Annotated in this window: 55 protein-coding genes and 2 pseudogenes (1 of these 57 cut by a window edge); 15 read left to right on the forward strand and 42 right to left on the reverse strand. The window is 66.4% G+C overall.

All coding sequences use genetic code 11. The annotated features are described in order from the left end of the window. Positions 1-245: 245 nt before the first annotated feature. Genes AU197_RS11130 through AU197_RS11145 form a run of 4 tightly spaced genes read left to right on the forward strand, consistent with a single transcriptional unit; the run spans position 246 to position 3569 of the window. The gene (locus AU197_RS11130; RefSeq protein ID WP_064402725.1) at positions 246-806 is read left to right on the forward strand and encodes a hypothetical protein; all 561 of its coding nucleotides are present in this window, start codon (positions 246-248) and stop codon (positions 804-806) included. A 5-nt stretch (positions 807-811) separates the two neighbouring features. Then, entirely contained in the window at positions 812-1219 is a 408-nt protein-coding gene (locus AU197_RS11135; protein WP_064402884.1) for a nuclear transport factor 2 family protein, read from the forward strand. Further along, positions 1216-2562: a Dyp-type peroxidase gene (locus AU197_RS11140; RefSeq protein WP_064402726.1), complete on the forward strand. Its 1347-nt coding sequence runs from the start codon at positions 1216-1218 to the stop codon at positions 2560-2562. Before AU197_RS11135 ends, AU197_RS11140 begins: the two co-directional genes overlap by 4 nt. Then, positions 2559-3569, forward strand: coding sequence for a hypothetical protein (locus AU197_RS11145; RefSeq protein WP_064402727.1), 1011 nt, complete (start codon positions 2559-2561; stop codon positions 3567-3569). Before AU197_RS11140 ends, AU197_RS11145 begins: the two co-directional genes overlap by 4 nt. 26 nt (positions 3570-3595) lie before the next feature. Here the strand turns inward: AU197_RS11145 and AU197_RS11150 are convergent, their stop codons facing one another. Further along, positions 3596-4384 (reverse strand): spirocyclase AveC family protein, encoded by a 789-nt coding sequence (locus AU197_RS11150; RefSeq protein ID WP_064402728.1) that lies wholly within the window; start codon positions 4382-4384, stop codon positions 3596-3598. Positions 4385-4587: 203 nt separating this feature from the next. Here AU197_RS11150 and AU197_RS11155 point away from each other — a divergent pair, with 203 nt between their 5' ends. Further along, positions 4588-5244, forward strand: coding sequence for a TetR/AcrR family transcriptional regulator (locus AU197_RS11155; RefSeq protein WP_064402729.1), 657 nt, complete (start codon positions 4588-4590; stop codon positions 5242-5244). Here the strand turns inward: AU197_RS11155 and AU197_RS11160 are convergent. The 10 genes from AU197_RS11160 to AU197_RS11205 are packed head-to-tail and all read right to left on the reverse strand — an operon-like array spanning position 5241 to position 16788. Then, a complete protein-coding gene (locus tag AU197_RS11160) occupies positions 5241-6119 on the reverse strand; it encodes a mycofactocin-coupled SDR family oxidoreductase (RefSeq protein WP_064402730.1) in 879 nt (292 codons plus the stop codon). The two genes, AU197_RS11155 and AU197_RS11160, sit on opposite strands and share 4 nt — an antisense overlap. A 25-nt stretch (positions 6120-6144) precedes the next feature. Continuing rightward, on the reverse strand, positions 6145-7413 hold the full coding sequence (locus AU197_RS11165; protein ID WP_064402731.1) for a cytochrome P450: 1269 nt from the start codon (positions 7411-7413) through the stop codon (positions 6145-6147). Further along, entirely contained in the window at positions 7410-8321 is a 912-nt protein-coding gene (locus AU197_RS11170; RefSeq protein ID WP_064402732.1) for an SDR family NAD(P)-dependent oxidoreductase, read from the reverse strand. Before AU197_RS11170 ends, AU197_RS11165 begins: the two co-directional genes overlap by 4 nt. Then, positions 8318-9541, reverse strand: a complete 1224-nt coding sequence (locus AU197_RS11175; protein ID WP_064402733.1) for a cytochrome P450 — start codon at positions 9539-9541, stop codon at positions 8318-8320. The genes AU197_RS11170 and AU197_RS11175 overlap by 4 nt, the downstream gene beginning before the upstream one ends. Positions 9542-9551: 10 nt before the next feature. Then, positions 9552-11003 carry an aldehyde dehydrogenase family protein gene (locus AU197_RS11180; RefSeq protein WP_064402885.1) on the reverse strand — a complete coding sequence of 484 codons (1452 nt, stop codon included), beginning with the start codon at positions 11001-11003 and terminating at the stop codon, positions 9552-9554. A 19-nt stretch (positions 11004-11022) separates the two neighbouring features. Beyond that, complete coding sequence (locus tag AU197_RS11185; protein ID WP_064402734.1) at positions 11023-11910, reverse strand: SDR family oxidoreductase; 888 nt, start codon at positions 11908-11910, stop codon at positions 11023-11025. Beyond that, on the reverse strand, positions 11903-13048 hold the full coding sequence (locus AU197_RS11190; protein ID WP_064402735.1) for a spirocyclase AveC family protein: 1146 nt from the start codon (positions 13046-13048) through the stop codon (positions 11903-11905). Before AU197_RS11190 ends, AU197_RS11185 begins: the two co-directional genes overlap by 8 nt. A 3-nt stretch (positions 13049-13051) precedes the next feature. Beyond that, positions 13052-14164 (reverse strand): ABC transporter substrate-binding protein, encoded by a 1113-nt coding sequence (locus AU197_RS11195; protein WP_064402736.1) that lies wholly within the window; start codon positions 14162-14164, stop codon positions 13052-13054. A gap of 60 nt (positions 14165-14224) precedes the next feature. After that, entirely contained in the window at positions 14225-15031 is an 807-nt protein-coding gene (locus AU197_RS11200; protein ID WP_064402737.1) for a CbbQ/NirQ/NorQ/GpvN family protein, read from the reverse strand. 32 nt (positions 15032-15063) lie between these two features. Then, on the reverse strand, positions 15064-16788 hold the full coding sequence (locus tag AU197_RS11205; RefSeq protein WP_064402738.1) for a nitric oxide reductase activation protein NorD: 1725 nt from the start codon (positions 16786-16788) through the stop codon (positions 15064-15066). 80 nt (positions 16789-16868) lie between these two features. Between AU197_RS11205 and AU197_RS11210 the strand changes: the two genes are divergently transcribed. The 4 genes from AU197_RS11210 to AU197_RS11225 all read left to right on the forward strand — a co-directional run bounded on the left by AU197_RS11210 (position 16869) and on the right by AU197_RS11225 (position 20490). After that, the gene (locus AU197_RS11210) at positions 16869-17798 is read left to right on the forward strand and encodes an SDR family NAD(P)-dependent oxidoreductase (RefSeq protein ID WP_064402739.1); all 930 of its coding nucleotides are present in this window, start codon (positions 16869-16871) and stop codon (positions 17796-17798) included. 87 nt (positions 17799-17885) lie between these two features. Beyond that, on the forward strand, positions 17886-18533 hold the full coding sequence (locus AU197_RS11215; protein ID WP_064402740.1) for a nitroreductase family protein: 648 nt from the start codon (positions 17886-17888) through the stop codon (positions 18531-18533). Further along, positions 18530-19060, forward strand: a complete 531-nt coding sequence (locus tag AU197_RS11220) for a nuclear transport factor 2 family protein (protein WP_064402741.1) — start codon at positions 18530-18532, stop codon at positions 19058-19060. Before AU197_RS11215 ends, AU197_RS11220 begins: the two co-directional genes overlap by 4 nt. A gap of 140 nt (positions 19061-19200) precedes the next feature. Beyond that, positions 19201-20490 (forward strand): TetR/AcrR family transcriptional regulator, encoded by a 1290-nt coding sequence (locus tag AU197_RS11225; RefSeq protein ID WP_231744892.1) that lies wholly within the window; start codon positions 19201-19203, stop codon positions 20488-20490. Between the two features lie 89 nt (positions 20491-20579). On the opposite strand, the gene AU197_RS11230 is transcribed toward AU197_RS11225, so the two are convergent. From AU197_RS11230 to AU197_RS25995, 4 genes and pseudogenes are all read right to left on the reverse strand, one after another. Further along, positions 20580-21776 (reverse strand): cytochrome P450, encoded by a 1197-nt coding sequence (locus AU197_RS11230; RefSeq protein ID WP_064402743.1) that lies wholly within the window; start codon positions 21774-21776, stop codon positions 20580-20582. Continuing rightward, a pseudogene (locus AU197_RS26260) lies at positions 21773-21886 on the reverse strand (LLM class flavin-dependent oxidoreductase); the annotation flags it as partial. The pseudogene AU197_RS26260 and the gene AU197_RS11230, both read right to left, overlap by 4 nt. Positions 21887-21913: 27 nt before the next feature. Next, positions 21914-22987 carry an NAD(P)H-dependent amine dehydrogenase family protein gene (locus AU197_RS11235; RefSeq protein WP_064402744.1) on the reverse strand — a complete coding sequence of 358 codons (1074 nt, stop codon included), beginning with the start codon at positions 22985-22987 and terminating at the stop codon, positions 21914-21916. Between the two features lie 71 nt (positions 22988-23058). Then, a pseudogene (locus tag AU197_RS25995) lies at positions 23059-23264 on the reverse strand (LLM class flavin-dependent oxidoreductase); the annotation flags it as partial. 131 nt (positions 23265-23395) lie between these two features. Here AU197_RS25995 and AU197_RS11245 point away from each other — a divergent pair. Next, entirely contained in the window at positions 23396-24508 is a 1113-nt protein-coding gene (locus AU197_RS11245) for an NAD(P)H-dependent amine dehydrogenase family protein (RefSeq protein ID WP_064402746.1), read from the forward strand. On the opposite strand, the gene AU197_RS11250 is transcribed toward AU197_RS11245, so the two are convergent. From AU197_RS11250 to rplS, 11 genes are all read right to left on the reverse strand, one after another. Beyond that, the gene (locus AU197_RS11250) at positions 24486-24965 is read right to left on the reverse strand and encodes an Rv2253/PknI dimerization domain-containing protein (protein WP_064402747.1); all 480 of its coding nucleotides are present in this window, start codon (positions 24963-24965) and stop codon (positions 24486-24488) included. The two genes, AU197_RS11245 and AU197_RS11250, sit on opposite strands and share 23 nt — an antisense overlap. Next, entirely contained in the window at positions 24962-26659 is a 1698-nt protein-coding gene (locus AU197_RS11255; RefSeq protein ID WP_064402886.1) for an MCE family protein, read from the reverse strand. Before AU197_RS11255 ends, AU197_RS11250 begins: the two co-directional genes overlap by 4 nt. After that, positions 26659-27819, reverse strand: a complete 1161-nt coding sequence (locus tag AU197_RS11260) for an MCE family protein (RefSeq protein WP_064402748.1) — start codon at positions 27817-27819, stop codon at positions 26659-26661. Before AU197_RS11260 ends, AU197_RS11255 begins: the two co-directional genes overlap by 1 nt. Next, positions 27816-29270, reverse strand: a complete 1455-nt coding sequence (locus tag AU197_RS11265; protein WP_064402887.1) for an MCE family protein — start codon at positions 29268-29270, stop codon at positions 27816-27818. Before AU197_RS11265 ends, AU197_RS11260 begins: the two co-directional genes overlap by 4 nt. Beyond that, positions 29267-30367, reverse strand: a complete 1101-nt coding sequence (locus AU197_RS11270) for an MCE family protein (protein WP_064402749.1) — start codon at positions 30365-30367, stop codon at positions 29267-29269. Before AU197_RS11270 ends, AU197_RS11265 begins: the two co-directional genes overlap by 4 nt. Then, positions 30367-31392: an MCE family protein gene (locus AU197_RS11275; RefSeq protein ID WP_064402750.1), complete on the reverse strand. Its 1026-nt coding sequence runs from the start codon at positions 31390-31392 to the stop codon at positions 30367-30369. Before AU197_RS11275 ends, AU197_RS11270 begins: the two co-directional genes overlap by 1 nt. Beyond that, positions 31389-32579: an MCE family protein gene (locus AU197_RS11280; RefSeq protein ID WP_082696611.1), complete on the reverse strand. Its 1191-nt coding sequence runs from the start codon at positions 32577-32579 to the stop codon at positions 31389-31391. Before AU197_RS11280 ends, AU197_RS11275 begins: the two co-directional genes overlap by 4 nt. Positions 32580-33178: 599 nt before the next feature. Next, positions 33179-33484, reverse strand: coding sequence for a DUF2469 domain-containing protein (locus AU197_RS11285; protein WP_064398671.1), 306 nt, complete (start codon positions 33482-33484; stop codon positions 33179-33181). Positions 33485-33539: 55 nt separating this feature from the next. Next, positions 33540-34271: a ribonuclease HII gene (locus AU197_RS11290; protein ID WP_064402751.1), complete on the reverse strand. Its 732-nt coding sequence runs from the start codon at positions 34269-34271 to the stop codon at positions 33540-33542. A gap of 27 nt (positions 34272-34298) precedes the next feature. Further along, complete coding sequence (gene lepB / locus AU197_RS11295; RefSeq protein ID WP_064402889.1) at positions 34299-35114, reverse strand: signal peptidase I; 816 nt, start codon at positions 35112-35114, stop codon at positions 34299-34301. Positions 35115-35200: 86 nt separating this feature from the next. After that, complete coding sequence (gene rplS, locus AU197_RS11300; protein WP_064351209.1) at positions 35201-35542, reverse strand: 50S ribosomal protein L19; 342 nt, start codon at positions 35540-35542, stop codon at positions 35201-35203. A 322-nt stretch (positions 35543-35864) separates the two neighbouring features. On the opposite strand from rplS, the gene AU197_RS11305 reads away from it, so the two are divergent. Continuing rightward, positions 35865-36809, forward strand: a complete 945-nt coding sequence (locus AU197_RS11305; RefSeq protein WP_064402752.1) for a serine hydrolase — start codon at positions 35865-35867, stop codon at positions 36807-36809. 77 nt (positions 36810-36886) lie between these two features. Further along, positions 36887-37411, forward strand: a complete 525-nt coding sequence (locus tag AU197_RS11310) for a hypothetical protein (protein ID WP_064402753.1) — start codon at positions 36887-36889, stop codon at positions 37409-37411. A 5-nt stretch (positions 37412-37416) separates the two neighbouring features. Here AU197_RS11310 and trmD read toward each other — a convergent pair whose 3' ends face one another. From trmD to rpsP, 4 genes are read right to left on the reverse strand one after another with little or no spacing between them, the layout of a single operon-like run. Continuing rightward, positions 37417-38094, reverse strand: a complete 678-nt coding sequence (gene trmD / locus AU197_RS11315) for a tRNA (guanosine(37)-N1)-methyltransferase TrmD (protein WP_064402754.1) — start codon at positions 38092-38094, stop codon at positions 37417-37419. A gap of 1 nt (position 38095) precedes the next feature. Continuing rightward, positions 38096-38611, reverse strand: a complete 516-nt coding sequence (gene rimM / locus AU197_RS11320) for a ribosome maturation factor RimM (RefSeq protein WP_064402755.1) — start codon at positions 38609-38611, stop codon at positions 38096-38098. 9 nt (positions 38612-38620) lie between these two features. Next, a complete protein-coding gene (locus AU197_RS11325) occupies positions 38621-38863 on the reverse strand; it encodes an RNA-binding protein (protein ID WP_003881089.1) in 243 nt (80 codons plus the stop codon). Between the two features lie 8 nt (positions 38864-38871). Beyond that, complete coding sequence (gene rpsP / locus AU197_RS11330; protein ID WP_064402756.1) at positions 38872-39414, reverse strand: 30S ribosomal protein S16; 543 nt, start codon at positions 39412-39414, stop codon at positions 38872-38874. A gap of 276 nt (positions 39415-39690) precedes the next feature. Between rpsP and AU197_RS11335 the strand changes: the two genes are divergently transcribed. Beyond that, positions 39691-40332, forward strand: a complete 642-nt coding sequence (locus AU197_RS11335; RefSeq protein WP_064402757.1) for a class I SAM-dependent methyltransferase — start codon at positions 39691-39693, stop codon at positions 40330-40332. Between the two features lie 5 nt (positions 40333-40337). On the opposite strand, the gene AU197_RS11340 is transcribed toward AU197_RS11335, so the two are convergent. Next, positions 40338-40754, reverse strand: a complete 417-nt coding sequence (locus AU197_RS11340; RefSeq protein ID WP_064402758.1) for a nuclear transport factor 2 family protein — start codon at positions 40752-40754, stop codon at positions 40338-40340. A gap of 32 nt (positions 40755-40786) precedes the next feature. Here AU197_RS11340 and AU197_RS11345 point away from each other — a divergent pair, with 32 nt between their 5' ends. Next, positions 40787-41665 (forward strand): D-alanyl-D-alanine carboxypeptidase family protein, encoded by an 879-nt coding sequence (locus tag AU197_RS11345; protein ID WP_064402759.1) that lies wholly within the window; start codon positions 40787-40789, stop codon positions 41663-41665. A 73-nt stretch (positions 41666-41738) separates the two neighbouring features. Beyond that, the gene (locus AU197_RS11350; RefSeq protein WP_064402760.1) at positions 41739-42584 is read left to right on the forward strand and encodes a D-alanyl-D-alanine carboxypeptidase family protein; all 846 of its coding nucleotides are present in this window, start codon (positions 41739-41741) and stop codon (positions 42582-42584) included. A gap of 170 nt (positions 42585-42754) precedes the next feature. Here the strand turns inward: AU197_RS11350 and AU197_RS11355 are convergent, their stop codons facing one another. The 11 genes from AU197_RS11355 to rnc all read right to left on the reverse strand — a co-directional run. After that, entirely contained in the window at positions 42755-43849 is a 1095-nt protein-coding gene (locus AU197_RS11355) for a metal-dependent hydrolase family protein (RefSeq protein WP_064402761.1), read from the reverse strand. Between the two features lies 1 nt (position 43850). Further along, the gene (gene ffh, locus AU197_RS11360; protein ID WP_064402762.1) at positions 43851-45419 is read right to left on the reverse strand and encodes a signal recognition particle protein; all 1569 of its coding nucleotides are present in this window, start codon (positions 45417-45419) and stop codon (positions 43851-43853) included. 69 nt (positions 45420-45488) lie between these two features. After that, complete coding sequence (locus AU197_RS11365; RefSeq protein WP_064402763.1) at positions 45489-47990, reverse strand: [protein-PII] uridylyltransferase; 2502 nt, start codon at positions 47988-47990, stop codon at positions 45489-45491. A 74-nt stretch (positions 47991-48064) separates the two neighbouring features. Beyond that, a complete protein-coding gene (locus tag AU197_RS11370) occupies positions 48065-48403 on the reverse strand; it encodes a P-II family nitrogen regulator (RefSeq protein ID WP_018600748.1) in 339 nt (112 codons plus the stop codon). A 33-nt stretch (positions 48404-48436) separates the two neighbouring features. Then, positions 48437-49801 (reverse strand): ammonium transporter, encoded by a 1365-nt coding sequence (locus tag AU197_RS11375; protein ID WP_064402764.1) that lies wholly within the window; start codon positions 49799-49801, stop codon positions 48437-48439. A gap of 173 nt (positions 49802-49974) precedes the next feature. Further along, complete coding sequence (ftsY, locus tag AU197_RS11380; RefSeq protein ID WP_197415518.1) at positions 49975-51339, reverse strand: signal recognition particle-docking protein FtsY; 1365 nt, start codon at positions 51337-51339, stop codon at positions 49975-49977. Positions 51340-51478: 139 nt separating this feature from the next. Continuing rightward, positions 51479-55066, reverse strand: coding sequence for a chromosome segregation protein SMC (smc, locus tag AU197_RS11385; RefSeq protein ID WP_197415513.1), 3588 nt, complete (start codon positions 55064-55066; stop codon positions 51479-51481). Between the two features lie 26 nt (positions 55067-55092). Beyond that, on the reverse strand, positions 55093-55377 hold the full coding sequence (locus AU197_RS11390) for an acylphosphatase (RefSeq protein WP_064402767.1): 285 nt from the start codon (positions 55375-55377) through the stop codon (positions 55093-55095). Beyond that, positions 55361-55777 (reverse strand): OsmC family protein, encoded by a 417-nt coding sequence (locus tag AU197_RS11395; protein ID WP_064402890.1) that lies wholly within the window; start codon positions 55775-55777, stop codon positions 55361-55363. Before AU197_RS11395 ends, AU197_RS11390 begins: the two co-directional genes overlap by 17 nt. A gap of 235 nt (positions 55778-56012) precedes the next feature. Continuing rightward, positions 56013-56870: a bifunctional DNA-formamidopyrimidine glycosylase/DNA-(apurinic or apyrimidinic site) lyase gene (mutM, locus tag AU197_RS11400; RefSeq protein WP_064402768.1), complete on the reverse strand. Its 858-nt coding sequence runs from the start codon at positions 56868-56870 to the stop codon at positions 56013-56015. Continuing rightward, positions 56863-56936 carry the 3' portion of a ribonuclease III gene (rnc, locus tag AU197_RS11405; RefSeq protein ID WP_064402769.1) on the reverse strand. 625 nt of this gene lie beyond the right edge of the window, so only the last 74 of its 699 coding nucleotides appear in the window; its start codon lies off the right edge, out of view; the stop codon is at positions 56863-56865. Before rnc ends, mutM begins: the two co-directional genes overlap by 8 nt.

Below are 56936 nucleotides of genomic sequence, written 5' to 3' on the forward strand. Positions count from 1 at the left end.
ACCGTTCGATGCGGCCGCTTCTGCAACACCATGCGCAGCCTAAATCGGTACGCGCCGCTCGTCCCTGAAATCTGCGATAACTTACCCGATCACTTTCGCTGTACGGATAGTTGATCTAGTTAGTCAGGCATCAAGTTCCTCAGGGAAAAACGACTATTACGGAGCGTTTCTGCGCTGCCGAAACATGGGTCGCGCCCGTTCAGCGGTGCTAGTGTCCGCTCACGTAGCAACGGTAGGGGGACGCCATGGCCGCCGATCACCACGACTGGACGACACCCGCGGCAATGGCGATTCCCGAGGCCGGATATTTCGAACTCGAACGCGGGCGGTACGGACCGGTGTTTCCCCGAACACCGGCCTGTTACGGCTTTTCCATAATCGCGAAGGTCAAAGAAGGCCGCGAGGCCGCCGTCCGCGCCTACGGCAAGCAGATCGAGGAAGCAATCGCGGCCAGTCCCGATGTCCTCGCCCCCTTGAGGTTGCACTATCTGCGATGGGTGCTGTTCGACGTCGGCTCGGGCCTGCACTTCCAATATCAAGGCATCTTCGACACCGACTTCGACAAGTACACCGAGGACGCGGTGCAACTGTTCAGTCAGACCGGCATCACGACGGTGTTCACCAACCTCGAAGGCTTCCCCGAGGACTGGCGCGAGAACCCTGAAGCATTCGTCAAATTCGTTCGCGACCACCATGTCCCGAGCTTTCTCGAATACGGCGAGTATCCGTACGTGACGGCCGATGAGATAAAGAAGGCACTGCGCCTGAAAGCCGCGTTCTCCACGATGCTCGACCAGATGCAGTGACGGTCATGAGCACGGCGGATCCACTGGCCGCGGTGCACCGGTACATCGCAGCCTTCAACAACGGCGACGTGGCGGAGATGGCGTCCGCGTTCGATTCCGCGGCAACGATCCTCGACGGATTGGCACCCCACGTCTGGCAGGGCGCATCCGCGGCGCAGGATTGGTACCGCGATGTGATTGCCGAGTCAGCTCACCTCGGCGCCTCAGACTATGTCGTCGGCGTCGGGGTGCCCTTGCACAACAGCGTCAGCGATGACCGCGCCTACCTCGTCCTGCCCGCGACGATGACGTTCAGCCTGCGGGGCGCGCAGGTGAGGCAGGACGGCGCATTCTTCACGGTGGCCCTTCGCCGAGCATCGCAGGACTGGCGAATCACTGCCTGGGCGTGGACGAGAGGGACTCAGCGGCAATGATGTCCACCACAGACGAACTCGAGCTCGACGACATACAACACATCCTGCTGACCCGCACGCCCGCCATCACGGGACGGTACGAGTTCCTGACCTTCGACTGCCCGGAAGGGGGCCGCGCGTGGCTCAGCGCACTGCTCGACAAGGTCCAGTCGGCGGCTGATGTCCGCGCCACGATGGACACTTCGGAGCGCTGGGTCACCCTGGCCTTCACGTGGTACGGCCTCCGCGCGCTCGGGGTCGGCGAGGAGTCGCTGGCGACCTTCCCCGACGCGTTTCGCGAGGGAATGGCCGCGCGCGCCAGCATCCTCGGCGACACCGGAGCGGCCGCACCCGAACACTGGCTCGGCGGACTCGCCGGTGACGATCTGCACGCGATCGCGATCTTGTTCTCCCGGACCGATGAACAATGCCGCAGATCCATCGACGAACACGACAAACTTCTGGCGCGCACGGAGGGGGTTCGTAGCCTCTCCCACCTCGACCTCAACGCGACCCCCCCGTTCAACTACGCCCACGACCATTTCGGCTTCCGCGATCGCCTGTCGCAGCCGGTGATGAAGGGCTCCGGCGAAGATCCGACACCGGGTTCAGGAGACCCCCTGGAGGCGGGCGAATTCATCCTCGGTTATCCCGACGAGAACGGGCCCGTGCTGGATCTACCCCAGCCAGAGGCCTTGTCGCGCAACGGTAGTTATATGGCCTATCGCCGGCTGCAGGAACACGTGGGGCTGTTCCGTGACTATCTGAAGACGAATTCCCAAACGACGGAGGACGAAGAACTGCTGGCCGCGAAGTTCATGGGCCGCTGGCGGAGCGGCGCCCCACTCGTACTCGCACCGGACAAGGACGACCCGGAGCTGGGCGCTGATCCCATGCGCAACAACGACTTCAATTACAAGGAAATGGACCCTTTCGGTTACGCGTGTCCACTCGGCTCGCACGCCAGGCGGCTCAACCCTCGTGACACCGCGCACTACATGAATCGACGACGAATGATTCGGCGCGGCGCAACCTACGGCCCCGCGCTGCCCGTCGACGCACCGGAGGACGGTGTTGATCGCGGCATCGCCGCCTTCATCATCTGTGCCGATCTCGTACGCCAATTCGAATTCGCGCAGAACGTCTGGATCAATGACAAGACGTTCCACGAGCTCGACAACGAGCACGACCCGATCTGCGGCACACAGGACGGCACCCTCGACTTCACCACACCGCGCCGGCCTATCCGTAAGGTATACAAGGGTATTCCGGCGTTCACCACGCTCACAGGCGGTGCTTACTTCTTTCTGCCCGGAATGGGCGGTCTGCGTTACCTCGCTCAATTGGGGGGACCGGCACGATGAACGGTACTTCGGCGCGCACCTACAACCAGGGCCACATCCCGCGTTCGCACGATGGGCGCAGACGCATCAGCATCTACTGGACGTGGAGCTACCCCTGGGAGGCACAGCGCAACACAGGAGAGATGTACAACCGGTTCTCGACGATGACAGAAGTGCGAAACGCACTGTGGCCCAGTTACGAGACGACCGAGTACGACGCCGCTCACTTCCTGCAGGGCATCGCGGGAACGCTGGAACTCTTCCATCGGTCGACGCTGGCCTTCCAAGCGCTGGCCGGGGAGGCGACCGGACATCCGGTGGCGGTCTTTCAGCGCATCGACCAGGCCGGGTATCAACTGCCGATCGACGAGCGGATCCTCGAAGACACCGACACCCTGATGGTCTTCGGGCTCGACCACATCCTGTCCGAACAGGAGGCCGCTCCCGAGGAGATTGCCGCTATCGAGCGGTGGCTGCAGCGAGAGGGCACATGCCTGCTGCTCGCCCCGCATCACGATGTCGGCTTCAGCGACGACTTCACGCAGCGGCAGATGGAATTCGAACACCACGGCGATCCGTTGGTCCCGCGCCAGCAGCGGTTCGGGCAGTACACCCGGTCGCTGATGGCGGCGCTCGATGTCCCCGTCCTCAACAAGTGGGGTCTGCGACCCGCGGTCGTGCCGGGCACACGCGAAATCGCGCCCCTGACCGGGAACCACGATCTCGATTCGGCCGACCTACTCGCCAACGTCACGACATTCAACTTCCACCCGCACCTGCCCCACTACGAGTTGACCGCACCCGAGAGCGACGGCGTTCGGGTACTCGGCCGTCAGCGTGTGGACCCCGACCGACCGCACCCGTTCACCGCCGACGGCACCCGCGAGTTCAACGCGCTCATCTGGATGCCCCCGGCGGGCCAGCGCGCCGGGGACATCGTGCTGATCGACTCGACCCATTTCACGACGCTGTTCGGGGGAACCGACAGCCTTCGCAACCTGTGGCACAACCTGGCCGCCATGCGGTGAACACCGCACTCCTGTCCCCGACAGCGTCAGCGGGGCTGGTTCGGCACGCCGGGGAACAGTTGCTCGGTCGGACCGGATGTCACGTAACCGCCGAGTTTCGTCACCAGGTGCGGTGCGAACACCGCGCCGTACATGAGATGCCCCACCACGACGACGGCGGCGATCGACAGCACTGACGATCCGACACGGCTCGTCGAGCGTTTGTCCGCCCACACCTCGATCACGTTGCGCCCCTGCGCGTCGACACGCCCGAGGAGATAGGTGAACACCATCATCTGCAGGCCCATCGCGAACGCGTCGTAGAGCGGATACTGAAACCTGCTGCCCTCGAAGATCGCCAGTCCCGGAATCACATATCCGTAGTAGAAGACCCCCAGACGCGGACCGAAGAACCCGTTGAACAGCAGCGCCCAGCAGAACCCGACGAGCAGACCCACGATCAGCAGTGTCTGTGGTCTGCGCCAACCGAATCGCCGGATCAGCCCCCGCCCGAGCGCTGCGCCGATCACCGCGGGCAACACGAAGTAGGGGATGTATCCAATCGGCACCGATGACGGAAGCCCGCCGCCCCACGTCATGTTCATCGGCCACCACGACGGCATGCGCGGCAGCGCGGGCGGGAACTGGGCGTACACCGCCCAGTCGTAAGGTGCCTCGATCCACGAGAACGAGATCGCCGAAATCGACAGCAACAACAGAGGATGGAGGCGGCCGCGCCGGATGCTCAGATACACGCCGTAGGCCAGGAACAACACTCCGCCGACGTAGGCGAAGGACAAGCCGACGATCAGCGCCGGCGTCAGCTCGGTGCTCATCGGTCGTCCTCGGTGATCGCCGTCTGGCCGCGCGCTTCGGGATCGAAGTACAGCACCAGACCGACGATCAACACGAGCAGCCCGAACAGCGTTCCGAGCATGATGAGTTGGCCCATGACCACGTCCCTTCCGCAACCTCGCCAGCTGTAATAGTGCACACTATTACCAGTACTGCGGTCAAGGGACGACTATCGTCAGGTGCCGTGCCTCAGCGACGTTCGTCGAAGAAGGGATCCGCCCTGCAGGCTCCTGCCGGGCGCAGGGCCCCCGGCGAGGCCAGGCGGCTCCTGCTCGACGCCGCCCGTGAACTGTTCGCGCGCCGGGACTATCGCAGCACCACCACCCGGGAGATCGCCGAGGCGGCCGGCGTCACCGAATATCTGCTGTTCCGCCATTTCGGCTCCAAGGCGGGTCTGTTTCGGGAAGCCCTGGTTCTCCCGTTCACCGACTTCGTCGAAGACTTCGGTAAGACCTGGCAGGCCGTCATCCCCGACAAGGTCACCGAGGAGGAACTGACCCGGCAGTTCGTCGGCCGCCTCTACGACGTTCTCATCGAGCATCGCGGTCTGCTGCTGACCCTCGTTTCCGCCGACGGCCTGACCGAGGAGGAGATCGACAGCGCCGGTATCGCCGACATCAGACGCGCGCTCACACTGCTCGGTCAGATCAGCGGCGAAGGTATCCGCCTGCGCGGCCTGCGATCGGATCAGCCCGATCTGCCCGCCCATTCGACGGTCGCGATGATCGTCGGCATGGTGGCCCTGCGTTCCACCTTCTTCGGCAACAGGCCGCCGTCGCGGCAGGCGATCGTCGACGAACTCGTGCAGGCGATCCTGCACGGCTTCCTACACCGGCCCTAACCGCCGGGCCCGTTGGGCCATTTGAGCAGCGAACCGGCGTCCACCCGGATGTGCTGGCCGGTGATGTAGCGGCTGTCGTCGCTGGCCAGAAACACCCCGAGGTTCGCCATGTCCTCGGGCTCGATGTACGGAATCGGCATGGCCTGAAAGAGGGAGAACAGCGGTTCGGCGTCCTCGCGGGTCGGTGTCTTGCCTTCGGCCTTCAGGTCGGGCCGGAACACGCCGTACATCCCCTCGTTCTGCAGCAGGTGGGTGTTGCAGTTCGTCGGGTGGATGGCGTTGATGCGAATCATCCGCGGCGCCAGGTGAAGACACATCTCGTCGACGTACTCGATCACGACGCGTTTGCTCCAGCCGTACCCGGCACCGCCGGGCCCCATGTCCGGGCTCGTCGTGGTGCCGCGGATCATGCCCGCCGTGGAACCGGTGACGATGACCGACGCACCGTCGGGCAGGTGCGGGAGCGCCACCGCGACGGTGTTCATCACGCCGAGCAGGTCCACGTCCGACGCGTCGACGAAGCCCATCGGGTCGGGGTTGCCCATGGCCATCGGCAGAATCCCGGCGTTGGCCACCACGATGTCGATCTTCCCGAGATCGGCCACCCCCGCCTCCGCCGCCTCCCGCAGCTCGTGTCGCTCACGGACGTCGGCCACCCGGGCGACGACGCGACGGCCGATCTCCTTGACCGCTCGCTCGGTTTCGGAGAGATCCTCGGGCGTGGCGAGCGGATACGGATTCGACGGAATGTCACGACAGATGTCGACCGCGATGATGTCGGCGCCTTCTTTTGCCATCGCGATCGCATGTGCGCGACCCTGACCACGGGCGGCCCCCGTGATGAAAGCGACCTTGCCCTCGAGCTTTCCGGTCATATTTTTCGCTCCTTCGATTTTTGGGTCAGCCGATCGGGGCGAACGTGATGTGCAGTTCGCTGAGCCCTCGCATGATGAACGTCGGTTCATAGGTGAAGCGCCGGTCCTCCGGCGGCCCGTGGTGCTCGATGGAGATCGCGATGTCGGTCATCCGGTCGAGAATCCGGTTCAACGAGATTCGCCCTTCCGCCCGGGCCAGCGGCGCGCCCGGGCAGGAATGGACGCCGCGGATGAACGCGATCTGCTCGCGCACGTTCGGCCGGTCCGCTCGGAAGGTGTTGGGATCGGAGAACTTCCGTTCATCGCGGTTACAGGCACCGGGAAGCAGCATCACCGTCGTACCCGCAGGCACCTCGACCTCACCGATCTTCGTCGTGGTGCGTGCCATCCGGAAGTGCGACTTGACCGGGCTTTCCATCCGCAACGTCTCTTCGAGGAAGGCGGGGATCTTGCTGCGGTCGTCGCGCAGTTCCTCCTCCGCGCCCGGGTTGTCGGCGATGAAACGCACCGCAGAACTGACCAGCTTCGTGGTGGTCTCGGTGCCCGCTGCGAACAGGAACGTCGACAGGTTCATGACGTCCTCGATGTCGGGCGTCGAACCGTCTTCGTGCTTGGCCTGCGCCAGCTCGGTCAGCACATCCGCGCGCGGCGAGCTCCTGCGGTCCTCGATGTAGGAGTAGAACTTCTCGTTGAGCCACTCCAGCGGATTGTGCGAGGTCGGCGCCTCCTTGCCGAGCTCGCCGACGGTTTCGAGCGCGAAGACCTCCTTGAACTCGTCGTGATCTTCCATCGGCACACCGAGGAGGTCGGCAATGACCAGCAGCGAGAACGGCTTGGCATAGGCGGACAGGAATTCACAGCTGCCCTTGTCGAGGAACGTGTCGAGCTGCTGGTCGGCCAAGCGCCACATGAAGTCTTCGTTCTCCTTCAGGCGTTTGGGGGTGATGAGCTTGTTCAGTAGGCCGCGGGTGCGGGTGTGCAGCGGCGGGTCCTGCGACGTGATGTGTTCGGCCATCGGCACAGCGGCGCGGTGTTCTTCGATCAGCTCGCTGACGTCATCGGACTCCCCGGGCCCGAAGGGCATGCCCGAGAATGGACCGGCGACCGATACGCAGGATGAGAACGCGGGGTCCTTGTAGACGGCGAGCGCCTCGTCGTAACCGGTCACGGCGAGCACATTGAACGGGGTCGCCGGCGCCACCGGGCATTTGGACCGCAGATGATCGAAATACGGATACGGGTCGGGGACGAGCGTCGCGTCGGTGAAGAAGTCGACGGTATCGAAATCGGTCACAACACACTCCTGGTTGCTTCTGTCACGTAGGCGTCGTCGATGCTCATGATCGTGTCGAGGTTCTCGGCGATGTCGTCGGCCGTGAGCGGCTGCTTCCACATGCCTTGGGTGCGCACGACCGCCAGGCGGGAGACACCGCCCATCCCGGTCATCAAGACCTCACCGTTGAGTGGGCACGACTCGTGCGCGAGGAAAGCCGCTGCGGGAGCGCACAGCTCGGGGGGCATGCTGGCGTTGATCTCGGCCATCATGTCTTCTGACATGCCGTACAGTTCGGCCAGTTGTCGGCCCTGCGAGGCGGACATGCGGGTGTATGCCCGTGGCGCGATCGCATTGACCGCGATTCCGTGGGCCGCGCCCTCGGTGGCGAGGTTGCGGGTCAGCCCCCACACCGCCCCCTTGGCGGCGCCGTAGCTCGTCAGTTCGGGAATGCCGCCGAGCATCGCCTCGGAGACGGTGTTGACGATTCGCCCCCGGCCGGCCTTGATGAGATGCGGCCATGCCGCCCGCGTGACGAAAAGCGTTCCGAAGTAATGCACGTCGAGCATTCTGCGGACCCTGCTCTCCGACAGCGTCTCGAACAGCCCCGGGTCATGGACGCCGGCGTTGTTGACCACCGCGTCGATGTGTCCGAACTCTTCGACTGCGGTGTCCACGACGGCCCACGCCCCCGACTCGTCGGCGACCGACGTGCTGCACGCCACCGCCCGGCCGCCGGCTTGCACGATTTCCTCGACCACTGAGTCGGCCGGTCGCGATGCGCATGCGCGGCCGTCGATCTCCGCCCCGTTGTCGGCGACGACGACGCAGGCCCCCTTGGCCGCGAGTAGCAGCGCGTGGCCGCGGCCGATCCCCCGGCCGCCACCGGTGACGACCACCACCCTGTCGTCGAAGCGAAGCTCGCTCACGGGCCGGCCGACGGGTCGAAGACGATGGGCAGCGCGGTCGGCGAACGGAATACCTGCCCGCGGATGTAGGCTTCGTCGGCCCCCGGGTCGAGCCGCAGGTTGGGCAGGCGGTCCAGCAGAAGGTTGAGCGCGACGCGCATCTCCAGGCGTGCCAGATGCATACCCAGGCAGACGTGTACCCCGTGGCCCCAACCGATGTTCGCCTTGGCTTCGCGGAAGATGTCGAACTGGTCCGGCTGTGGGAAGCGCTCATCCTGCCGGTTGGCCGCACCCAACACCGGCATCACCGACGAACCCTCGGGAATGTGGACTCCACCGAGTTCGGTGTCGCGGCTCGCGATCCGGGTGATCATGCTCAGCGGTGGCTCCCAACGCACCGCCTCCTCGATCGCCTGCGGTATCAAGGACCGGTCGGCCCGGATCGCGTCGAGCTGTTCGGGGTTTGACAACAAGCCGAACAACAGGTTCCCCAGCGACCGGTACGTCGTCTCCACGCCCGCGGGCAGCAGCAACCGCAGAAACGAGAAGATCTCTTCGTCGGAGAGTTTTTCCCCGTCGATCTCGGCCGCGCCCAGCCGGCTGATCAAGTCGTCGCGCGGTTCCTCGCGTCGCGCCGCCAGAATCGGCCGGAAGTAGTCGGCCAGCGCCGTCGACGCCTCCCGCCCGCGCTCCGGGTTGATGGTGAACGACAGCAACGAGATCGACCACTTCTGGAACTGCGCGTAGTCGTCCTGCGGCAGGCCCAGCAACCCGGCGATGATCAGCGTCGGGTACGGGAAGTTGAACTCCTTGACAAGGTCGACACGTCCCCGGCCGGCGAAGCGGTCGATCAGCGCATTGCCGATCTTGGTCACCAGCGTGTCTTCCCAACGGGCCAAGGCCTTTTGCGAGAACACCTTGGCCACCAACGCCCGGTGCCTGCCGTGTTCGGGTTCGTCCATACCGAGCATCACATGCTTGCCGAACACATCTCCGAACGCCTGGATGATGATCGCCGACGAGAACGTCTCGTTGTCCCGCAGCATCTGCTGGGCCTCTTCATAGCGATAAACCATGACGATCGGCTTACCCTCTTGCCCTGGGACGCCGGGGATCTCGATCTTCTGGATCGGTTCCTCGCGGCGCAACCTCGCCATCTCCGTGTAGGGGTCACGCACATCGCCGGACACGAAGTCGTCGAATTCTCCGAAGTCCTCGAGGTCGTCAAACAACAGTTGCATGGCTTTTCTCCTACGAGCCCGCCGGATAGGCGACGGACTTGATCTCGGTGTACTGGTCGAACCCGGCGACACCGTTCTGGCGTCCGATACCGCTGGCCTTGTAGCCGCCGAACGGCGTGTCGGCGCCGTACCCGGCGGTGCCGTTCAACCCGATGAACCCGGCACGAAGTCGCCTGGCCACCGACAGAGCCCTCTCCAGCGTTCCGGCCATCACGTTGCCCGCCAGGCCGTACGGGCTGTCATTGGCGATGCGCACCGCGTCGTCCTCGTCCTCGAACGGGATCACCGAGAGCACCGGGCCGAAGATCTCCTCCTGGGCGATCGTCATCGAGTTGTCGACATTGACGAAAAGCGTTGGCTTGACGAAGAACCCCTTCTCCATACCGTCGGGGGCCTCGGATCCGCCGACGAGCAGCGTCGCGCCCTCCTCCACGCCCTTGTCGATGTATCCGCGGATGCGCCCCCGTTGCTTGTCGGAGATGACCGGGCCGCACAACGTGCCGGGGTCCTGCGGATCCCCGGGCGCGACGCCTTCGTAGATGCCCTTGAGGATCTCGACGCCCTCCTCGTAGCGCGAGCGCGGCAGAAGCAGCCTGGTGGGATTCGCGCAGCCCTGGCCCGCGTGCATACACGGCGCGATGCCCATCATGCATCCCACCGCGAAGTCCGCGTCCTCCAGCACGATGGTGGCCGACTTGCCCCCCAGTTCGAGGAACAACCGCTTCATCGTCGCGGCGCCCTTCTCCATGATGCGCCTGCCGACGACGGTGGACCCGGTGAACGAGATCAGGTCCACCTTCGGAGACAAGGTGAGCTCTTCACCGACGAAGTGATCCGAGGCGGTGACGACGTTGACGACACCCGGTGGTATGTCGGTGTTCTCGGCGATGAGCCTGCCCAGCCGAGTCGCGTTGTAGGGGGTGTTGGGCGCCGGTTTGAGCACGACGGTGTTACCGGTGCCCAGGGCCTGGCCGAGCTTCTGGATGGTGACCTCGAATGGAAAGTTCCACGGCACGATCGCCCCGACCACGCCGACGGGTTCGCGCCAGACTTTGCGGGTGGTGTTGACCCCGGTGACCGACACGAGCGCGTCGCCCAGCGATGTCTCCCAGGGATATTCGTCGATCAGCCGCGCCGGAAATCTCAGGGCGTCGGACAGCGGCGCATCCAGCTGCGGGCCGTGCGTGATCGCGCGCGGACAGCCCACCTCGAGGATGAGTTCCTCACGCAGCTCTTCCTGCTCGGACTCGATCGCCTCCTGCAACTGCAGCAGACACTTCTGGCGGAACGCGTGATTCGTCGACCAGTCCGTCTCGTCGAAGGCCCGCCGTGCCGCGTCGATCGCGCGGTGCATATCGGCCTTCGAGGCATCGGCGACCTCGCCGAGCACCTCCTCGGTCGCGGGGTTGATGTTGGTGAAGGCGCCGGCCTCACCGTCGACGAGCTTGCCGTCGATCATCATCTTCGATTCGAAGCGAATGTCAGCCATGGTCTCTGCTTCCTCGTAGCGCGCCGAATCGCGGGATGCCCATCATCAGCCGGATCATCTGATGCAGTCCGGCAGAGGGGAACACCCGGTTGGCGATCAACAACATTCGAGCGTCGGGCCCTACCGACCGCTTGACGAACGGCTTGGAGCTGTCCAACGCCTTGGCCAGCCCGGCCGCGAACTTCTCGGGCGATCGCGCGGCCATCCGCATGGCGGCCCGGCCACGCTTGTCCATCGTGCTGTGATGCGGCGCGTAGGGACCGTCCAGATCGCGGCAGTCGGTGGTCCCCGCATCGGTGATGATCTCGGTGTCGTAAGTGCCGGTGACCAGGATCGTGACACCGATGCCGAACGGCGCGACCTCTGCGGCCATCGACTCGCCCCAGCGCTCCAACGCCCCCTTGACTGCCGAATACGGTGCAGTGGCGGGCATTCCGCGTACCCCGCCCTGACTCGACACCAGCACGATGCGGCCGCGCCCCGCCTCACGCATGGACGGCAGCAGCGCCTTGGTCAACGCGACGGGGCCGAAGATGTTGGTTGCGAACATCTGCTCCCACAGGCTCACCGGAGTCTCCTCGACCATGCCGGCCGCAGAGATCCCCGCGTTGTGCACCACGGCGTAAGGCGCACCGACGGCCTCCTCGATGGACTTCGCGGCCGCCTCGATCGAGGCGGTGTCGGTGAGGTCGAGGGTGACGCCGATCAGGTTCGGATCGTCCGGCGCCGCGCCGGTCGCCTCACGCAGCCGTTGCATTCCGGCATCGACGGACCGCATCGCCGCAATGACCCGCCAGCCCTGCCGGTACAAATGGGACGCCGATGCCAGCCCCAGCCCTCGGGAGGCGCCGGTGATGACAACGCTTCGTTCTTTATCCATTCGATGCTTCCGGCGCGCACCGGTCACTCTTCTCACCCAGTTCGACGTCCGGACGCCCGTCGGGCTGCCCGCTCATCCAGGTCGACATGATCCCGACGGAGTACGGACCCGGCTGGCCGTTCGCTTCGTAAAAGCCCTGCGGGTCATAGATCTTCACTTCCGGGTACGGCCACGGGCAGGCCACCGACGTGGATATCTTTGTTGCCTTCACGATCGCGAACAGCCCGCCGTAACAGAGATAGGCGATGTTGATGATCACGAACATCACGATGAAGGTGCCCAGCCGCGGCCTGGAGGCGAAGATCCGCGCCCGCTGAGCGAGCTTCTCCGCAACGGACTTACCGGTGTCGTCACGGTAGAGCAGCACACCTGCGGGGATCATTACGAACGTCACCGCCACCACTTCCCAGATCAACGGGAACTGATAGGTGTCTCCGGTGAACACCGACGCCCACGGCGGCACCTGCGAATAGATGTACATGCCGGTGCGCACCAGGGTGATCTCGAGCGCCGCGTCCACCACGACCCCGATCGGGAAGATGATGGCCGCCAGACTGATCAGCGGATGGCGCCACACGAACGACTCGACCGGCCTGCGCGCCTGCAGCTTCCGCAGGATCCAGATCGCCGGGAAATAGGGCCCGAGGTAGAACATCACGTAGCCGAGGACCACGAACGGTTCCACCGTCGGGGACAGCGACACCAACGGCCAGTCCTCGGGCAGATGGGCCAGCTCCGGGTTGTAGACCGCGAACGGTGACCAGTTCATGATCGGGTCTTGCCACACGATCAAGGACGTCACCAGCGCCATCAGCAAGGTCGGGTTGTGCGGATTGCGCCGCCAGTGCACCACCCACAGGGTGATGATGACGGCCATCGTGACGACGGTGAACGTCTCGAGGATCACCACCCAGGTCGACGTGCTCCACCCGAACAGCACCTCTACCGGCCGCGGTGTCCCCTCGACGTCGGGATTGGCGATTCGCGGGGACCCCGGCCCCTTGCGGGTGTTGACGGCGAAGAACACCGCGATGGCAAGGAGTGCCGCCACCGAGATCGTCGGCCCCAACCAGGACCGTTTCGTCGGCCCCGCAGCAGCCGGCGAGGCGGCTTCGGCCTTCGGCGTTTCAGTGGTCACGGTTCACTCCTCACCAAAGCGGTCCACGAGATGAGAGTTGACGCCGTCGGCGTCGAGTCTTCGGGCGACCAGGTACCCGGCGCCCATCCACGCCCGGCGGGTCCAGTTGCCGAACGAGACGCGGGTCCCCGGCGCCCCCGCGGCCGCAGGCATCATCTTGACGCGTTCCAAGGCCTCCTTGACACCACGCGGACTCAGCGGATGCGCATCGCTGCACGCACGCAGCAGGGCTGTGGCGACATCGCAGTTCACCACGGGCACACAGTATTCCGGCCTGCGACCGAACTTCTCCTGGTACTTGTCGAGGAACCGCTGGCCGACGGGGTTGCCCTCGTCGTACTGGTCGACGCCCGTCCACCCCATGAAGGCGTTCCACATGATCGGGTTGATCCACGCGTTCTGGAATGCCGTGCTGGTGAACCGCGGTGGATCCCAACCGAGTTCTTCCAGCGCCGGGTTGACGAACACGATGCCGAACCCGAAGCCGGCGTGCACGATCGCCTGCGCCTTGGCCTCATACAGGGTGCGCACGGCTTCCGAGACATCTTGGGCCGTCTGTGCGATCGCCGCCTCGGCGACGATCCGGATCCCCTTGCGCCGACAGGCGTTCCGGAAGTTCTTCACATATGTCTCGCCGACGAGCGACTGCTCCATGAGCACACCGACCTCCTGGTGGCCGCCCTTGGCAAGCAGGTCCGCCCAGAAGATCGGCTCGTCGGTCAGCGAGCCCTGCGGGAACGAGAACGTCCACTCTCCCAGCCACGCGTCGCTACCGGTGACGCTCAGCGCGGGCACCCGGAAACGCTCCTCGATGGCCTCGCGGGTCGGCACGCAGTTGTCGGTGATGTGCGGGCCGAACACCGCGAGACACCCCTCGTCGACGAGCTCGCCGTAGGCGTCGATCACCGCCTTGACCGAACCCTTCGGCAGCCCTTCCACCTCCTTGTAGATGATCTCGATGGGGCGATCGATCACGCCCTGCTCCACCGCGTCGGCGAAGATCAGCTCGAAGGGGTTGGACAGGTCCTCCTTCATCTCCTGCGGGTACAAATCGGGCAGCTTGAAGTCCATGAGGTACCCGAACTTGATTGGTTCCGCGGTGCTCTCGTAGGACATGCCACCTCCGTTGTTAAAACCTAATATTTGTTCAGACAGTAGCGAGGGTCATGACCCGGGTCAATCGTCCGGAGCCTGGTCGACCAGGTACACGTCGATCATCTCGATCAAACCGCGGGTCACGGTGGCGTCGTCGGTGAGCGGACCGGCGATCGCGGCGCGTGCCGCGTCCCGTGGGGTCAAGCCTTCGGCGATCAGCCGCCCCGCGGCGATCAGTACTCGCGTCGAAGCGACTTCGCGAAGCCCCCCTGTCTCCAACCTCCGGATCGCATGGCCCAGACGGACCAGCTCCGCGGCACGGTCGTGGCCGATACCCGCTTCGCTGGCGACGATCTTCTCCTCGACGTCGGCCGTCGGAAAACCGAATTCGATCGCCACCATCCGCTGTCTGGTCGAGTCCTTGAGGTCCTTCAGCACGCTCTGGTAGCCCGGGTTGTACGAGACGACCAGACAGAACTCCGGCGCCGCTTGCAGCGTGATCCCGAGCCGTTCGATCGGCAGTTGTCTGCGGTGGTCGGCCAGCGGATGCAGCACGACGGTGGTGTCCTGGCGGGCTTCCACGACTTCGTCGAGATAGCAGATCGCGCCGTCGCGGACCGCACGCGTCAGGGGTCCGTCGACCCACTCGGTCTCACCGCCGCGCAGGAGGAACCGGCCGACGAGATCGGCAGTGGTCAGGTCGTCGTGGCAGGCGACGGTGATCAGCGGACGGTCCAGGTCGTGCGCCATCGCCTCGACGAACCGTGTCTTGCCGCAGCCCGTGGGACCTTTGAGCGCGATCGAGAGCCCCTGCCTGTATGCGGCCTTGAAGAGCTGCTCCTCGTTCGCGACGGGCACGTAGTAGGGCCGCGGGGGCTTCACCTGCATGGCTTCCCTTCGATTCGAGCTCGCTTAGGACCCTAGCGCGGAACAGATGTTTGGTTCAAGGGCGCGGCCGCGGTTGATACGCGCCGGCGCAGGTCCGCGGTGCGCAGCGCCGAGCGGAACAACGGACCGATCACATCGGCCAACTGGGTGGGCTTGGGTATCGACGCGTGCGCGGCGCTGCCGAACACCATTGCCAACTCCCCGGAGTCGGTGGCGGCGCCGATGGTCAGGCACAAGCAACCGATACCCTCTCGCCGGGCCTCCCCCAACGCCCGGCGCACGTCGGCCGCACCGTACAGCCGTTCGTAGCCGTGGTCGTAGGCCAAGCCGTCGGACAGTACGACCAGCAGGCGACGTGACGTGCCCGCTTTCTCTGTCATCACCGCCGTACCGTGTCGAACGGCCGCCCCCAGTCGCGAGTAGGCGCCCGGCGTGAGGCCGCCCAGGCGTCGCATGACCATCGCGTCGAGGTGGTCGTCAAAACGTTTGACCGGCACGAGATGAACCGCCGAGCGACCCTGTGACTGAAACGCATACAACGCGACCCGGTCACCGAGTTCGTGCAGGGCAACGGTCAGCGCTGCCGCGGCCTTCCGCTGCTGCTCGTGCACGGTCTGGCCGAAAGTGCCAGATTCTGCTGCCGAACCGGAGACGTCGAGCAGGACGAGAACGGCCAAGTCGCGACGCCGTCGCAGGTTGTCGAGGTAGACGGCCTCGTCGGGCGTCGAACCCGCCAGCGTTTCCACGCGCGCCTCGACCGCGGCATCGACATCGATGTCGTCGCCCTGAGTCTGGCGGTGACACCGGTCCAGCCCGATACCCAGTCGGGTGAGCGGGCGACGCAGGGCGTGGACATCCGGGCGAGCCAACGCTTCCCCCTTGTCGAGCGGTGCGTCGATCTCGAGCACAGTGCACCAGTCCGGCCGGTAGCAGCGGCGCTGAAAATCCCACTCGTGGTAGGTGCGACCCCCGGGCGTGGCGTCCGCCCAGGCATCGGAGTCCACCGCACCGGCCGCACCCGAGGTGACTGCGCCGGCGCCACGAAATCCCCTGCGGGAGCGATGGGTTGGCGTGTCTGCACCCGGTGTGCCCGCACCGGAGAGTTTGCGCACGCTCTTGGTCATCCGTTTCAGCAGCTTGCCGAGCGCACCGCCCCCTCCAACAGGGCTCGAGAAGGGGTCGAATGCGTCTTCGCCGTCGAAGTCATCGCCGCTGTCGTCGAGGTCGGCGAGTTCCGCCTTCGACTCGCGCCGAGGGGCGTGTCCGCCAGCCGATTCCACCTGGGTGGCAGAGGCTCGCATGGCCAACAGTTTCTGCACCCTGATGACGCCGAAGCCCGCCGGCGGATCGGCGATGTCGCGACTTTCCCCCGCCACCTTCAACGAGCCCGCCGCCGAATCCGCACGAGCGGCTAGGTCACAGTCGAGAAGACGACGAACCCCCGCGGGCAACAAGTCGTCGTTCACCGACAACGCCCGCTGGCCCTCGACCGCGAGGTATCGGCGCGCCAACGCCGGACGCCTGACGAGTTTGCGCACGACACCGGCTTCCAGGCCCCCGCTGGCCAGCAGCGACGCCTGCACCGTGACAGCTTCGAGTTGCCGGTGCGCGCCCGCTGATGGGTCGACGAACACCGTGACGCCGTCGGTCCACGCAGGTTCGCCGGGCGCGGTCGGCGCGACCGCTATCGTGCGGCCGGCCAGGGCCGATGCCAGCAGCGCCAAGCGCTTGGGATCCTCGGCATCCTCGCTCGTCATCGAGCGCGCCCCTTCTGGTTGACCAAATATCTGTTCCAACGTAGAGTCCGGCCGGACCGCCGTCAATCGTGGGAGGGCCGATGATCGACTTCGCGGGCCAGGTCGCCGTGGTTACCGGGGCGGGTCGTGGGCTCGGCCGCGTCTATGCGATCGAGTTGGCAAGGCGCGGAGCATCGGTCGTCGTCAACGACCTCGGCGGAACCATGCACGGTGACGGCCGGGACACGGTGGTCGCCGACCAGGTGGTGGACGAGATCACCGCGTCGGGAGGCACAGCCGTCGCGTCCTATGACTCGGTGGACAGCCCGGCGGGCGGCGAGGCGATCGTACGGACCGCCGTCGACGCGTTCGGCCGGCTCGATGCGGTGATCAGCAACGCGGGCATCTTCAACTCCATTCCCTTCGACGAACTGACACCCGACGACTGGCGCCGCATGCTTTCGGTCCACCTCGACGGCGCGTTCTACCTGTCACAGCCCGCCTACCGAGTGATGAAGGGACAGGGCTACGGGCGGTTGGTGTTCATCGCGTCGTCGGCGGGCATGTTCGGCCAGCACCTGGAGGCGCACTACGCCGCGGCCAAAGCCGGCATCGTCGGCCTCACCAACGTCATCGCGCTCGAAGGCGAACCGCACGGAATCCGCGCCAACACCGTGCTGCCCTTCGGGATCTCCCGGATGGTCACCGAAACGCTGGGCGACCCGAAAGCCCTCGAGGACAACGGTTTCTTCGCCGCCATCCGTCCCGAGCTCGTCGCTCCGCTCGTGGTATACCTGGCCAGTCGGGCCTGCGATGTCAGCCATCAGAACTTCTCCGCCTGTGCGGGCCGGTTCGCCAGGGTTTTCATCGGGCTGAGCGAGGGCTGGCTGGCGCCACGCGACGGTGATCCGACGGCCGAGGACATCGCCGATCACCTCGAGGCAGTCAAAGCGATCGAGCCGTTCACCATTCCGGGTTCGATCTACGACGAGGTGTTCGCGGTGACCCATCGCCTCGGTGTCACCGGCTGACGTCACCTTCCAACAGCCCCGGACTTCATTGACCAAAAATCTGTTCCGGATTATCTTCGGACGAAACTCCAGCAGGAGGAGCGCGCCATCGATATCGACCAACTCCTCACGACCACCAGGTCGGCGCGAAAGTCGCTCGACCTCGACGCCCCCGTGGATCGCGACGTGGTCGAAGAGTGTCTTCGGATCGCCATGCACGCCCCCAACGGTTCGAATCAACAGAGTTGGCGATGGGTGGCCGTACTCGACGAGAGGCTCCGGGCGCGGCTGGCCGAACTCTATCGGGATGCCTATCTGCAGAAGGTCGGCGGCCACCTGGTCGCCGACCTGCTGCCTCCCGAGACGCCCGGCAAGAAGATCATGTCCTCGACCGAGTGGCTGGTCGAGAACATGGCGAAGGTGCCCCTCCTCGTAATACCGTGCTACGAACCGTATCTCCCCCGCACCGAGGGTGATGAATCCTTCTACCAGGCGACGCTGTACGGCTCGGTCTTCCCCGCCGTGTGGAACTTCGCGCTCGCCTTACACACGCGCGGCTACGGAACGTGCGTGACAACCTTGCACCTGACCCACGAGGCAGCGGTCCGTGAACTGCTCGGCATTCCGGAAACGTACGTACAAGGCTGCCTGTTGCCCGTCGGGCGGCTGCGGTCCGGCGTCACGTTCCGTCCGGCAGAACGCCGACCGGTTTCCGAAGTGGTCGCCGTGGACACCTGGGAGGGGCCGCCGTTGTGAATACCACGCTGCAAGAACTCTGCGATCGCGCCGACATCCTCGCGTGCATGCAGCGCTATGCGCGGGGCATGGACCGGCGCGACCGCGAATTGGTGCGCTCGGCCTACCATGACGACGCCATCGACGAGCACATCGGTTTCGTCGGACCCGTCGACGAATTCATCGACTGGGCATTCGCATACCACGAGACACAGGTCCGCTACCAGCACTACCTGTTGAACCACACCGCGGACATCGCGGGCGATCAGGCGCACGCGGAGACCTACTATCTGTTCGTCGGCACCGACCGCGCCCCGGCGAACCACTTGACCGTCAACGGGGGCCGCTACATCGACCGGCTCGAGCGCCGGGACGGCCGGTGGGCCATCGCCGCACGGGTGTGTGTCGTCGAATGGCATACGCAGGGCGAGACGCTGATCACCGACGAGACCATGGGCTTTCTCGCCGACATTCTCACCGTCGCGCACGACCACAGCGACATCTCCTACGAGCGCCCCCTGCAGATGGCTCGCTCATCGTCCCGCTGACCCAGCGAACCGCCGCGGGCGCTTTCACCTCGAGCGGCACTGTGCGGTGGCTCGGTTCTGGTAGCGTTAACCAAACTTTGGGTCGGTTCGACCAAACAGGTGGACGGGAGCCTGGCGTTGGAGGTGCTGTGGGGCGTCGTGTGACGCCGAAGGCCGACCTCGCGAAGCAAGCAGGCAATTCCTACGACGACGGCACCCGGCGGACCGAGATCTTGCAGACGGCGGCGTCGTTGATCGCCACGTCCGGGCTGCGAACGTCACTTCAGGAGATCGCCGACGCCGCAGGGATCCTGCCCGGCAGCCTGTATCACCATTTCGAGTCCAAGGAAGCGATCCTCGTCGAGTTGCTTCGGCGCTACCACGACGATCTCGATCGCATCGCCGATCAAGCCGTCGATCGGCTCGACGACCCCGCCCCGCTGTCGGCGTTCGATCGGATCGTGGAGTTGGGCGCCGCGATCGCCCAATGCGCGGTCACCCACAGCGCCGCACTACAGATGACGTTCTACGAAACACCGACCTCGAACCCCGACCTGGCCGCACTGGCCCAACAGCGCCCGGCGAAGATCCTCGAGGCGATGGTGCAGACGCTGCGTGCCGCGCGGTGGAGTGGTTATCTGCGACCGGACGTCGACCTGCCGGTCCTGGCCGACCGGATCGTCCAGGCGATGCGCCAAGTCGGCCTCGACGTCATACGGCACAGCGCCGGCGCCGACAAGGTCGCGGCCACGTTGTGCCGGATCCTGCTCGAAGGCCTGGCCACCGTCCCGCCGAGCGACGCCGAACTCGATCGATCCGCCGCGTTCATCGCCGCCGACGAAGCGGTGAAATCGTGGATCGAGGATGAGCAGAACACCCGCGACGACAAAGCCGCACACGTTCGTGCGGTGGCCCGCGCCGAATTCGGGCGAAAGGGCTACGAGGTCACCACGATCCGAGATATCGCCGCGGCCGCGGGCCTCGGCACCGGAACGGTGTACCGCTTGATCGGGTCGAAAGAGGAACTGCTGGCCTCGATCATGCAGTCGTTCGGCGAGAAGGTCGCCGAGGTGGGGTGGACCAGCGTGCTGCGGTCCGAGTCATCGGCCGTCGAGAAGCTCGATGCGCTGAGCTGGATCCACACCAACGCCCTCGCCCACTTCGGCGACGAGTTCCGGATCCAGCTGGCGTGGATGCGGCAGTCACCTCCGGACACTCCGAACATCGCATGGCTGTTCACCAAACGCGTTCGCCAGATGAAATCTCTGCTCACCGCGGGGATTCGGTCCGGTGAGATCGCGATCGACGCACCGTCGAACGAGACGCTGGCGCGTGTCGTCATCGGGGTGTCGTGGATCCCGGAGAACCTCCTGCACGATCTGGGCCCCCGCGCGTCGCAGATCCACGTGCGCGACACCCTGCTGCGCGGAGTCACGACGCGCTCGGCCTGAAGGCGCCACATTCTGCGCGAGCGCTCACCGGTACGCCTTGGGCGCTCCAAACCGTACAACGCTGCGCGCTCGCGATGCCTGGGACCGCGTCAGCCGACGGTGATCGGCAGCCTGCCCCACCCCCGGACGCTCGAGGTGTGTGCCATGGCGGCGTCGGCGTAGTCGACATCCCATTCGGGCCAGCGCCGCAACATCTCCTCCAGCGCGACCCGCGCCTGCATCCTGGCCAGCGAGGAGCCGAGGCAGAAGTGCAGCCCCTGCCCGAACGACAGGTGTGATCCGCCGCGATGGATGTCGAAACTCTCGCCATCGGGATAGCGCCGCTCGTCCCGGTTGGCCGAACCGTTGAGCAACAACATCACCGAGCCCTCGGCGATCGTCTGTCCGTGAGCCTCGGTGTCGCGGGCGACATATCGGGCCTGTACCGGTGACGGCGCCTGGTAGCGCAACACCTCCTCGATCGCGCGCGGAATCAGGGAGAAGTCGTCGAGAAGTTCGCGTCGCTGATCGGGGTGTTCGGCGAGCATCTGAGCGATGAATCCGATCAGCCTGGTGGTCGTCTCGTTGCCGGCACCGGCGATCATGCTCGTGTAGGTCAGCACCTCGATGCGCGACAGCGGGCGAAGCCGGCCCTCGTCCTCGACCTCGGCGTTGAGCAGCTGCGTCATCAGGTCGTCCGACGGATGCTCGGCCCGCCATTCGATGTAGTCGGCGAACAGCTGGTAGGCGTTCTCGAATGTAGCCGCCGAAACTGCTTGGAAACTACCCTCTTTCAGACCGATTGACGCGTCGGTGTTGTCGCGGATCTGCTGCTGACCCTGCTCCGGGATGCCCAGCAGATAACCGATGGTCCGCATCGGGATCAATGCCCCGAAGTCGCCGATGACGTCGAAACGGGAAGCACCCGTGAGCGAGTCGAGCGCGCGAACACAGAACTGGCGCACCAGGTCTTCGATGGCCTCCATCCGGCGCGGGGTGAAGACCTTCGACAGCACCCGTCGATGCACGTCGTGAAGGGGCGGATCCTCGAACAGGATCACCCCTGGCGGGACGTCGACACCGCTCATGATGACGTCCATCGTGGTGCCCTTGCCCGACCGGTATGTCTCCCAGTCGTGCAAGCCCTTGGCGACGTCGTCGTAGCGGCTCAAGGCGTAGAAGTTGTACTTCTCGTTGTAGTACAGCGGCGCCTCGTCGCGCATCCGCTTCCAGATCGGGTACGGCTCGTCGTCGATGTCGAAATCGAACGGATCGTAGTACAGGTCGACGGTGCCGATGTCGGTCATGCGTTGCTCCCTCTTGTCGTCGTCAGGGCCGTGACCACCTCACCGGCGTGCCTCAGGTACGGCCACGCGATCTCGGGTGGCATACCGCCGCACAGCGGTGACAGCTTGAGGTCGAAGCGTATGGAGAACACCGATGATCACCCGAAAGCGTGCCGGGGCAGCGTGTTCGGCAGATCCAGCGAGCTCAGCAGGCCGGCGGGGGCCTCCACGACATACGGGATCGCGTTGACCACGCGCATCGCGGTGGCCGCCATCGCGGCATGTCCTGCGCCGTGCCCTTCGGCGGCGCCGACGTTCATCGCGCAGTGGATGTCGGGATCACCGTCGATGTCGACGCGGTAGGTGGCGTCGAACTCCGAGGACGGCCAGTCCGGCGCCACATCGCGTGCCATCCGGATGATGTGCTGGACGACGATGGCTTCCCGGCCGTTGACCACGCCCGCGGCCCGGGTGCTCACAGCTCCACACGTCCCCGCCTCGATCGTGCCGAACGCCACCTCGATGTCGCGGTCCGTGACGCGCCGGTCGAGGGTGCCACGCACCTCGTCGACCTCCACGCCGAGTCCCGCTGCGATCAGGTGAATCGGTGCCCGCCAAGCCATTTCGATGAAGCCGGGGGTCTTGAGCAGCGGTTCGAAATCCAGGGGGCGACCGAAGCCCATGCCGTTCATCATCACGTCGGCCACCGGGTAGTGGTCGTTGAGCGCGACCTCGGTGACGGTCAGACACCGGATCCGCTTGGACTGCGTGGCGAGCACCAGCGCGAGCTGATCGGAGCCGAAACCGGGAAAGATCCCGGAGGCGTAAAAGGACGCGCCGCCTTTCTTCGCCGCCCGTTCCATCTGTTCGCGCCACTCGGGTGAGTAGTAGGCGGGCGGATAGATCAGCGTCGTCGACGACGTCGAGACGACGTTGATCCCGGCTTCGAGGAGTTTCAGGTAGTCGGGCACCGCTCCCGCGTCGCGTTCCGGTCCGCTCGCGGCGTACACGACGCAGTCGGGTTGCAGAGCGATCAACGCGTCGGCGTCATTGGTGGCCGTCACCCCGATCGGTTCACCACCGGCCAGCTCCCCCGCGTCCCTGCCGATCTTCTCTTCGGAGTGCACCCACACCCCGACGAGATCAAGATCGGGCCTGCTCTGGATCGCGTCGATGGCGATGGATCCGACGCCGCCCGTCGACCAGACAACGGTTCTCAACGGTGTTCTCACGATTCCTCCGTCGTTGCGGTTGATGCGCTCACCATTGCGCCGCGCTCGAGATAGGGCCAGGCCAGCTTCGGCAGCGGGCGGGTGGTCGCGCAGATCGCCGACGCCAGCAGGTGCGGCGACCGAAGATGGCCGTCTTCGGCGCCGTGATGCTCGACAGCACGGCAACGATCGCGCCACGCGTCTCCGCCCATTCACACACCTGCACAGCGCACGCGTACAGGTCGGCGGCCGGCGCTCCAGTAGTGGGCGCACGCATGTCGAAACGGAGCGTGAACATCAGCGCCGCAACAATGCCGATGGCTTCACGATGACCGACTCTAACCTAATTTTTGTTCTGGTCTCCAATAATAGTGGATGCTATTGTCAGCGCTGGCTCTGTCGCCATCTCGCGCTCTCCGAGGAGGATCGATGTCCGGAGACAAGCACCGCGTCGTGGTCTGGTCGACCGGCGGAATCGGGTCCATCGCGATCCGCGCGATTTCACAGCGGCCCGACCTGGATCTCGTCGGGGTGTGGGTGCACTCCCCCGACAAGGACGGCAAGGACGCCGGTGAACTCGCCAACGGACAACCGATCGGGTTGACCACCACCACCGATGCGGACGCGCTGATCGCGCTCAAACCCGACTGCGTCGTCTACGCGGCCAGCGGGCCCGAACGTGACGCGCTCGCCATCCCGGACTATGTGAAGCTGCTCGGCGCCGGCATCAACGTGGTGACCACCAGCACCACCCACCTGGTCAACCCGCACGCCTACCAACCGGCCGAGTGGCGCGACCAATTGGCCGCCGCGGCCAAGGTGGGCCAGGTCTCGCTGTACGCCTCGGGTATAGAACCAGGATTCGTCGCCGATTACCTACCGCTGGTGCTGAGCACGCAGTCCTCCCAGATCGAGAAGATCCACGCCTACGAGATCGGCCTCTACGACGACTACGGCGTTCCCGACATCATGAGCGACGCTTTGGGATTCGGGCGTACCCTCGACTACCAGCCGTGGATCTCGTTTCCCGGCGCCATCGCCGGCGAATGGCAGGGGCAGATCCGCATGGTCGCCGAAGCCCTCGGCGTCGAAGTGCAGGAGGTCCGTGAGACGTTCGACCGCGCGGTGACCGAGCGGACGCTCGAGGTCGCGATGGGCACCGTCGAGGCAGGCACCTGCGGCGCCCTGCGCATGCAGGCCATCGGCATCGTCGACGGCCAGGAGGCGATCGTGATCGAACACGTCACCCGCTTGGCGCCCGACGTCGCGCCCGAGTGGCCGACAATGCCTGATGCGCTCGGCTACCGCATTGTCATCACCGGCCAGCCCGACATCGAATGCACGATGGCGGCGACCGTGCGCGACCGCAAGGATGCGGCCATCGAGAGCATGACCTCGGGCGCCGGAGCGATGGTCGCGACGGCGATGCGTGTCATCAACGCAATCCCGTACGTCGTTGCCGCACAACCGGGTCTGCTCAGCTCGATCGACCTGCCGCTGACGATCCCTCGGCACGCATTCAACCCACGCGGGTCAGCGTGAACGGCATCTCGATATCGAGCACCTTGTTGAATCCGCAGGCGCCGCTGGGCCCCTCGGTCTTGTCCCACCCGATGTACTTGTTGGGGTCCTGCGGATAACCAAGCCAGAACACCCACGCCTGCTTACCCGGGTAGGCCGTACCGTCGATGCAGGGCTCCCAGTCCGGGACCGTCCTGCTGACCTTCCACCGGCCGCTCATGTACACCGCCTCCGCACTCCAGCCCTGGTCGCTGTCGACCCGCCCGGTGCAGTCCTGATACGTCGTACATGTCGTGGTGATGGTCCACGTCTGCGTGACGCTTGCCTCGTCATGACGCGAATCGTTGGTCGTCGCCCATCGGCCGTCGGAGAACGCGGTGAAGACGCCGTTGATCGCGACCTCGTTCTGCGCCTGCGCTGGAGGCGCAAACTGAACCGTCGCGATGATAATTGCCGCGATCGTCAACGCCCGGATCATTGTGCCCCTCCCTCATAGATCAGCTCCTGCCAGGACTTCGGGGTCTGCACGAGATCGGTTTGGCGGCCGACGTTTCCGTCCGGCGTCGCATACTGGCCCGTCTGCGGGTCGTAGTGCGCGACCGCGACGGACGGTCCCCCGGTAGGACCGGTGGTGACCGAGCTCGGTGTCGCGGGCACCGCCTCCGGCGGCGGTGCACCGTCCGACGGCGGCGGGTCCTGCGGCGGCCCATGTGGAATAGCCGGGTCAGGCGTGGCACCCCGCTGGTCCACCTGCCGTGACACCAGCGGCGGGATCGCGTTCGGCGGCAACGACGGCATCTGTGCGCCGGGCGCCGGCGGCGGAGGCGGGATCGGCGGCAGCGGACCCCGCGGTACGGCGCCGGGCGGAAGTGGCGTGCCGTCGAGCGGGGCGAAAAGGTTCTCGTCGGCGGTGACCCGGTCGTCGGGCGGCACACCCTGTGCGATGAGGTTCGGGTCGATCGGATACGCCCCCACTGAGTGCTGACGCATCGCCAGCGGTTCGTAGGGTTTGTCGCTGTAGCACTGCTCGACGGTGGGCGCCCGCTTGCCGGGTACCCCCATGCACGGCGCGTTGCGCGCGCCCCGCACGACGATCGGCGAGTCCTGCGGCAGCTTGCAATAGATCCCGTCCGGCGTGTCGATCGTGGTCTGATCGTCCGGGCTCCGCCATTGCGAGGGCGGCAGGAAGCCAACGGTGCACGGGTTGGGGTCCGCCATCTGAATACGGAAGTCACCCAGGGCGATACCGGTCGGATTGTTCTGGGGAGCCGACGATTGCACGTTGGCCACGAACGGCGGTAACAGCACAAGCACCTGCTCCAACGACGGCCGATAGGTCACTGCCACCTGACCGATGGTGGTCATGTTGGCCAACAGCACCGGCAGGGTCGGCTTGATTTGCGCGAGCAGCCCGGAGACCTCGTTCGCCGTTGCGGGGGCCTCCTCCAACAGTGTGCGGATCTGCGGGTCGTCGGCGACGACCTGTCCGGTGATACCGCCAAGGCTCCGTGCCCACACGCGCAGCGCGTCGGTCGAGCGGGCCTGCGAATCCAGAAGCGGCACCGAATCTTCGGCCAACCTCGCGGAGCGGGACGCGTCCTCGTTCAGGGCTTCCGAGAGCGTGGCTGATGAATCCACCAGCGAACCCATGTCGAAGCCGGCCCCACCGAACGCCTTGTACGATTCGTCGATCAACTCGGTCAGCCGGCCTGTGGGGATGCTCGCGATCAAGGTGTTCACCTGCTCCAGCATCGGGCTCACCGGTTGCGGAATCGTGGTGTCGGCCATCGAGATCACCGATCCGTCCTCCAGGTACGGTGCGGAGTCGGTGCGCGGGAGTAGTTCGACGTACTGTTCGCCCACCGCGGAGACGCTGCGCACCTCGGCCTTCAGATCGGCCGGAATCTTCGGTGCCGTGTCGAGGCGAAGCGTCGCGATGGCCCGCGTGCGCGACACATCCATCTCGGTCACCTTGCCGACCTGCACGCCGCGATAGGTGACGTTGGCGAACCGGTAGAGTCCGCCCGACGAGGGCAACTCCAGTGTGACGGTGATCTTCCCGATGCCCAGCAGGGTGGGCACCTGCATGTAGGCGAACACCATGGCGACCACACCGATGATCGACGCGATCGAGAAGATCACGAGCTGGATGCGCACCATCCGCGGCAACATCAGCCACCACCACCCGGCTCCCACGGGGCGGGCGCAGTATTCGGGATCGGCCCGAAGGGCGGCGAGGTGCCCACGCCCATAGGGAATTTGGTGTAGTACGAGTCGTAGCCGGGATCACCCGGCGCGGGAATCAACGATGCGCGGTTCTGCCCGAGCGCGGTACCGAGCAGCAATCCACGCTTGAGCCGCGCGTTCGTCCAGTCCACCGTGACGAACAGATTCACGTAATCACCGCGCACCCCGCGGTCGATCAAGTTCTGGCTCAACGGGAACGTCGGCAGGGAGGCCAGCGCCGTGCCGATCTCTGCGCCCACGTCGGCGAGTGCGCGCAGCGTCGGCTCCAGGTTCTGCAGATTTGTGACGAGGTCGGCTTGAGTGTCGTTGATCAGACCAGAGACCGTATCGCTGAACTGACCCAACCGGTTCAGTGCGGTGGTGAAGCTGGGCCGTTCGCGGATCAGGACGTCGAGCGCGGGCGGAATCTTGTCGAGCGCGCGGGTGAGCACCCGCTGTTCATCACCCAGCCGCTGCGAGAATCTGTTGAGCTCGTCGATCGTGGCGATGATGTTGTCGCGCTGTTGGTACAGGGTCCCGACGAAGGTGTCCAGTCGGGCGATCAGGTCGCGCACCGTTGCCTGGCGTCCCGACAGCGCGGTGTTGAAATTGGCGATGATGTCACCGATCTGGCCGAGTCCCCCGCCGTTGACCACCGCAGCCAGTGACGACAGCGTCTGTTCCGTCGACGGGTAGGTCGACGTCTTGTCGAGACCGATGGTGGCGCCCGGACTGAGCCTGCCGCTCGGCTTCTCACCCGGCGGCGGGTCCAGCGCCACGTGCATGGAGCCCAGGAGGCTGGTCTGACCGACCGTGGCGACGGCGTTGGCAGGCACCGCGACGTCGCGCTTGACGGAGATCTCGAGGTCGATGTGCCAGCCGTGCAACGTCATCCTGCCCACGCTGCCGACCACCACGTCGTCGATCATCACCGGCGAATTCGATTCCAGCGTCCCGACGTTGGCGAGTTCGACGTGGTAGACGCTGGCGTCCGGCCCTCGGCCCACCGCCCCCGGCAGCGGCAACGAATTCACCCCCTGGAACGAGCATCCGGTGAGCGTCAGCAGCAGGGTCAGCCCGGTGGCCACGGTACGTCGGCCGATCATGACGGTTCTCCGACGTGCGGAGCCGGGGGCGCCGGTGAATTCGGTAATGCCGGCGGTGCCGGCGAATTCGGAAGTACCGGCGGTGCCGGTGAATCCGGTCGCTCGGCGGGCAGCAGCATGTTCTGCAGGGTCGGCGGACCGGGTGGTGCAGGTGCAGCGAGTGGTACGGGCGGGATGCCCGGCGGTGGCGGTGGCGCTCCCCAGCCCGGAGGCGGCGGTATGTCGCCGATTCCCGTGTAGGCCGACACCGCGGGCGGGGGCTCAGGCTGATCGTCGGGGGGCCCACCCGCACCGGGCATCAGCTCCGGCTCCGAATACCGCAGCATGTACGGCGGCGGGTTCGACGTCAGGAACAGGCTGAACGGGAACGGCACATTGTTGATACTCGCTGTGCGCAGGCCGGGCCCGAGGTACTGCGAGCACAGCTTGCCGGTGGTCGGCGAGGTGACGTTCTGCAGCGCTCCGATCATGCCGCAGAACGCCCACACCGGATTCGACAGGTTGTTGAGCACGAACACGCCGCTGGCGGCCCCGGTGCGCGGGTCGAACATGTTGACCGCGTTGGCGATCGAGTGCGGCGCGATGTGCAGGACGTTTTCCAGCGCCATGCGGTTGTCGACGAGGTTCTGCGTGACGTTGGCCAGCCGCTGGATCTGTTCGGCGGTCTGGTCGCGCGTGCCCCGGATGAATCGAGTGGTTTCGCCGACGACGTCGGACAGATTCCTCAATGCGGCGTCGAGATCGGATCGGCTGTCGTCGACCACGCTTGTCAACGTCGCGAGCCTGTCCTGGAGTTGCACGATCTGCTCGTTGCTGTCGCGCAACGCGGTGACGAACGCCTGCAGGTGGTTGATGGTGTCGACGATGTTGCCGCTACCGTCGGCCAGTATGCGACCGACTCCGGAGAGTTGCGCAAGCGTTTGACGCAGTTTGTCGCCGTTGCCGTCGAGCGCATTGGCCGCGCTGTCGATGAACCTGCCGACCGAACCGGTCGACATGCCCTCGGCGGGGCCGAGGTCCGTCGCCAGGCGCATCAGCTGCTCTTTGACCTCGTTCCATTCGACCGGAACGGCCGTGCGGCTCAACGGGATGACGGCTCCGTCGGCCATCGCGGGCCCGGATTCGTAGGCGGGCGTCAGCTGAACGTATCGCGCCGAGACCAGGTTCTGGGCGACGATCACCGCCTTCGCGTCAGCGGGCACCTTGATGCCGTGGTCGACGGCCAACCTCATCTCCGCCTGGGTGCCGAGCGGTTTGATGGACTCGATCGAACCCACCCTGACCCCGGCGATCCTCACCTCGTCACCGGGGTAGATGGCGGTGGCCGTGGTGAACTGGGCGGTGATGGTCGTGGGTCGGAACACGGTCTGCCGGATCACGACCACGACTCCGCCGGCGAGCGCCACCGCCAGTGCGACCGCGAGTGCGCGCTTCACCCAGGCGCTGTTCATCGGCCCGGTCCCCACTGCTCGTGGGGCATCGGGATTCCGTTGTAGGGGAACGGAAGCTCGGCGCGCGGTCCGGCGTTGTCGGGTGGCTGGCCGGCGTTGACCCCGCGCCGGAACCCGAACGCATAATCGAAGAACGGCTGGAAGATCTCGGCGAAGAAGATGTTGGGGATGTAGGCCTGGTAGTACGGACCGTTACCGATCGTCTCGCCCAACGTGATCTGGAACTTCGCCAGCCCGGGAAGCGCCTTGGCGATGTTGTCGCGGTTGCGCTCCAAAATCTCGGTGACGCCGTTGAGCTTCTCCAACGTGGGGGCGAGCTCCTTCTCATTGTCGGCGATGACGCCGGACAGCTGCTGGGACAACGCCGAGGTGTGCGCGAGCAGTTCGACGATGGCGTAGCGCCGCGCCGACAGCACCGACACCAGGTCGTTGGCGTTGAGGATCAGCGTGTTCACCTGCTGGCTGCGGTCCGACAGGATCTCGGTGACATCGGCGCCGTTCTCGAGCAGGTCCCCCAGTGTTTCGTCACGGTCGTTGATCGCCTTGGATACCCGGGTCAACCCGTCGAATGCCGGGCCCAGCTGCGGTGCCACCTGGTCCAGGGTCGCCGCCAAGGTGTCCAACGACTGGTTCAACGACGCGGTGTCGGTGCCCGCGGTGTTGCTCGTCAGCTCGCTGACCGCCTCGGTCAACGAATACGGGGATGCGGTGCGCGACACGGGGATCACATCCATCGGGTGCAGCGACCCCTCGCCCTTGGATTCGAGGGTCACGACCCGCTCACCGAGCAGTGTTCCGGTCCTGATGTGTGCGGTGGTGTCCGATCCCAGCGCCACCGAGCCGTCGACCACCAACGTCACCAATGCGTTGCGTCCTTGGAGCGCTACGCTGGACACGGTACCCACCTTGATGCCCGAGATCGTCACGTCGTTGCCCGCTGCCAGCCCCCCGGCGTCAGCGAACTGCGCCTGATACCGCACCGCGGTCGCCCATGACACCAGTCGTTCCGGAGCGAGCCCGACGGCGATGACGAGGACGATCAGCACCACGCCGAGGATCCCGGCGCGAATGAGTTGTCTGCCACGGTATTTCAGCATCAGGGTTCGGTGCACCTCCCGTTTTCCTGCTTGATCCATGGGAAGACGGCGGTGCGGCCTTGCAGGTCGGTCACCCGCCACTTCAGCTCGCAGATGTAGTAATTGAAGAAGCTGCCGTACGACCCGGTCCGGATCAGTTTGCGATAGTTCTCGGGCGCCTTCTGCAGGCTGGTGTCGAGCCGGTCCTTCTGGAAGTCGAGGTTGGGGGCCAACCGGGCGAGTTCGTCGACGGTGCCGGCCAGCGGCGCGCGCACATCGGTGAGGAGGTCGGCCACCGAGGCCGAGCCGCTGTTCAGCGATTCGATCGCGGTGCCGATCGGGTCACGTTCCGCTGCCAGCTCCGTGACGAGCTTCTCCAGACGGTCGACCGTGCCCGAGAACTTGTCGCCTTCCCGATTCAGGGTGGCAAGCAGGGTGCGCAGATTCTCGATGAGCGCCTGGATCATCTGGTTGTGCTCGGCAAGCGCCGTGGTGAAGCCCGAGGTGTTGTTCAACAACGACTGCAGGGTGCCGCCCTGCCCCTGGAAGATCTGGATGAGGGACGCCGACAGCGCGTTCACGTCTTGCGGATTCAATCCCCGGATAACGGGTTTGAGTCCGCCGAGCAAGAGGTCGAGGTCGAGTGCGCCCTGGGTCCGCTCCGACGGAATCTCAGAACCGGGGGGAAGCGGCGTTCCGTCCGGTCCCTCGATCAGTTCCAGGTATCGGTCGCCGACCAGGTTCAGGTACCGGACCGCCGCCCGCGTACCGGTGGTCATGCGCACATTAGGGTCGGCGTCGAAGCTGACCAACGCCGTCTTGTCCGGACGGAGTTTGACGCCGTTGACCGTTCCGACCCGCATCCCGGCGACCCGCACGGACTGTCCGGTCTTCAGCCGGGAGGCGTCGGCGAACACGGCCGTGTAATCCTTGGTGCTGCCGGTCTGGTACTGGCCGAAGATGAAGAACAGCGACGCGGTCAGCAACGTCATCACGAGCGCGAAGAGGCCGAACTTGATCAGGGTCGGCCGCAGCGAACGCCTCATCCCGGCATCCCGATCTGTGCTGTATTGCGGGGCGGACCAGCGGTTTCGGTGTCGGGGAACATGATCTGCTTGATGATGTCGGCGTTGAGGATGATGCCCGGGTAGGTGCGTCGCCACGGATTGGTTCCGGTGTCGGCCACGACATACGGCGCGACGGTCTCGAACGGCAGCTTCGGCAGTCCGGTGCACTGCGGACCGCCCTCGGCGCCGGCCTTGGGCAGATCCAGGGGGTAGCGGTACCGCTCCTGGGCCCACAGGAAGCCGGCCAGCACCTCGACGCCCGGCGCTTTCAACGGTGGGAGGTGCGACGCCTCGACAATGCCGGCCAGCGCACACCACAGCGCCTGGTTGTACTCGTTGGTCAATGCCGTTGTCGGGACCAGCAGCCGCGCAACCTCGGTCAGCGACTGACGATTCTGCCCGATCACCTCGTTACCGACGTCGGCCAGCCCGATCACGCTGACGAGCGCCGCGTCGAGGTCGTCCTGTTTGTCGACGATGGATTCGCTGATGGTCGCCGCGTTGTCGGCGATCGACACGAAATCCCCTGTCGCCTCGGCATATGCGCGAAGCACGCCAGGAGCCAGTTCCAGGTCGCGGTTCAGCGCGGGCAGGCTGGGTTCCAGCGTCGCCAGGTAGGAATCGAGGTCGGAGAGCATCTGACCGAACTTCTGCCCGCGACCGGAAACGGCCTGCGCAATCGCGTTGAGCGTGGCATTCAACTTCGTCGGCTCGATCGTGGACAGCACCGAGGTCAGTTGTTCGAAGACGGTGTTCACCTCGACCATCACGTGCTGGGCCTGAATCACTTGGCCGGCGCGCAGCGATTGCGGTGACGGATCGTCGGGGAAGACGAACTGCACTTGCTTGGCGCCGAACACCGTGGGTGACGCGATGTCGACCAGTGCGTTGGCCGGAACGGCGTCCAGGCGTGAGGGATCCATCGCCAGATGCAGCGCCGCCTCACCGCTCGGGAGTGATTCGATCGCCTCGACCCGTCCGACCTGGACTCCGCGGACCTGCACCTTGGCATCCGGATTCATCACCAGACCGGCGCGCTGCGAAATGACCGTCACCGGAACGGTATCGGCGAAGTCGCCGCGAAACAGACTCGCCGCCAACGCGAAAACCGCCACGATCGCAACAATCGAAGCCAACCCGACGAGTGGCCGGAGCAGATAGCGCATCACCGACCGCTCCCACGCTCATGCCCGAGGTGTCCCGCACCGCACCCCGTCGGTCGGTATGACAAGCCCGCTTTCCCCCCATTGTGCGATCCAGGACGGTGCAGGACTTTACGCCGGAACATATCTTTGGGTCACTCGCTCCCGTTACCACGTGGAAATTCTCTGGTCGCGGAATCCTCTTTCAGACAGTTAGAAGGGTAACAATTGTTTGCTGTCCAAGAATCTCACACAGTTCAGCGCAGTTCAACCAGTAAAAATGGGACACTTCGCGGTTGTCTGTCTCACGCCCGTGACTTATCCGGCCAGCGTGTCATCTGTGTCGGCAACCAGGGAATTACGGAACAATGATTAGGCCCATCACAGGCGATGTTCAGCGCAACCCCAAGTCGACGGAAACCACCGCGTCGTCGTCGGCGCCACCCAATGGTGCCGTGCGACGGCCCCCCGACGAAGCCAATTGGCAATTTTTGTGAGAATAGAGACGGTCGGTCTTGGAGAGCCGGCGGGGTTTTCGTTACGGCCAATAGTGTTGGCGTTCGGGGGACTTAGCGGCGCAAGCTTCAATGGCGCTGCGCGGGCTGGGCGATCGGCAGGTTCGGCTACTCCGGGAGCCGCAATTCGGGCTTTTCCACCTCTTCGATATTGACGTCTTTGAAGGTGATCACCCGTACCTGTTTGACGAAGCGGGCCGGCCGGTACATGTCCCATACCCAGGCGTCGGCCAACCGCAGCTCGAAGTAGACCTCGCCGTCGGAGTTGCGGGGTACCAGTTCGACGCTGTTGGCCAGGTAGAACCTTCGCTCGGTTTCCACCACGTAACTGAATTGGCCGACGATGTCCTTGTATTCGCGGTAGAGCGAGAGCTCCATCTCGGTTTCATATTTCTCGAGATCTTCGGCACTCATCGGCTCAGCTGTCCTTCATCTTGCTCGCTGCCCCCTTGTTGGCTCCCATTGTCCCCTACCCCGCTTCGTCACATTGATCCGGTGGACCCACCTGGCAGGAGTCCACCAGTTCGGTCACCACCCTGATTCCTGCTTTCGTGGCCACCCGACGGACGTTGATGAACGAGTGCCGGTGCTGACTACAGGGCCCCAGCTCGGCAAGCGCCGCGCTGTGCGCGGGCGTGCTGTAGCCCTTGTGGAGGGCGAAACCGTAACCGGGGTGTTCGGCCTCCATCTTCACCATCAAGCGGTCACGGCTGACCTTGGCCAGCACGCTGGCCGCCGCGATGCACGCCGCTGCCGCATCACCACCGACCACCGGAAGCGATGGCGCCGGCAGGCCGGGCACGCGGAAACCGTCGGACAACACATAGCCGGGTCGCACGGACAGGCCCGCGACCGCGCGGCGCATGCCCTCGATGTTGGCCACGTGCACGCCGCGCCGATCGACCTCATGCGAGGGGATGAACACCACGTGGTAGGCAAGGGCGTAGCGCCGAATCAAAGGGAAAAGGCGCTCACGCTCCTTTTCGTTGAGCTTCTTCGAGTCGTCGAGCGCCGAGAGGCTTTCCAACCGATTCGGGCCGAGGACACAGGCCGCGACGACAAGGGGCCCAGCACACGCACCACGGCCGACCTCATCGACGCCGGCCACCGGTCCGAGACCACTGCGATAGAGCGCAGATTCCAGAGTGCGCAGCCCCGAGGACTTCCGGATCACAGTGCGCGGAGGCCATGTCGCCGGCAAGAACAGCTCTCCTAGTTGCGTCTGGCGTTACGTCTGCGGGTTCACGCTGCCCACGCCACCCCAGCGGGAAGGGGGCCACGCGATGAACCGCGCCTTTCCGATCACATTGTCCACCGGGACGGTGCCCGCCATCGGATCGCCCGTGCACAGCAGACCCTTCTGAGCGTCGACCGGGGTGTTGGTGCAGTGCGCGCGGGAATCAGCCGAGTGGGTGCGGTTGTCCCCCATCACCCACAACCGGCCTTCGGGCACCTCAACCGGCCCGAACTCATTCCCCAGGCAGGGGTAGACGGCGGGGTCGGCCCGCATGGTGTCGGGGTCCAGGTACGGCTCGTCGAGCCGCTTACCGTCGACGGTCAACCCGGTCGTCGCGCGACATTCCACGGTCTGGCCGCCCACCGCGATGATCCGCTTGACGAGATCGTTCTCGTCGGGCGGGACGAACCCGATGACCGAGAGCGCGTTCTGCGCCCAGCGGATCGCGGTGTTTTCCGAGCGGATCGACCGGTAGTTGATGTTCCAGTTCGGCGGGCCCTTGAACACGACGACGTCGCCGGGCTCGGGCGACGAGAACCGGTAACTCACCTTGTCGACCATGATCCGGTCGCCGGTGCAGCCCGGGCAGCCGTGCAGGGTCGGTTCCATCGACTCCGACGGAATCAGATACGGCCGGGCGACGAACGTCAACACCACGTAGTAGATGACGAGCGCGATCGTGATGAGAATCGCGAATTCCCGGAGCGCCCCACCCTTTTTCTTGGGCTTTTCCGTCTCGCCGTCCGGCGTCGCGGTCTCGGGTTGGTGCTCGGCTGATGATTCGGCGGACTCTGGGGAACCGGTCACCGCATCAGGGTAGCCAGCGCCGTGCTCGGCCCCGCGCTGCTCGCGCTCCAAGGATCAAGCTCCGGCGCCGATGGCCGACCCGGAGGTCAGCGCTTTTCCTTGATCTTGGCTTTCTTGCCGCGCAGCTCGCGCAGGTAGTACAGCTTGGCGCGACGTACGTCACCGCGGGTCACGACGTCGATGTGGTCGATGTTGGGCGAATGCACCGGGAAGGTCCGCTCGACGCCGACGCCGTAGCTCTCCTTGCGCACGGTGAAGGTCTCGCGGACACCGCCACCCTGGCGACGCAGGACCACACCCTTGAAGACCTGGATGCGCTCCTTGGAGCCCTCGATGACCTTGACGTGCACGTTGACGGTGTCGCCGGGACCGAAGTCCGGGATGTCGTCGCGCAGTGATGTCTGATCGACGAAGTCCAGCGTGTTCATCGGTGACACTTCCTTGCGGTTGGCGGCTGCGGGCCCTGCTGTCACGTGGATGCCGTGACATGGCCTGCCGAGCCGATCTGATCGGGCGAATCGGGGTGTATCTCGCAGCGGGCGGACCTGTCCGTTCCCGGGTCCTGCACAGACAACTGCTCAATTGTGCCAGACGAGACCTGATCCGGCGAAATCGCACCCGAAGGGTTTCGCCACGGTTCCCGAGGTTATCCAGGCGGGCGGTCGTGGTATCCAGCCGCTAGCCTTGACACCAGGGCTGAAGCAGCGCGGCGGGCCCAGGTATCTCGATATGGGCCACTCGAGGAGGGTCATGCGACGGCGGCCGTCTCCGCTGGTCAAGACGATCGCATTCATCGCCGCTGCGATCGTGGTCGTCGCCGGCTGTGAAGCCAAGGTGCACGGCAAGCCACCACATCCGGCCGGTCCGCATCTGACCGTCGTCGCGCCGCAGGGTGGCCTCGCACCGCTGCCCGAGGCCCCACCCGACGAACCCGCCGCCTCCTTCGGCGGGCTCGACGCCCGTACGCGCCAGGCCACCGAACAGGCCGCCGAGGCCGGCGCCGACCTCTCCATCGCGGTGCTCGACCGCAATACCGGATACCTCGTGTCCAACGGCAACAACGAAGCGATGCCGATCGCGTCGGTGGTCAAGCTGTTCATCGCCGACGACCTGCTGCTGCAGGAATCGCAGGGCAAGGCCACGCTCTCGCGGGAGGACCGCGAGGCGTTCGAAGCGATGTTGCGGTCATCCGATGACAGCGCGGCCGAGGTCTTCTGGAATCGCGGTGGCGGCAGCGAGATCGTTTCGCGGGTCACCGCGCGATACGGCCTGGGCGCGACCAGCACGCCGTACAACGGCCGCTGGTTCAACACCTTGAGCACCACCGGCGACCTGGTGCGGTACTACTCGGAGCTGCTGTCGGGCGGCGGCGGCTTACCGTCGGACAAGGCCGGCGTCATCATGTCGAACCTGGCCAGGTCGACGCCGACGGCGCCCGACGGCACGGCGCCCGGCGGTGTCTATCCCCAGCGGTTCGGGATTCCCGACGGCCTCTACGAGGAACGGGTGGCGGTCAAGCAGGGCTGGTTCTGCTGTTGGAACGGCGGCAACTGGGTGCACTGGTCCACCGGGGCGATCGGCGCGGACCGTCGATTCGTCATGGCGATCGCATCGATGCAGGCCGCCGACGACGTGACCGCCCGCGACACGATCACACAGGCGGTCAAGACGATGTTCCCCGGCGGCCGCATCTAGCTTTGCGTGTAGCAAGCCGTCGGGTCCAGAACCGCGAAAAGGCAGTTCGGACGCGTTCAATCAGGCACGCTGCGTTGATGACTCCGACTGAACAGCTGCCGACCATCTCGCGCCGGGCCGCGCTGGGTGCGCTCGGGCTGGGCGCCGCCGCCATGGCCACTGCGCCGCAAGCGGCGGGCCAACTCGACCAGGGCTATGAGGCGATGTTGATGAAATGCATCGACCCTCGGTTCACCACCGAAACGTGGAAGTACATGTCCGGCCGCGGATGGCAGAACAACTACAGCCAGTTCGCCTTCGCCGGCGGGCCGGTCGGCGCGGTGGCCCCGGCGTTCGCCGGCTGGCACGAAACGTTCTGGGAGAACCTCGCGATCTCGGTGGACCTGCACTGGCTGACGCGGTTGATCGGGATGGCACACCGCGACTGCGGCGCGGCGGCAGTGGCCTACGGCGACCGGGTGCTGACCGACAGGGCGTACGAGACCGAGATGCTGTCGGGGGCCTTACGGGCATTCCGGGACGAGGCCGGCAGGCGTCAGCCCGCCCTCGTCGTCGAACTGGGCATCATGGATCTGAACGGGGTCGTCGAAGTCGTCACCTGAGGCGCTCAGTCGAGCAGGTCGGGTCGACGCTCGCGGGTGCGCTTGAGCCCTTGCTCGCGACGCCAGGCGGCGACCTTGGCGTGGTCGCCGGAGAGCAGGACCTCGGGCACGTCCAGACCTCGCCAACTGGGTGGCCGAGTGTAGCTCGGCCCCTCGAGCAGACCTTCGGAATGCGAATCCTGTTGATGTGACTCCGGATTGCCGAGTACGTCGGGCAGCAACCGCACGACGGCCTCGATCATCACCAGCGCCGCCGACTCGCCGCCGGGCAGCACGTAGTCACCGATCGACACCTCCTCGACACGCATGCGACGGGTCGCGTCCTCGACGACGCGCTGATCGATTCCCTCGTAGCGTCCACACGCGAACACCAGGTGTTTCTCGGCTGCCCAGGCCTGCGCATCGGCCTGCCGGAACAGCCGTCCCGCAGGCGTCGGCACCACGAGAAGTGTTTCCTCTGAGCAGATCTCGTCGAGCGCCTCACCCCACACCGGCGCCTTCATCACCATGCCCGGCCCCCCGCCGTAGGGTGCGTCGTCGACCGAGCGGTGCACGTCGTGCGTCCAGCGCCGCAGGTCGTGCACCTCGAGCGCGACGATACCGGACTCAATCGCCTTGCCGGGCAACGACTGTCGTAATGGTTCGAGGTAGGCCGGGAAGATCGACACGACATCTATTCGCATGTCAGATCTCCAGTAGGCCTTCCGGCGGGTCGATTTCGATGACCTCGTCGGCCAAGGACACCGACGTCACGATCGCGCTGACGAACGGCACCAGAACCTCGCGTTCGTCCCCGCGGACCGCGAGCAACTCACCGGCGGCCGTGTGCAGCACCTCGGTGACAGTGCCGACGTCCACGCCGTCGGTCGTGCGCACCCGCAGGCCCTCGAGCTGATGGTCGTAGTACTCGTCGGGATCCTCGATCGGCGGCAGTTCCTGCGAATCGACGAGGAACAGGATGCCGCGCAGCGAGTCGGCCGCGTCGCGGTCGTCGATGCCGTCGAACCGGACCAGCAGGCGGCCACCGTGTTGACGCACCGATTCGATCGTGTACTCGTGCTCGGCACCGCCCTTGGCCGGGCGCCCGCGCAGCGACGCCCCGGCCGCGAACCGCGCGTCGGGGTCGTCGGTGCGGACGTCCACCACCACTTCACCGGTGATGCCGTGCGCTTTGACGACCCGCCCGACCACGAGGTCCATGCTGACCGATTACTGGTCGGTGTCCACCACGTCGACGCGGATACCGCGACCGCCGATCCCGGCAACCAGCGTGCGCAGCGCGGTCGCGGTGCGCCCACCGCGTCCGATCACCTTGCCCAGGTCATCCGGGTGGACGTGAACCTCGACGGTACGTCCGCGCCGGCTGGTCACCATGTCGACGCGGACGTCGTCCGGGTTGTCGACGATCCCGCGCACCAGGTGTTCGACCGCGTCGACGACGACAGAGCTCACGGCCTGGCTCAGCTTTCAGTGGCGCCGGAGACGGTGGCGTCCTCACCCTCGGCCGCGGGCTCGGACTGGTCCTTGGCGGGCGCGGGATCGGCCTGAGCCTCGGCCTCGGCCGCCTTCTGCTCCGACTCGTCGGACGCCTTGTCGGCGGCCTTCTTGGCTGCGGGCGCCTTCTTCTTCTTGGGCTGCGTGGCCTCGGTGCTCGGGCCGCCCTCGGCCTCGGCAAGCGCGGCGTTGAACAGATCCAGCTTGCTGGGCTTGGGCTCCTTGACCTTCAGCGTGCCCTCCGCGCCGGGCAGACCTTTGAACTTCTGCCAGTCGCCGGTGATCTTCAGCAGCGCGAGCACGGGCTCGGTCGGCTGGGCGCCGACGCTGAGCCAGTACTGGGCCCGCTCCGAGTCGATCTCGATGAGGCTGGGGTCTTCCTTCGGGTGGTAGCGGCCGATCACCTCGATGGCCCGGCCCTGGCGGCGGGTGCGCGCGTCGGCGACGGCGATGCGGTACTGGGGGTTGCGGATCTTGCCGAGCCGCGCGAGCTTGATCTTTACAGCCATGGTCCTACGTCTTCTCCTGTGATTGCCACGCTGGCAATTCAGCGATCGAAGCGGGTTGCCTCGGCCCGGTTTTGCCTTGCGCGTGTGACCGCCGCGGAAGCGCCCGGCGAAAAGATCGCCCGGAGCGGGTCCTGCGGTAGACAGCCGCCCATTGTGCCAGAACAGCCGCGACCGGCAAAAATCCGCGCAGGTGATTCCGGGGTGGACCGCAGGCACCAGGTGAGAGCGATCAAACCCGTCATGCGGGTGCGCGGGCGCGGCAGGCATGCTCGACCCATGACATCGATACGCCAGCGGCTGATGGCCGTGGTTGCCGGTCAACTGGGGCGCCCGCACGGACCGCTGGGATGGTTGGTGGCCCGGGCGCTCAATCGCGGCAACGAACGCGCCATCGCGGCCGTCGTCGATGCGACCGAGGCAGCACCAGGTGCCGTCGTCGCCGATGTCGGGTTCGGCGGGGGTATCGGCCTGCGAATGTTGCTGGACCGCGGGGAGGGCGCGGGAACGGTGCACGGCGTCGAGATCGCCGACGGCATGCTGCGTCGCGCCAGACTCGGCTTCGCCCGTGACGTGCGCTCGGGCCGACTGCGGTTGCACCGGGGGTCCCTGACGGACCTTCCGCTCGACGACGCCACCTGCGACGCGGTCATCACCGTCAACACGGTCTACTTCGTGGCCGATCTGCCCGCCGCGTGCGCCGAGCTCGCGCGGGTCGTCCGCCCGGGCGGCCGCGTCGTCGTAGGGGTCGGCGATCCCGACGTCATGGCGCAGGCGCCGTTCACGCGGCACGGGTTCACCTTGCGTCCGGTCGGCGAGATCGCCTCGGCGCTGTCCGAGGCCGGGCTCGAGGTCGACCACCGCTCCATGCCCGACAAGCCGATACCGCGTCACCTGCTCGTCGGGAAACGCCCGCACTGAGCGCTTTAGAGGAGTTTGTCGAAGCACTTCTCCTCGACCCGCTTGCTCATGCGCCAGCCGTCGGCGGTGCGCACGAACTCGTCGACGTACCAGATCCCGACGAAGTAGATCTGGCCCTCGCCGCCCATCACCATCGGGTTGAAACAGATGGCACGGGACGAGCCGGTATCGCCGGCGATGCGGATGTCGACGTTGCCCAGCATGTGGTAGTACGCCGGGAAGTTCGGCAGCACATCCTTGAGCCACGCCTTGACCTGCGGGAAGCGGCCGTCGATACCGCCGGTCACGCGGTAGTCGATGTAGGCGTCCGATGTGAAAACCCGGTCGAGGTCGTCGAACCGCTTCTGGTCGATGGCGGTTGAGTAGTCGATCAACAGCTGCTGTATTTCGAAGCGGTCGGAAATCTCCTCGAGGCTCAACATGCGTCGATTGAACACGACTAGGCTGCCTGCCCATGCGGAAGCTCGTGATGTGCCTGACCACTGTGTTGTGCCTGGTGGCCTTCGGGACCTCCATCGCCACCGCGACGCCCGTGGGCGTCAGTCAACCGTCGGGTTCGGTTCCGATACCGGAGGGTCCGGCTCGAGCATGGGTGCTCGCCGATATGGACACCGGTGCGGTGCTGGCCGCGCGCGACGAATACGGCCAGTACGCGCCGGCCAGCACGATCAAGGTGCTGCTGGCGCTGACGGCGCTCGACGAACTGCCGCTCGACGCCACGGTTGTCGCGACCGAGGCCGACACCCGGGTGGAATGCAACTGTGCGGGCGTCACGCCCGGCATGGTGTACACGACACGGCAACTGCTGGAGGCGATTCTGCTGGTGTCGGGCAACGACGCGGCCAACACGTTGGCCACCATGCTCGGTGGTTACGACGTCGCCGTGACGAAGATGAACGCCAAGGCCGCCCTGCTCGGCGCCCACGGCACCAACGCGGCGTCGCCGTCGGGTCTCGACGGGCCCGGCATCGACATGTGGTCGTCCCCGCATGACCTGGCGGTCATCTTCCGCGCCGCGATGGCGAACCCGGTGTTCGCCGCGATCACCGCCGCGCCGACGGCCGTCTTCCCCACCGAGAACGGCGACAAGGTCCTGGTCAACCAGGACGAACTGCTCAAGCGCTACCCGGGCATGCTCGGCGGGAAGACCGGGTTCACCGACCGGGCGCAGAAGACGTTCGTCGGCGCCGCACAGCGCGACGGGCGCCGGCTGGTCGTCGCGCTGATGTACGGCATGGACAAGCCCGGTCAGCCGACGTACTGGGATCAGGCGTCGAGCTTGTTCGACTGGGGTTTCGCGCTGAGTCCCGGGGCCGGTATCGGCACGCTGTGATCACCGGTTAAGTTGCGCAATCGCAACGCATCCGAGACCGCGACACCGAATCCCGCCGATACTCTCGGCGAGCATGCGATGCATGTCGGCTGCGTTGGCCGTCGCGCTGACTTGCGCAATGAGCCTGGCCATCGGCGTCGCGGCGCCCGCACCGGCCCAACCGCGAGGCGAACCGTCGGGCGCTGTCGCGCTGCCCGACGGGCCGGCGCAGGCCTGGGTGCTCGCTGATGTCGACTCGGGCCGAATCCTGGCCTCGCGCAATCCCTATGAGCCGCATGCCCCCGCAAGTACCATCAAGGCGCTGCTCGCGATGGTGGTACTGGACCACCTGCCGCTCAACGCGGTGATCGCGGCCAGGCCGGCGGCCGCCGATGTCGAATGCTCTTGCGCCGGAGTGAAAGCCGGGCGTGCCTACACGGTGCGCCAACTACTCGACGGGCTGATGCTGGTCTCGGGCAACGATGCCGCCAACGTTCTCGCCGACGGCCTCGGCGGGTACCGCGTCGCGGTGGCGAAGATGAACGCCAAGGCGCAGTCCCTGGGCGCGCGCAGCACACGGGCGTCGTCGCCGTCGGGGCTGGACGGTCCCGGCATGGAATCGTTCACCACGGCCAGCGACCTCGCGCAGATCTATCGTCATGCGCTGCGCTATCCGGCGTTCGCCGCGATCGTGCGTCAGCCGTCGTCGTTGTTTCCGACCGACAACGGGCCCAAGACCATCAGCAACCAGAATCAGTTGCTCACGCGGTATCCGGGCACCCTCGTCGGCAAGACCGGCTACACCAACCTGGCCCGCGACACGTTCGCCGCGGCCGCCCAACGTGGCAACCGTCGGCTGGTGGTCGCGCAGCTGTACGGCAACGGAGACCTCTACGGTCAGGCGATCCAATTGTTCGACTGGGGCTTCACCCAGCCCTAACTACGTTGCGCGAGCGTGCGTGTCTGCCCACGACACGCCGCAATTTCTCAGCGCTACATGCACTGCCGTGCGCGACGAGCGTGCGCAGTTGCAGTTATTCACTCGGAGTGTCGTGGGCAGACACGCACGCTCGCGGTGCCAGGAGGGGGCGCGTGCCGGGGAGGGCGAGCTCAGCCGAAGATGCGGCCGCGCAGGATCACCAGATCCGGGCGGTTGAGGACGGCCGGCCCGGTGCGCGGATCGTCGGCGTAACACACCAGGTCGGCGGGTGCGCCGTGCACCATGCCCGGCCGGCCGAGCCACTCGCGGGCGGTCCAGCACGCCGCACCGAGGGCTTCGGTCGGCGTCATCCCGATGCGCGTGAAGGCGTCGATCTCGTCGGCGATGCGGCCGTGCGCGACCATGCTGCCCGCATCGGTGCCCGCATAGATCGGCACCCCGGCCTCCCTGGCGGCGGCGATGCGCGGATAGCACTTCTCGTGCAGGTCCCGCATGTGCTTGGCGTACTTCGGGTATTTCTCGGCCCCGTCGGCGATGCCGGGAAAGTTGGCGATGTTGATCAGCGTCGGAACCAGCGCGGTGCCGTACTCGACCATCAGGTCGATGGTGTCGTCGGTCAGGCCGGTCCCGTGCTCGATGCAGTCGATCCCGGCCTTGATCAGCCCGGGCAGCGCGTCCTCACTGAAGACGTGCGCGGTGACGCGGGCGCCGTTGTCATGCGCGGCGTCGATCGCGGCCTTGAGCACGTCGTCGGACCACAACGGCGCCAGATCGCCGACCTCGCGGTCGATCCAGTCGCCGACGAGCTTGACCCACCCGTCGCCGAACCGCGCCTGCTCGGCCACCGCCTCGGGCAGCGCGGATTCGTCCTCCAGTTCGATCGCGAACCCGCGCTGATAGCGCTTGGGCTTGGCGAGGTGGCGCCCGGCCCGGATGATCTCCGGTAGATCGTCGTGCTCGGCGAGGCTGCGGGTGTCGATCGGTGAACCCGCGTCACGCAGCAGCAGCGCGCCGACATCGCGTTCGATCTCGGCCTGCTGAATGCAGTCGTCGAGGTTGTCGAGCGGGCCGTGGTCGCCGAGACCCACGTGGCAGTGCGCGTCGACGAGCCCGGGCAGGATCCACCCGCCGTCCCCATCGGCACCGAAGACCGTCTCCGCGCCGCTGACCGGTTCGGCGCTGAGCACGCCACCGTCGATCCACCACTCCACCGGCTGCTCGTCGGGCAGACCCCGACCGCGGACGTGGAGAACGGGGGGTTTCACGCTACTTCTGGCCCGGGAACTTCAGCTTGGACAGATCGATGTCGGCGAGCCCGGGCGGGAGCTCGTCGAGACCCTTGGGCATATCGGACAGGTCCGGAAAACCCGCGGGCATGCCCGGCATTGCCGCGCCGAGGGGATTGCGCACCTTCGGCGGAGTCGGCCCCCGACCTGACTTCTTGTTCTTTCCGGTCTTCTTCTTGTTCTTGCTGGTCTTGCGAGAGTTCTTACGGCCGAACGGCATTCCCATCTGTCCGGCCATCTGCGACATCATCTTGCGGGCCTCGAAGAACCGCTCGACGAGCTGGTTGACCTCGCCGACGGTGACCCCCGACCCGTTGGCGATGCGCAGCCTGCGCGAGCCGTTGATGATCTTGGGATCGGCGCGCTCCTCGGGCGTCATACCGCGGATGATCGCCTGCAACCGGTCGAGCTGTTTGTCGTCGACGGCGGCCAGCGCGTCCTTCATCTGACCCGCGCCGGGCAGCATGCCCAGCAGGTTGCCGATCGGGCCCATCTTGCGGATCGCCAGCATCTGCTCGAGGAAGTCCTCCAGCGTCAGCTCGCCGCTGCCGATCTTGGCCGCGGCCTCTTCGGCCTTCTGAGCGTCGAAGACCTGCTCGGCCTGCTCGATCAGCGACAGCACATCGCCCATACCGAGGATGCGGCTGGCCATCCGGTCGGGGTGGAAGACGTCGAAGTCCTCGAGCTTCTCACCGCTGGAGGCGAACAGGATCGGCACGCCGGTGATCTCGCGGACCGAGAGCGCCGCACCACCGCGGGCGTCGCCGTCGAGCTTGGTCAACACCACCCCGGTGAACCCGACACCTTCACGGAAGGCCTCGGCGGTGGTCACGGCGTCCTGGCCGATCATCGCGTCCAGCACGAAGATCACTTCGTCGGGATCGACGGCCTGCCTGATCGCGGCGGCCTGGCTCATCAGCTCATCGTCGATGCCCAGGCGGCCCGCGGTGTCGACGATGACCACGTCGAAGTGCTTGGCCTTGGCCTCGGCCAGGCCCGCGGCCGCGACCGCGACCGGATCACCGGGCGCCGCGTCCGGTGCGCCGTCGGCCGACACCCCGGGGTGGGGCGCGAACACCGCGACGTCGGCGCGCTGGCCGACGATCTGCAGCTGATTCACCGCACCGGGCCGCTGCAGGTCGCAGGCCACCAACAGCGGCGTATGCCCTTGTACACGAAGCCATCTCGCGAGCTTGCCGGCCAGGGTGGTCTTACCGGAGCCCTGCAGGCCGGCCAGCATGATCACCGTCGGCGGCGTCTTGGCGAACGCCAGCGGACGGGTCTCACCGCCGAGGATGCCGATCAGTTCCTCGTTGACGATCTTGACGACCTGCTGGGCCGGGTTGAGCGCACCGGACACCTCGGCGCCGCGGGCGCGCTCCTTGATGCGGTTGACGAAGGCGCGCACGACGGGCAGCGACACATCGGCTTCCAGCAACGCCAGCCGGATCTCGCGGGTGGTCGCGTCGATATCGGCGTCGGTCAGCCGGCCTTTGCCGCGTAGGCCCTGCAGGGCCCCGGTCAACCGGTCGGACAGGGATTCAAACACGACGTCCAGCCTAATGGGAGCCGGCAGCGGCGCGCCCGAGCAGGGCGTGCGCGGCCCAAACGGCTGTGATCAGCTCGCTTCGGACACCGGCTTGGGGGGCGGCGGCGCGGGCAGCACCGCGTACAGGTCGCGCTCGATTTCGTCGCGTACGTCCAGGCTGGCGGTGATTCCGAACAGGTCGACCACCGAGGAGCCCATGGTGGTGACCTTCGCCCACGCGATGTCGATGCCGTCGCGTTCGAACACGGCGGTCAGCCTGGCCAGTAGGCCCGCACGGTCGGTGCTGCGGATCTGCACGACCAGTTCGCCCGACCGGGCACCCTCGGACCACAGCACACGCGGTGGCGCGGTCACGTGGTTGATGGGGACGGCGGCGGGTACCTCGCCCGCGCGCGACGAGCCGTGCTGCGCTGCCTCGCGTTCGCGGCGATCCAGTGCCTCGCCCACATCGAGTTCACCCTCGAGCGCGAGAATGAACTGCTGGCGCAGCACCTCAGGCGCGGGTGGGGACCCGAAATGCGGGGAGACGACGAATGTGTTGATCGCCGAGCCCTCGTGACCGTTCACCGAGGCGGAGTGGACACGCAACGAGTTCAGCGCGAGCACGCCCGCCGCCTTCGACAACAGACCCCGACGGTCGGGCGCGATGACCGTCACGTTGTAGATCTGCGGGCTGTCCCCCGGTGACAGCTCGAGATGGACACCCACCTGCTTGGCGAGCGAAAGATACCGCGGCTCAATGGGGTCCGGTTGCGGAAGTGGCTCCCCCGCCATCACCATCCGGCACCGGTGTACGAGATCGCCGATGAGCGAGGCCTTCCAGTCGCCCCAGACTCCGGGTCCGGTGGCCAACGAGTCCGCTTCGGCGAGCACGTGAAGCAACTCCAGCAGCACGAGGTCACCGTCGAGGGTCTCGACCACCGCCGAAATCGTGTTGGGGTCCTGAAGGTCGCGGCGGGTCGCGGTGTGCGGCAGCAGCAGGTGGTGGCGAACGACCTTCGACAGGATCTCGACGTCCGATGGCCACATTCCCAGCCGGGTGCCTATCTGGGTGGCCAGCTCCGCACCTATGACGCTGTGATCGCCGCCGCGCCCCTTGCCGATGTCGTGGCACAGCGCGCCCAGCATCAGCAGATCCGGGCGAGCCACCCGTGTGGTGAAAGCGCTTGCCCGCGAGACGGTTTCGACGAGGTGCCGGTCGACGGTCCAGATGTGCACCACATCGCGCGGCGGAAGGTCTCGAACCGCACCCCACTCCGGGAACAGACGCCCCCACAGGCCGGTGCGGTCCAGCGCCTCGATCGTGGCGACCGCCGACGGTCCCGCGGCCAGCATCACCAGCAGATCCTTGAGCGCCTGCCGCGGCCACGGCGTGCGGAGTTCGGGGGCCGTCTCGGCGAGGCGGGCCAGTGTCGAGGCCGCCATCGGCAACCCCGTCGTCGCCGACGCGGCGGCCACCCGCAGGATCAGGCCGGGATCGCGTTCGGGACGGGCGTCGCGCGCGAGGATGACCTCGCCCGCGAACTCGATGACCCCCTCGTCGAGGGGGCGGCGGGGAGGTCGGCGCAATGCCGCGAAGCCACGCCGGGGAAGCGCGTTGCCTGCCGTGCGGATACCCGCGTCGACGTAGAAGCTGATCGTGCGGGCGGCGTCGGACAGCATCCGGGCCAGATCGAAGCGGTCACCGATGTGCAGAGCCGCACCGATCTCGTCGGCGTGCTGGGCCAGCAGCAGGTCGCGGCCACGACCGGCCACCCTGTGCAGTTCGGTCCGCACGTTGAGCAATGCCAGGTGGGCCTGCCCCAACGATCCGAGCGGGGACGCCGACGTGTGGTTGGGATACACGTCGGCCAGTTGCGCGATCGCCAGCGCATTGAGCAGTTGCACGTCGCGCAGACCACCGCGAGCGCATTTGAGGTCGGGTTCGGCTCGGTGCGCGATCTCCCCGCTACGCTGCCATCGCGCCCGGGTGTGCTCGACGAGTTCGTCGAAGCGCGAAGCGATTCCGGTCCGCCACTGCCGACGGGCCCCCCCGATCAGCAGTGTGGACAGGTCCGCGTCACCGGCGATATGACGCGCTTCGAGCATCGCCAGCCCCGCCGAGATGTCCTCACCGGCCACCTTCATCGCCTCGGGCACCGTCCGCACACTGTGGTCGATGCGAATGTTGGCATCCCACAACGGATACCACAATGACTCCGCCACCTGACTGACCACGTCGTGCGGCATGTTGTCGTGCAACAACATCAGATCGAGATCGGAGTGCGGCACGAACTCGCCCCGGCCGAGTCCCCCTGTCGCGACGATCGCGAAGCCGCTGGTGGGCGTGATGCCGATCTCGGTGGCCTTGGTGGTCAGCCAGAACTCGTGCAGATCCTGTAATGCATGTCGCAGTGCGGCCGAATCCAGTTGGCGCGCACCGCCTGTCAACAGCTGCTTGATGGCGGCTGACAGGTCAGTGGCCGGACGAGACGAGGCCGCCGCCGGCGCCACCCCTTGAGGGGCGCCGGCGGCAGCTGTCTGCTCTTCGCGCGAGCGCTCGTCGGTACTTTCGGGTCTCAACTCACTCATCTCGTCCTCTCCCCCTGTAAAACTGCTCACGGTGTGTGATCGGACGAAGACGAACTGTCAGTTCTGTCAGCGGCTCAAAGGGCGTCGGCTCCGCGCTCCCCGGTGCGTACCCGGACAACCGTGTCTACCGGGCTCACCCACACCTTGCCGTCGCCGATCTTGCCCGTTCGGGCGGCCTGCACGATGACATCGACCACCTTGTCGACCGCGGAGTCCTCGACAACGACCTCGACCCGTACCTTCGGCACGAAATCCACGGAGTACTCAGCACCCCGGTAAACCTCGGTGTGCCCTTTCTGGCGGCCGTAGCCCTGAACCTCGCTGACGGTCATCCCGAGGATGCCCGTCTGCTCGAGCCCTGTCTTTACATCCTCGAGTGTGAACGGCTTGACGATCGCTGTAATCAGCTTCATTTAGTGGATCCCTTCCGAGGAAATTGTTGCCGATCAGACGAGCTCGTAAGCGGTTTCAGCATGTTCGGTTGCATCAATGCCGGTGTCCTCGTCCTCCGCGGTAACGCGCCAGCCCAACGGCTTAACGATAAAGGCAATGATCGCGGTCATGATGCCGGTGAAGATAACCGCCACCAGGGCGATGACCACCTGCACGACGAGCTGCTGGAAACCACCGCCGTAGAACAGGCCCGTCTCCAGCGCCAGGAAGCCGATGCCGACCGTGCCCCACAGGCCCGCTACCAGGTGCACACCGACCACGTCGAGCGAATCGTCGTAGCCGAACTTGTACTTCAGGCCGACCGCCAGGGCCGACAGCGCACCCGCGATGACGCCCAGGATCAACGACCCGATCGGCGACAGCGAACCGCAGGCCGGTGTGATGGCCACGAGACCGGCCACGACGCCCGAGGCGGCACCCACACTGGTCGCGTGGCCGTCGCGCAGTCGCTCCACCATCAGCCAGCCCAACATCGCGGCGGCTGTCGCAGCGGTGGTGTTGACCCAGACCTGGCCGGCGAGCATGTCGGCGGCGCCCTCGGATCCGACGTTGAAGCCGAACCAGCCGAACCACAGGATCGCGGCGCCCAGCATCACGAACGGAATGTTGTGCGGCCGATAGGCGATCTTGCCGAAGCCGGTCCGCTTACCGAGCAGCAGCGCGAGCACCAGCGCGGCCATGCCGGCGTTGATGTGCACGACCGTGCCGCCTGCGAAGTCGATCGGGGATACGTTCGCGGTGCCCTCCTCGCTGACGCCGAAAAGCTTAGCCGCGATACCGTTCTCGGCCCCGGACAGCAAGCCGCCACCCCAAACCATGTGGGCCAGCGGGAAATACACCAACGTTACCCAGATTCCGCCGAACACCAGCCACGTTCCGAACTTCATGCGCTCAGCGACCGCGCCACTGATCAGTGCGACCGTGATGACCGCGAAGGTCAGCTGGAAGCCCGCCCACACGATTGCGGGCACCGAACCGAATCCGCCGAGAACGTAGAGCGAGATTCCGTCCACTTCCTTGGTCTCCAGCAGCGGGCTCAGCCCGAACAGCGAGAACGGGTCGTCGAAGATGCCCGCGATGTCGCTGTTGCCGGTGTGCGCCGACGCGAACGACATCGAGTAGCCCCACAGCACGTAGATGACGCTGACGACGCCCATGGTCCCGAACGACATCATCATCATGTTCAAGACGGACTTCTGACGCGACAGGCCACCGTAGAAGAACGCCAGGCCCGGAGTCATGAACAAAACAAGCGCCGCGGCGGTGAGTACCCATGCCGTGTCGCCCGAACTCAACCCTTCGGGGCCGAACGGCGCGAACGCATCATCGGGTAGAGCAAGGGGTAAGGCTGAAACCACTTTGTGTGAACCTCCTTGGGAAGTGCGCCGATCGGATCGGCCTCCCGAAGAGACTCTTTTGCTCGCGTTTCACCGGTGATTCTGTTCCGTTTCCACTAAGTGAACGGACACGCCAGAAGCGTTACGCTCGTGTTTCCACCGCACCGGCCGACGGGCGCGATGATCGTCGCCAGCTATCCGAGCAGTGCGTCGACGAACGCCGCCGGCTCGAACGGGGCGAGATCGTCCGCGCCCTCCCCGAGTCCGACCAGTTTGACCGGAACGCCCAACTCCTGCTGCACGCGGAAGACGATTCCGCCCTTGGCAGTGCCGTCGAGCTTCGTCAGCACGACGCCGGTGATGTCGACGACCTCGGCGAACACCCTGGCTTGTGGCAGACCGTTCTGACCGATCGTGGCGTCGAGCACCAACAGGACCTCGTCGACTTCGGCGCGGCGACTGACGACGCGCTTGACCTTGCCGAGCTCGTCCATCAACCCGGTCTTGGTGTGCAGGCGCCCGGCGGTGTCGATGACGATGACGTCGGCGCCGTCCTTGATGCCCTCGTCGACGGCGTCGAACGCCACCGAGGCGGGGTCGGCGCCCTCAGGACCCCGCACCACGTGCGCGCCCACCCGCGACGCCCACGACTGCAACTGGTCGGCCGCGGCGGCGCGGAAGGTGTCGGCCGCCCCGAGGACGACCCGGCGACCGTCGGCGACCAGGACGCGGGCCAACTTGCCGACCGTGGTCGTCTTACCGGTGCCGTTCACACCGACGACCAGCAGCACAGAGGGTTTGTCCGCGTGCGGCAGAGCCCTGATCGAGCGGTCGAGGCCGGGCTGGAGCGCCTCGATGAGGACCTCGCGCAGTACCCCGCGGGCGTCCTCCTCGTTGCGCACGCGGCTGCTGGCCATCCGGGAGCGCAGCGCGGCGACCACCGATTCCGTCACGACCGGGCCGAGGTCGGCGATCAGCAGCGTGTCTTCGACTTCCTCCCACGACTCGTCGTCCAGGTCGCCGCCGCCGAGCAGCCCCAACATGCTGCGTCCGAGTGTGTTCTGAGACTTGGCGAGCCTGCCGCGCAGCCGCTCGAGCCGTCCTTCGGTCGGTGCGATCTCGTCGAGGACGGGTGCGGGCTCTTCGACGACGGGCGCCGGCTCCTCGACGACGGGGGCCGGCTCGTCGACGACGGGCGCCGGCTCTGCCGGTTCAGGTGCGGGCGCCGGCTCTGCAGGTGCGGGCGCCTGCCGCTCCTTGACCGGCGGCTCGGGTAATTGCACGTCGGCGATCGGGCGCTTCGGTGCATCGCGCGGAATCGTGGCGTCATCACCGACGGCGGGCAGGCCCGTGGTGTCGATCCGTTCGGGGGGCGCCGTCGGCGCAGATTGCGAGAACGTGATCCCGGATGACGCGGTATATCCCCCGGAACGGTCGATCGGCGTGGCCGTCTCCGTCGACGACAACCGGATGCGCCGGCGTCGATACCGCACCAGCCCGACGACGAGCGCGGCGATCAATAAAACGGCGATGACCGCGATCGCGATCCACAACCCCATCGAGCCAACATCAGTCACGGCGCCATTGTCTCAAGGTGAGTCGCGCCGACGTCCCCCACGCCCCCTCACCGCTGATCTGTGTACCGCGCGTTGCGCCCAGCGCAACAAAACGCACACAGCTCGTGGCGTGATCGGGCGCTCAGTTGGCGGCGCCGACCAGTTCCTGTCCGCGCATGCGCTGGCTGATCACCGCGGTGATGCCGTCGTCGCGCATGGTGACCCCGTACAGCGCGTCGGCGACCTCCATCGTCGGCTTCTGATGGGTGATGACGATCAGCTGGGAGCGCTCGCGCAGCTGCTCGAACAAACTGATCAGTCGGCGCAGGTTCACATCGTCGAGCGCCGCCTCCACCTCGTCCATCACGTAGAACGGCGAGGGCCTCGCGCGGAAGATCGCGACGAGCATCGCGACCGCGGTCAACGACTTCTCGCCGCCGGACAGCAGCGACAGCCGCTTGATCTTCTTGCCGGGTGGCCGCGCCTCGACCTCGATGCCGGTGGTCAGCATGTCGTTGGGATCGGTGAGCAGCAGCCGGCCTTCGCCACCGGGGAAAAGCGTCGAAAACACCTGTGTGAACTCGCGTTCCACGTCGGCGTACGCCTCGGTGAACACCTGCAGGATGCGCGCGTCCACGTCCTCGATCACGTCGAGGAGGTCCTTTCGCGCACCCTTGACGTCCTCGAGTTGGGTTGACAGGAAGTTGTAGCGCTCCTCGAGCGCGGCGAACTCCTCGAGCGCCAGCGGATTGACCCGCCCCAGCTCGTTGAGCTCCCGCTCGGCCTTCTTGGCGCGCCGTTCCTGCGTCGCCCTGTCGAACGGCATCGGGGCGGGTGCGATGACCTGCTCGCCGCGCTCGCGCGCCTGCTCGTACTCGGCCATCTCCAATTCCGTTGGCGGAAGGGGCACGTCGGGGCCGTACTCGGCAATGAGGTCTGCGGTCGCCATGCCGAACTGCTCGAGGACCTGCTCTTCGAGCTGTTCGATCCGCAGTGCGGCCTGCGCCTTGGCGACCTCGTCCTTGTGCAGCGCCTCGGTGAGGCCGTTGACCTTGGCCGTGAGCTCGTTGACCTCGTCGCGTGCCTTGGAGAGCGCCGCGGCGCGGTGCTGCCGTTCGGCGGCCACTTCGTCGCGGGCACGCGACGCCACCGCCACGACGGCGCTGAGCCGTTGCGCGACAGCGCGACCCGATTCCGCGACCGCGGCGGCCACGGCCGCTGCATGTCGACGAGCCTCGCGCGCACGCATCGCGCGCAGTCTGGCCTCACGTTCGGCAGCAGCGGCTCGGCGCAGCGAATCTGCCTTTCCGCGAACGGCGTTCGCACGTTCTTCGGCGGTACGCACCGCCAACCGGGCCTCCACCTCGGCGCCGCGGGCCGCCTCGGCCGCTGCTGTCGTCTCCTGCCGGTTGACAGGCTCGGCTTCGAACGTCGGCTCCTGCTGTGCGTTGTGCAGCCGCTGCTCGAGCTGGGTGAGTTCATCGACGGTTCGGGAACGATTGGCTTCCAGCTCATTTCGCTGCTGGATCAGCCGCTGCCATTCGTCGTCGGCCGAACGGGCGTCCTGACCGAGTCGACCCAACTGCTCGTAGATCGCCGAGATCGCCGCGTCGGATTCGTTCAGCGCGGCCAGCGCCTGCTCCGCGGCGTCCTGACGACTGGCCTGTTCGGCCAGCGCGCCCGACAGAGCCGCCGACAGCTCGTTGACCTGCTTTTCGGCCTCGGCGAGCTCGGCGCGCGCCTTCTCGACCTCCGATGCGATCTCGAGCGTGCTGGGTTTGCGATCCGACCCGCCGCTGACCCATCCCGGGCCCACGAGGTCACCGTCGGTGGTGACCGCCCGCAGCGTCGGATGCGCTGCGACCGCGTCCAGCGCAGCGGCCAGGTCCGAGACCACCACGACGTCGGAGAGCATGGCGCGCACCGCACCCTGCAGTCGCGGTGGCGCCTCGACCAGATCCACCGCGCGCACCGCACCGCCGGGCAACGACTGTGCCTGCGGCACTTCGCGGTTCGGCCAATCGCTGAGCACGATCGCCGCACGGCCGCCGTCGGACTCCTTGAGCGCCGCGACCGCTGCGCGGGCGGCCCCCGGGCTCTCGGCGGCCACCGCGTCGGCCGCGGCACCGAGCACCGCCGCGACGGCCACCTCGTAGCCGCTGCGTACCTTCAGCAGGTTGGCGACCGAACCGAGAAGCCCTGCCCCACTGCGGTTCTTCTGCAGCCACGCGGCGCCGTCCTTGCGGTCGAGGCCCACCGAGAGGGCTTCGATACGCGCTCGCAGCGAGGCCACCTGCCGTTCGGCGCCGCGCTCGGCGGCCTGCAGTTCGGCGACCCGTTCGTCGGCGAGCCGCAGGGCGGCGACCGTCCGATCGTGGTGTTCGTCGAGCCCGACCTCGCCGGCGTCGAGTTCACCGACGCGACTCTGCACGGTCTCGAACTCGGCCTGGGTCTGCTGCGCGCGGGTGGCGGCCTCGTCGATGGTGCCGGTGAGGCGGGCGACGGTCTCATCGATCGATTCCACGCGGGTGCGCATCGTGTCGACCTGGCCGGCCAGCCGCGCCAGACCCTCGCGGCGGTCGGCTTCGGCCCGCGCGGCGGCAAGGTGCGCACGTTCGGCCTCGGCGGCGATGCGCTCGCGTTCGGTGAGTTCGGCGCGGGCCGCCTCGAGCTTTCCGCGCGACTCGGTCAACTCGCCGAGCAGCCGGCGCTCTTGTTCGGCGACCTCGTCGGCTTGGGCGTCCAGGGCGTCGGGATCCGGGCCCGTCGACGCCTCGGGCTCGGTGTCGAGATGCTGTGCGCGCTCGTTGGCGATGCGGACCGTCGCGCCGACGCGTTCGGCGAGGGCGGACAGCGCGAACCACGTCTGCTGAGCCGCGTCCGCGCGTTCGCTCAGGCTGCCCACCGCCGCCTCATGCGCGGCCAGCTCGGCGGTCTTGGCTTCCAGCCGCGTCGCGATCTCATCGTGTTCGCGCCGCAGCGTGGTCTCGGCCTGGTTGGTGTTGTCGAACTCGGCGCGGCGGGTGACCAGGTCGTCGGCGGCCAGCCGCAACCGCGCGTCGCGCAGATCGGCCTGGATGGTCTGGGCGCGCCGGGCCATCTCGGCCTGCCGTCCGAGCGGTTTGAGTTGACGACGCAGTTCGGTGGTCAGGTCGGTCAGCCGGTTCAGGTTGGCCGACATCGCGTCGAGCTTGCGGACCGCTTTCTCCTTGCGCTTGCGGTGTTTGAGGACACCGGCGGCCTCCTCGATGAACGCCCGCCGGTCCTCGGGGCGCGACTCGAGGATCTCGGAGAGCTTCCCCTGTCCGACGATGACATGCATCTCGCGGCCGATGCCGGAGTCCGACAGCAGTTCCTGGACGTCCATCAACCGGCAGCTGCTGCCGTTGATCTCGTACTCGCTGCCGCCGTCGCGGAACATCCGCCGGGTGATCGACACCTCGGAGTACTCGATCGGCAGCGAGTTGTCGGAGTTGTCGATCGTCACCGTCACCTCGGCGCGACCCAGCGGCGGGCGCGACGACGTCCCCGCGAAGATGACGTCCTCCATTTTGCCGCCGCGCAGCGTCTTGGCGCCCTGCTCACCCATCACCCAGGTGAGCGCGTCGACGACATTGGACTTGCCCGAGCCATTGGGCCCGACCACGCACGTGATGCCTGGCTCGAAGCGCAGAGTCGTCGGCGAAGCAAACGACTTGAAGCCCTTCAGGGTCAGACTCTTGAGGTGCACGACGTGCCACACTACCGCCGCGGCGGCTATCGCTCGGTGAACCCTTGTAGCGAGTCGCGAGGTTCTGTGAAGTCGGCGACGACGTTGTCGACCCGGCCCGGTGTTTCTCCGCTTTGCAGCAGGTCAAGCAGCCGCTGACAGGATTCGCGCGGGCCCTGGGCGACGACTTGAACCCGGCCGTCGGGCTTGTTCGCGGCGAATCCGGTCAGCCCGAGTTCCAGGGCGCGGGCGCGCGTCCACCACCGAAACCCGACACCCTGGACGCGCCCGTGCACCCAAGCGGTCAGGCGTACCTCAGCTAACTCCTGCATCATCTACCTCAAATGTCACTTGGGTCCCAGACTTGAGGGTGCGGCCGACGGTGCAGACCTGGTCGACGGCGCGCTCGACCACCGTGAGCACCCGCGCCCGCTCCTGCTCGGAGAGCCCGGACAGGTCGAGTTCCATCCGCTCTTCGAGCAGCGGGTAGCGCTCCTGCTCGCGGTCGGCCGCCCCGGAGACGCGAATCGTGGTGCGGTACTGCTCGCCGAGGCGCCGCTGCAGGGGCACGTCGCTGGCCATCCCACTGCAGGCTGCCAGCGCGATCTTCAACAGCTCGCCCGGGGTGAAGACGCCCTCGACGTCCTCGCCGCCGACGAGCACCTCCGCACCGCGCGAGCTGCGGCCGACATACCGTCGCTGTCCCGTGCGCTCAACCCAGAGTTCGGTCATGTCTTCCCTTTCCGCGAGAGTCCCCTTGTTCCGCGAGCGTGCGTGTCTGCACACGACACGCCGCCGTAGGACACCGGTTTGGGCACGCTCGCCGCCGCGCGAGCGTGCAGTGTTGCAGTGGCGGCGCCGTGTCGCAGTTCTTTGCGCACATTCGTCGAGGCGCGAATGTGCGGGAAGTGCTGAAATTTCGCGGCGTGTCGTGTGCAGACACGCACGCTCGCGGGAAGGAGCGCGGTCATGTCCGTCGCACCCTCGGCCGGGGCTGGCATTTCGGGCAGTAGAACGACGAGCGGTTCATGAACTTCTCCCGCCGCATGACTGCCCCGCAACGCCGACACGGTTCCCCTTCGCGTCCGTAGGCGTCCAGCGACCGGTCGAAGTAGCCCGACTCGCCGTTGACGTTGACATACAGCGAGTCGAAGGACGTCCCGCCCTGCGCCAGCGCCTCGCTCATCACCTCGGCGGCCGCGTCGAGCACTTCGGCCAGCTTCGGTCGGCTCAGAGACGACGCCGGCCGGGCCCCGTTGATTTTGGCGCGCCACAGCGCCTCGTCGGCATAGATGTTGCCGATGCCCGACACCACGGTCTGGTCGAGCAGTTGACGTTTGATTTCGGAGTGCTTGCCGCGCAAGACCTTCACGACACCATCCCGGTCAAAGCGCGGGTCGAGTGGGTCACGCGCGAGATGTGCGACCGGCACCGGAACGTCGGTCCCGTCGACGGTGACCATGTCGGTGAGCATCCACCCGCCGAACGTGCGCTGGTCGACGAAGCTCAGCGCGGTCCCGTCGTCCAGAAGCGCGGCGATGCGCAGGTGGTCCTCCCGCGGCAGCGGCCCGAGCAGCATCTGTCCGCTCATTCCGAGGTGCACGACCAGCGCGGAGCCGTCGTCCAGAGTCAGCCACAGGTACTTACCCCGCCGCCCGGTACCGGTGATCGTGCTGTCGAGCAGGCGCGCCGTCAGATCCGCGGGACCGGCCTCGTGCCGTCGCACCGCGCGCGGATGATGTACGCGCACAGCGGTGATGGTCTTGTCGACGACGTGTGCGTCCAATCCGCGGCGGACGACCTCGACTTCGGGAAGCTCAGGCATCAACCTCTGCGGTCAGCGCGTTCCACGCCGCCGCGGCCGCCTTGAGCTCGGCCTCCTTCTTGGTGC

Source organism: Mycobacterium sp. IS-1590, assembly GCF_001500025.1.
Classification (GTDB): domain Bacteria; phylum Actinomycetota; class Actinomycetes; order Mycobacteriales; family Mycobacteriaceae; genus Mycobacterium.

Bases quoted from the DNA above. Each gene is read 5' to 3' on its own strand.
- AU197_RS11130 (WP_064402725.1), top strand. From the start codon at position 246: ATGGCCGCCGATCACCACGACTGGACGACACCCGCGGCAATGGCGATT.
- AU197_RS11135 (WP_064402884.1), top strand. From the start codon at position 812: ATGAGCACGGCGGATCCACTGGCCGCGGTGCACCGGTACATCGCAGCC.
- AU197_RS11140 (WP_064402726.1), top strand. From the start codon at position 1,216: ATGATGTCCACCACAGACGAACTCGAGCTCGACGACATACAACACATC.
- AU197_RS11145 (WP_064402727.1), top strand. From the start codon at position 2,559: ATGAACGGTACTTCGGCGCGCACCTACAACCAGGGCCACATCCCGCGT.
- AU197_RS11150 (WP_064402728.1), bottom strand. From the start codon at position 4,384: ATGAGCACCGAGCTGACGCCGGCGCTGATCGTCGGCTTGTCCTTCGCC.
- AU197_RS11160 (WP_064402730.1), bottom strand. From the start codon at position 6,119: ATGACCGGAAAGCTCGAGGGCAAGGTCGCTTTCATCACGGGGGCCGCC.
- AU197_RS11175 (WP_064402733.1), bottom strand. From the start codon at position 9,541: ATGCAACTGTTGTTTGACGACCTCGAGGACTTCGGAGAATTCGACGAC.
- AU197_RS11180 (WP_064402885.1), bottom strand. From the start codon at position 11,003: ATGATGATCGACGGCAAGCTCGTCGACGGTGAGGCCGGCGCCTTCACC.
- AU197_RS11185 (WP_064402734.1), bottom strand. From the start codon at position 11,910: ATGGATAAAGAACGAAGCGTTGTCATCACCGGCGCCTCCCGAGGGCTG.
- AU197_RS11195 (WP_064402736.1), bottom strand. From the start codon at position 14,164: ATGTCCTACGAGAGCACCGCGGAACCAATCAAGTTCGGGTACCTCATG.
- AU197_RS11200 (WP_064402737.1), bottom strand. From the start codon at position 15,031: ATGCAGGTGAAGCCCCCGCGGCCCTACTACGTGCCCGTCGCGAACGAG.
- AU197_RS11205 (WP_064402738.1), bottom strand. From the start codon at position 16,788: ATGACGAGCGAGGATGCCGAGGATCCCAAGCGCTTGGCGCTGCTGGCA.
- AU197_RS11210 (WP_064402739.1), top strand. From the start codon at position 16,869: ATGATCGACTTCGCGGGCCAGGTCGCCGTGGTTACCGGGGCGGGTCGT.
- AU197_RS11230 (WP_064402743.1), bottom strand. From the start codon at position 21,776: ATGACCGACATCGGCACCGTCGACCTGTACTACGATCCGTTCGATTTC.
- AU197_RS11245 (WP_064402746.1), top strand. From the start codon at position 23,396: ATGTCCGGAGACAAGCACCGCGTCGTGGTCTGGTCGACCGGCGGAATC.
- AU197_RS11250 (WP_064402747.1), bottom strand. From the start codon at position 24,965: ATGATCCGGGCGTTGACGATCGCGGCAATTATCATCGCGACGGTTCAG.
- AU197_RS11255 (WP_064402886.1), bottom strand. From the start codon at position 26,659: ATGTTGCCGCGGATGGTGCGCATCCAGCTCGTGATCTTCTCGATCGCG.
- AU197_RS11260 (WP_064402748.1), bottom strand. From the start codon at position 27,819: ATGATCGGCCGACGTACCGTGGCCACCGGGCTGACCCTGCTGCTGACG.
- AU197_RS11265 (WP_064402887.1), bottom strand. From the start codon at position 29,270: ATGAACAGCGCCTGGGTGAAGCGCGCACTCGCGGTCGCACTGGCGGTG.
- AU197_RS11270 (WP_064402749.1), bottom strand. From the start codon at position 30,367: ATGCTGAAATACCGTGGCAGACAACTCATTCGCGCCGGGATCCTCGGC.
- AU197_RS11275 (WP_064402750.1), bottom strand. From the start codon at position 31,392: ATGAGGCGTTCGCTGCGGCCGACCCTGATCAAGTTCGGCCTCTTCGCG.
- AU197_RS11280 (WP_082696611.1), bottom strand. From the start codon at position 32,579: ATGCGCTATCTGCTCCGGCCACTCGTCGGGTTGGCTTCGATTGTTGCG.
- AU197_RS11285 (WP_064398671.1), bottom strand. From the start codon at position 33,484: ATGAGTGCCGAAGATCTCGAGAAATATGAAACCGAGATGGAGCTCTCG.
- rplS (WP_064351209.1), bottom strand. From the start codon at position 35,542: ATGAACACGCTGGACTTCGTCGATCAGACATCACTGCGCGACGACATC.
- AU197_RS11305 (WP_064402752.1), top strand. From the start codon at position 35,865: ATGCGACGGCGGCCGTCTCCGCTGGTCAAGACGATCGCATTCATCGCC.
- AU197_RS11310 (WP_064402753.1), top strand. From the start codon at position 36,887: ATGACTCCGACTGAACAGCTGCCGACCATCTCGCGCCGGGCCGCGCTG.
- trmD (WP_064402754.1), bottom strand. From the start codon at position 38,094: ATGCGAATAGATGTCGTGTCGATCTTCCCGGCCTACCTCGAACCATTA.
- rimM (WP_064402755.1), bottom strand. From the start codon at position 38,611: ATGGACCTCGTGGTCGGGCGGGTCGTCAAAGCGCACGGCATCACCGGT.
- rpsP (WP_064402756.1), bottom strand. From the start codon at position 39,414: ATGGCTGTAAAGATCAAGCTCGCGCGGCTCGGCAAGATCCGCAACCCC.
- AU197_RS11335 (WP_064402757.1), top strand. From the start codon at position 39,691: ATGACATCGATACGCCAGCGGCTGATGGCCGTGGTTGCCGGTCAACTG.
- AU197_RS11340 (WP_064402758.1), bottom strand. From the start codon at position 40,754: ATGTTGAGCCTCGAGGAGATTTCCGACCGCTTCGAAATACAGCAGCTG.
- AU197_RS11345 (WP_064402759.1), top strand. From the start codon at position 40,787: ATGCGGAAGCTCGTGATGTGCCTGACCACTGTGTTGTGCCTGGTGGCC.
- AU197_RS11350 (WP_064402760.1), top strand. From the start codon at position 41,739: ATGCGATGCATGTCGGCTGCGTTGGCCGTCGCGCTGACTTGCGCAATG.
- AU197_RS11365 (WP_064402763.1), bottom strand. From the start codon at position 47,990: ATGAGTGAGTTGAGACCCGAAAGTACCGACGAGCGCTCGCGCGAAGAG.
- AU197_RS11370 (WP_018600748.1), bottom strand. From the start codon at position 48,403: ATGAAGCTGATTACAGCGATCGTCAAGCCGTTCACACTCGAGGATGTA.
- ftsY (WP_197415518.1), bottom strand. From the start codon at position 51,339: ATGGGGTTGTGGATCGCGATCGCGGTCATCGCCGTTTTATTGATCGCC.
- AU197_RS11390 (WP_064402767.1), bottom strand. From the start codon at position 55,377: ATGCAGGAGTTAGCTGAGGTACGCCTGACCGCTTGGGTGCACGGGCGC.
- AU197_RS11395 (WP_064402890.1), bottom strand. From the start codon at position 55,777: ATGACCGAACTCTGGGTTGAGCGCACGGGACAGCGACGGTATGTCGGC.
- mutM (WP_064402768.1), bottom strand. From the start codon at position 56,870: ATGCCTGAGCTTCCCGAAGTCGAGGTCGTCCGCCGCGGATTGGACGCA.